Origin of the sequence: Gracilibacillus oryzae (assembly GCF_009498735.1) — a bacterium.
Classification (GTDB): Bacteria; Bacillota; Bacilli; order Bacillales; family Amphibacillaceae; genus Gracilibacillus; species Gracilibacillus oryzae.
In genome coordinates this window covers 1-42,997 of the sequence record NZ_ML762455.1, presented here as the reverse complement: position 1 = coordinate 42,997, position 42,997 = coordinate 1, and the positions used below count along the sequence as shown (strand labels likewise).

Here is a 42,997-nt window from a genome sequence, read left to right as displayed (position 1 = left end):
CCCACGGAAAGCGAAGTGGCCGGACGGAGCGACATCCTTGCACACTATAGATTTCAAAAACTACTCTAAAAATGTTATTGCACATAATCCCTATTATGTGCAATAAATAACTTATAGTAGAGAGAGGATACATACGAATATTGGTTTAAAATAATTTAATATCATTTGGATTATGGGATGAGTAAATTTTTTTGTCCCAGCCTCAAATTATTGCTATAATACCCACGCATCCTTTAATAACCGGATGCCTTCTTCAATATCCTTCACTGGCAATCCGCCAAACCCTAGAAGTATTTCTGCCTCGCCACTTGCATTTACGTTATTGTAATAAATAGAAGTTGGATATACTTTGACACGTTTTTTTGCGGCAGATTCTATTAATTCCTCTTCCTTCATTCCATTTTTAACTGTGAGTAAAATATGTAAGCCTGCGTGTTCTCCAACAATTTGTACACTATCCCCCATATATTCACCAATTGCAGTCAGCAAAACCTGCTGTTTTTTCCGATATAATGTTCTCATTCTGTTCAAATGTCTTTGCCAATAACCTTGATTCATAAATCTGCATAATGTATCCTGATGTAACCTTGACACAGTCTGTTTATAAATCGTAAATTGACTGTGATATTTGGCAACTAGAGTTGTCGGCAATACAACGTAGCTTACTCGAATGGAAGGAATTAACGCTTTTGAAAAGGTTCCTAAGTATATTACACAATCATGTCTGTCTAACCCTTGCAAAGATGGAATGGGTCTTCCTTTGTAGCGATATTCTCCATCATAATCATCTTCTATAATGTAACCACCCGTTTCCTCCGCCCACTTTAGCAGTTCTAATCGCCGGGAAATAGGCATAATCATCCCACACGGAAATTGATGGGATGGGGTAACATAGACTGCTTTTGCTTTCGATTGTCTCAGACTATCTACAGACAGACCACTTTGATCAAGTGAAACGGGGATTGTGCCAATACCATAGTCATCCAGGACTTGCTTTGTTCGATGAAAACCTGGATCTTCTATTGCAAAGTCATTACTTCTTCCGATTAGGATTGCTAACATGCCAACTAATGGTTGCGTTCCAGCAGCTATTATTATTTGCTCCGGATTACAGTTTACTCCCCTTGATTGGTATAAATAGGACGCAATTTCCGTACGCAGCGATAATTCTCCCTGTGGATCACCAATATTGAACAAGTGACTCTGATCACGATAAAGTGCTTCTGTTGTCAGTTTCCGCCAGACATTGTATGGAAAATGCTCTAAATCTACTCTGCCTGAGTTAAAGTCAATCAGGTAGTCTACATTATTATTTTGAGGTAATTGTCGTTGGTTGTTTGTTGAGAGAACTCCCAGAAGTTGATCCTTGTCTATCGGCTGGACATACATACCTTTACGTTCCTTGCTTTCGATATAACCTTCTGCTCTCAACTGATCATAAGCTGATTGTACAGTATTTAAGCTAATATCCAAATATTTTGCTAATGTCCGCTTTGATGGTAATTGCTCGTTCGCTTTTATTTTGCCTTTGATTATTTCATTTTTGAAATAGTGAGACAGCTGTATATATATTGGAGTATTGCTCCGTTGATCTAGAAATGGTGTTATTTCCTTCATATTCATCACCTCAAGACTTATTCAATCGTCATTATCTGTTTCTTTTGATTATACCAGTCTTCGGTATTACTTGAATCTGTTTGTTTAGGTTAATACAGTAGGTTGGCAATGTGATAATAGACAAAATAGAGGTGGGGAGGAGAATCAGACATGCAAAGAATGAAAAGAAGATGGAAAATGGCTAAAGGCCTTTTCTGAAATGAACCTATTTATGCAAAATTAGTTAGGCAGCAAAAGAAAGACACCAATTCAGGCTGGTGGATTCTTATAATGATAAAAATGAAAATGCAAATAAAATCTGTATATGATTTTATTTGCATTTTTTTGTACCTTTATTCTTTTGCTAAACATGGTCTCACATTATTTTAACTTAAATGTAGCTGTTTTTCCCTTGGATATATCTTTTGCTGATGTATCTTTCATTGGCCCTAGTTCCAACTCAAAAGACTTCTCTTTCCAAATTTTATCATACTGTTCTTTATCTAATACGTAAATCTGTAACAGTTCTCCAGATTCACCTGCGGCAATTACATCATCATAACCATAATCAAGCAGCATGCCTTGATCTAGCATATATTGAGCCCCATCATTCACCGTAAGTTTTGAACCAAGTGAACTTATACCAATATCAGCATCACTTTTATTATCGATCAGAAATTTGACTGTTAACATGACCATACCATTTGTAAAATTCTCAAACCTTGGTGCTTCTACTTCGTTTGGAGTAAAGTCAGTAAATTGATATCCCTCTAATGTAATGTCGAAATCACTTATTGTCTCTGTTGTTCCAATATCCTGCTGCTCTTCTATCATTACTTTTTCACCCATATTTGCAGTTGTCAGCTTATCCTGATAGAAACTTTGATTCTCAGTTACTTTTTTACTAGCAGCTTCTGTCACCCCTAAGTGAAAAGTGGTCTCAGAACCAAAATTATCATTAACATCACCTTTTGTGGCATGTGGTCTTGGAACCTCAATAGATACAATCCCTTCCTCTAAAACTTGAGGCAGTATTGACTTACCAAAAGGATATGCAAAATAACCTGTATGTGATTTTCCAGCTTCGATTAAGTAATCGTTAGATGCAGAAAGAAGTGTAGGAAGCTGTTGCTCCTCTGGCAGTAATTCTTTGTAATTGTAGAATGACTTTGTGGCACCAGTATAAGTTAAATAGAAACTTGGCATATAGTAGGCATCTTTTTCTGTATCATTTTTCACTGTGTATTGTACAAGTAAAACCGCTCCATCTGTTTCGTCGTCAAATGGGATACTAAAATCTGTATGGAAATCTGTTAATTCAACAAGTGCATATGTATCAACTGAAGTTGTTACACCTTCCATTTCATGTTCAAAAGTTTCCGTACCTTCAAATAAGATTTCCGCAGTACCTTCTGAAACTTCCTCCATATGATTAATAACTTCAGAGAATCCTGCTGTTGATGTTTCCTCTATGTTATCTTCTTCAACGGATTCAGTTTCTACACTTTCATCTTCTGATTCCTCTTTTGGTTCTTCTTTAGTCTCTTCCTTTAATTCATCGGTCGATGTTTCTTCCTTTTCCTCTTTTGGTTGTGCTTCCGTATTTGTGCTTCCACAACCTGCGAGAATTCCGCCGAAGAAACATGCCATCATAAATAAAAACAAAAACTTTTTCATTTCTAAATCTTCCCCCCTATAGGCACTTACCTGAATTATTACAACACTTAAAATTTAACAAGACCTGTTATTGTTGTCAATAAGTGGAATATACAAAATAAGTCAATAGGTATATTTTTCTATTTGTGTAAAGGGGATAACTTTTACTCTCTTTCGTCCGCTTAAAATATAGCATTTCTAGACAAAATAATTATCTGAAATTTTTGTATTATAAATAAATCTGAAAATTCGCAAGAAAAAAATGAGACATTTTAACTGTTTTCTTCCTCACACTCTGATGCGCACTTTTGTACTGATATATAGTAAAAAGGGATTACCGCAGGATACCAATGATTTTTTTATTAATGCTTACTATCCACATTTCTTGCCCCATGCCAACCTTTCTTCACCAGTTCCTTAGCAATAAACCTGTTGAAAAAGCCATGTCCTACTAAGGCAATCTTCTCGTGTTTATGAGCTAGCTCTATTAAATGATCAGCGGCTGTCTCTGCCCGTTGCTTTGCATGGCGAAAAGACTCTTTGCCATTAGAATAACCACAAAACCATAATATCCTGAGAACTGATGCCCAAATAGTGGAATGTAAAACTAGTCCTCTTATATTTGAACTTAGAGTTGGCAGGTCTGTTTCACGAAATAGCGGCAAGGATACAGTATTTCTCTCGTTGGATAGTAATGCAGCTGATTGAATCGATCGTTTTAAATCACTTGTTACAATAAGTTCTGCCATTCGAATTTTGCGCAACGATTCCTCAGGATAAGCAGTTTCCGTTATTACTCCATTATCATCATAACGTTTTACCCATGCACTGAATTTCTCACTTGTCATATTGCGTTCATGCAGACAAGCAGATTTTCCGTGTCTAATCAATGTAATCTCCATAATTGTAACTCCCTTGTTTGCAACTATCTATAAAATAATTAAGTTAAATCGCACATCATTTTAACCACTTACTATTAGTATCAGGTATAATAATCTTATCATTAGCAGGTGAGCAAAACAATTAATTTTACAATTTCTTCTTCTTTTTGCACATTTATTCCAAATAAATTTTTCAGGAAGATAACTGTAAGACGTTGAATCACTTTTTATTATCGCTAATGATCAGCCGGAATTAAAATTTCGCTTTATCCCTAATTGTTTTTTTGCTTATCTATCCTTATACTATTAATCATGATAATATTATCAGTCTAAAGAATAGGGCAGAATAAGAGTGTAAGGTGAACAAAACAGAAACTATTAATCCATCCTGTAAGAATAAAAATCTCTCAAGCACTTAAGATATGTATAGAAAACGGATTAACTCCTTTAGAAATGGTAAAGATGTTAAGGACAAAGCTATACCATTACGAACAGTTGGAAACATCATCATACCAGATTCCTAAACAGTACATGTCGGATACACCTTGAATAATCACTGTCAATATTATATGTTTAAAAACAGTTACAGTATGGTACATACTTGTATAAGGGGATGAGAAACATTGGAAAATCAAAATAGATTTTTAAGATTTATTGGCGGAAAAAATATATTTTACATACTGGCTCTTTTGATTTTAATAGGAATCGTTATCTATATTTACACAAAAGTATCCTTTATCTTTTACCCACTTGAAGTAATTCTCACAACAATAGCGACGCCAGTCATTCTTGCGTTTATAGCTTACTATTTATTAAATCCTGTTGTAGACTTGCTGGAAAAATTACGGATTAAAAGAATCTGGGGAATCATTCTGCTCATTCTCGGGATCAGTGGTGCTTTAACAGGGCTTATTTTATTAGCAGCACCTTTTATTGAAGCACAGATTAAGGATTTAGTAGATGACTTTCCAGATTATTTAAGACAATTAAGTAATAATATGACAAATTGGGTACAGAATTCTTTCTTTGCTCCTTATTATGATGATGGCTATCAATGGGTAATGGACAGGCTAAGTGAGCTTCCGCAATTAATTGGTACATATCTCTCCAGAGGATTCCAGGGAATTCAAAACGTTGCCAGCACGATTACAAGTGCTGTTGTATCTATTATTACGTTTCCGATTATCTTATTTTTCCTTTTAAAAGATGGGAAAAAATTTCAGCATTATGTTGTGAAAGTATTTCCGCCGAAATTCCGACATGATACAAAACAAATTTTAACTAATATTGATACACAAGTAGGTTCCTATATTCAGGGACAGATAATCGTCGCAACAGTTATTGGTGTGCTGTTATTTATTGGTTATCTTATCATTGGTTTGGATTATGCATTTACGCTAGCTATTGTTGCTGCGGTAACAAGTGTTGTTCCTTACTTAGGACCGACAATTGCGATCATTCCAGCAGCTATCATAGCAATCGTTGATTCACCGTTTATGTTACTGAAGCTGGCGATTGTATGGATTGCTGTCCAATTTCTTGAAGGGAATTTCGTATCACCAAATATTATGGGAAAAACAATGCAAATTCACCCTTTGACTATCATTCTAGTTTTGCTTATTGCTGGTAACTTATTTGGAGTAATTGGGGTTATTCTTGGAATCCCAGGTTATGCCATTGTGAAAGTAATTGGAGCATATATTTATTATAAGTTCCAACAACGCTATAACCAATACTATGGAGAAGATCGAGGGAAATATGATATTGAATAATTATAAGATTAATAAACAAAAAGGTGATCTTAAAGCCACACTTTTCTAAGTTTTACTCGCTAATGCACTAATTCAAATAGTGCAATCCACCGCTGGGGAAAATACTCTCTTTCACCACGGGCATAAGTGCGACATCTACTTAAGCAAAGAACGCTTTCGCAGTGTCTTCTTTACCGAGGGCCCGGCGGTCTGCTAACTTGGTAAGGATCCTCACTTTACGAAGTGGATTTTCAGCTCGTGCTGTTCCCGCTGGAGTCTCGCATTTTCCCCAGCTTTTAATGGGTTCCTAGACTCGCACCGTGAGGGCACGATCAATTAAACTAAGTTTATGCACGTTCACCCATCCGATAAAAAGACTTTCTTAATCTTCTAAAGCAGAGAATTTGAGATTTGTGAAGCATGAATATTTTTTCCATAAAGCAAATAATCCGAACGAATTTGAAATCGTTCGGATTATAGTAAGTGCATCACTACTCTTATTTATAAGTTTTCTACAGCAGCTCTCTCAATTGCAAGTCCTTTTTTGTAACGTTCAATAAACTGTTCAAAACCTGCCACGTCTTCTGCTTCTGGAGTAACTGTTTCTACTGACTGACCTGCAAACACTTTTTCATTCAGATAATCATCCAATGTTTCATTATCAGCTTTATTTATCATATACGAACCAAGCAGTGCCATACCCCATGCGCCGCCTTCTCCTGCTGTTTCCATAACGGAAACCGGAACATTAAGTGCACCAGCCAACACTTTCTGCCCAACACCTTTTGTTTTAAATACACCACCATGGCCAAGAATTTCGTCTAGTTGGACACCTTCTTCTTTGATTAAAATATCCATCCCGATTTTCATTGCGCCAAACGCTGTCATTAAATGTGTTCGCATAAAGTTTGCTAAATTGAAATTACTTTCAGAAGTACGAACAAATAATGGACGGCCTTCTTCAAAATGAGTCATATGTTCACCAGATAAGTAGCCATATGATAATAGTCCGCCACCATCCGGATCTCCTTGAAGTGCCTGGTTGAACAATGTTCCGTACAATGTATCCATATCAACATTCATGCCGCTTGCCTTAGTGAATTGATCAAACAAACCAATCCATGCATTTAAGTCTGACGTACAGTTATTAGAGTGAGCCATTGCAACTAAATTACCTGTTGGTGTTGTAACTAAGTCAATTTCTGTATGAACTTTTGACAAATCCTTTTCTAATACAACCATCGCAAATGCCGACGTTCCTGCTGATACATTACCAGTCCGTTTTGCCACACTGTTGGTTGCAACCATTCCTGTTCCAGCATCCCCCTCAGGCGGGCAAAGCGGAATACCAGCTTCCAGTTCGCCGGTAACATCAAGGAGTTTAGCTCCCTCTTCCGTAAGAGTTCCAGCATTGTCACCTGCTACTAACACTTCTGGTAAGATACTTTCAAGTTGCCATCCTAAATTACGGGATTCCGTTAATTCATTAAACTGGCCAACCATTTTTTGATTAAATTTCTTTGTATCCAGATCGATTGGGAAAACGCCAGACGCTTCACCAACACCGAGGACTTTCTGACCAGTAAGTTTCCAATGAACATAACCCGCTAAAGTAGTCAGAAAAGAAATGTCACTAACATGTTCTTCTTTGTTTAAGATCGCCTGGTATAGGTGGGCAATACTCCATCGTTGCGGAATATTATATTGGAATAACTTTGTTAATTCTGTTGCTGCCTGCTCAGTGATATTGTTTCTCCATGTACGGAATGGTACTAACAGCTCTTCATTCTTATCAAAAGCCATATAACCATGCATCATTCCGCTGAATCCGACAGCACCAATTTTTTTCAATGAAATACCATACTGGCTGTTAACATGGCTGGCCATTTTCTGATAACTGTCTTGTATCCCTTTCCAAATTTCTTCCACACTGTATGTCCAGATATTGTTGACATAACTATTCTCCCAATCATGACTGCCTGAAGCAATTGGAGTATTATCTTCTCCGATAAGCACTGCCTTAATTCTTGTTGATCCTAGTTCAATACCCAGCACTGTCTTGCCATTTTGAATTGATTGTTTAATATCCATACTCATGCTTTTTCCCCCATTTAAATAATCTTGCAAAAAATTATCACATAGTAGATTTAACGTTTTGAAATGACCTTTATAACAGCATCTAACTTGTCTGTACAATTAAGATACATAGAAAATGGATAAAGTGAGAGTTTGGTAAATACTCTATTTATCACTTATGAAATAAATTTTAATGATATAAGTTATCATATCATTTTGCACATGAAAGCGTCAATCACAAATTTGTCCGTACGTGTATAAAATGGGGGAGGGAGATTCAACGCTGCTTTTGGATAATTTCAGTTTTTCTTTAATTGAATTTCTGTTCTTTTTTCAATCGATTCTAGTGAAGCAGTGATCATTGCAAAACTGTGTATATTAACAGAAATATCTGTTAGCGGCACTCTGTTTTCATTAATTGCGGAAATCATTTCTGTAACGGAATATGCTCGATCGACCACTTTCATATCAGGCAGGAGCAGAGGCCAGAATTTCCGGACAGTAACGATAATTCTGACTGATCAACACAAGTTTCGGATAATTTTTGGAGAGTTCTGTTAATGTTTCAGCGTCCTCATTGGAATTGGCGACCGGCTCCTCCATGAATACATGCAAATCATTTTGCAGCACACTAAGCGCTATTGGCTTATGAGTTTGTGTGGTGTAACAATTATGACAGCGAAATCTGCATCTCCATCTTTAAATGCTTAATTATAGAGTTACCTTCTTTTTTCTCCTATTGTGACGCCTGCTTTTTTTATTTTTTAAAAGATACTTATTTTTATAAACCGATATAGCTTGTATTATCTTTTTTGAGATCAAGCAAATTCAAAAAATTCACTATTTCCATCTCCCAGAAGTCCCATGTATGTCCATAGCCTTCTGCTTGGTGATACGTATAATCATAGACATGATGCCTGTCAAAGAAGTGATAAACCAGCTTATTTAAATCCAGCCATGTATCTAAACTTCCACAAGCATGATAAATCTTCGGCAACATCTTCCCTGACTGAATCGCTTCTCTTGCTAAATACTCTACATCATGCTCTGTGCCTTTAATTTCACCTTCTCCAAAAACTTCAATTCTACCGTAAGCTTTGCCTGAACCATCATTTACGAAAGGAATATCGGCTTTATTTCCAGCTGAAAATGCCCCGATTGCTGCATACAAATCTGGCCTCGATAATCCCACCCTTAAGCAACCATAGCCTCCATTAGATAATCCCGCGATAAAGTTATCTTCCCGTTCTGTTGAAAGCAGTGGAATGATTTGTTTCAGCGTTTTTGGCAGTTCTTCTGTCATATAGGTACAAAACTTCCCGCCATGTTCCATATCTGTAAAACAGGAGTTTAAACCTCCAGGAGTAATAACAGTTATCCCGTATTCAATGGCATAACGTTCCATACTGCTCATCCGAATCCAAGCAGATTCGTCACCTGATCCGCCATGAAGCAGCCATAAAACTTTTGACTTCTTATCTTTATTAAATGGCTGTTTTTCTTGCGGAATAATAAGGTTTACCGGTAATTCCATCCCCAGTACTTTTGAATGGAGGTGTAATTCAATCAACGCCATTTAGCGATCCTCCTTTCTGACAGTGGTCTTATGATCTGCTAACCATTTAACAAAGTTCTGTAATGAAATGTCCTGTTGTATCCGTACATTTGTCATCGCTTTCATTTCTATGAATGAATGAATGAGATTCTGGTGTTCTAAATGTTGAGCAAATAATAGATTTTCGTGATAAAATTCACTGGTTGTTTCACAGTCTAAATAGAAGTGTGTCTTTGTGTGTATCTTTTCCGCTGCATAAAGGTCATGTCTGCTCCCTTTTAAATCCGGATCTGGTCCAAAGATATCAGCTGAATTTATTGTATGTACTCTCGCTGCAATATTATTTATATCGATTGGAGAGGAAAAAGATGCTGCTATACTAAAATTATCTGATGCATACATACCTGCTTTCAGCGCACCATATCCGCCAATTCCTGTTCCAGCAATCATCCGGTCTTCTCTTTCTGTTGATAATGGAAACAATCTTTCACAAATAGCGGGCAGCTCTTCCGTAATGTATGTGAAGTATTTTTTACCGCAGAACATATCAGCATAGTAACTCAGATGTGCTGCAGGCATTATTGCTGCAATAGAAAATTCTTCTAAATAGCTTTCCAGATTCGTTTTTCTTAACCATGTTGTGTGGCCGTCTCCCATATCATGGAGAAGATAAAGAGCAGGATACTTTGCACCAGTCCCAACATAAGATTCAGGCAGTAATACTTCCATTGGAACAGGCATATTCAGTGTTTCTGAATGAAAATGTGTATGAAGCCAGTACAAATCAATCACTCCTCCACTTCATAATAAAAAAAAATTTTAAACCTTTTTCATTAGTATATAATAAATGAATTTAGGGATTGCTGTTTGTCTTAGCCATCTTGATTTTTGCCCTTTGGCAGCAGGAGCCGTAATTAATCGATGCAGCCATTCCATGTTTAACTTTTTCCATATTTCCGGTGTCGCCTGAACCTTGCCTGCGATCACATCAAGACTTCCTCCAACACCAAAAACAACTTGGACATCACTCAACTCTTGCTTATGCTGGTAAATCCATTTATCTGAATAAGGTGCACCCATTGCGACAATCAAAACATCAGGCTTAGTCTGTTTAATCTCATCGATAATACCAGCCTCTTCCTCTTTTGAGAAAAAGCCATGATGTCTTCCTGCTATGGTAACATTCGGATACTTCTGCTCGATTTCTTTTACTGCTTTTGCATTTGTCTCTTCATCTGTGCCAAGGAAGTAAAAGCTCCAACCATGATAATTACCTTTCTCTAACAGCTGGTGCAGCAAGTCAAATCCTGTTACTCTTTCTGGAACAGGGTCTTTTTTTCGTCGCGATGCCAATACTATCCCAATACCATCTGGTGTGATTAAATCAGCTTGATCCATTATTTTTTTATATTGACTATCTGATTGATACATTAGGGAAATCTCAGGGTTTGCTGTAATAAGGTGGTGTAAGGATGCAGATTCATTGTTGATATGCTCTTCAAGAAGTGTTGCTGTTTCATTTAAAGTTAATTTGGAAAAAGGAATGCCTAAGATATTTACTGTTGGATTTATATGATCACCTGCTCGGAAAATATTGGCTAAACTCTTTATTATTTTAACATATTCATTCCGGAGAAAAAGCAATTCGACTGAGTTTTTGCGTCGCCGTCTGCTTTCTGAGCAGGTGAAGTATTTTTTATCGATCAAGTGTCTGCAGTTTTTTCTTTATTGTTGTCAACACATATTCCCTGTCTGATGGATTGTTTTCAAAATTCAGCTGATCCACATTAATCTTCAATAATGGTGAAGCATGATATGCCTGAAAATATTCTGTGTACTCTTTATTCAATCTTTCCCAGTAGGCTATTTCTGTATCAATTTCGTAACTTCTCCCACGCCTGGTAATACGGCGGACCGCTTCTTCTAATGATATTTCCAAGTAAATCATTAATTCAGGAGGCTCACAATGTTCGATCATATTTTTAAACAAACTCAGATAAATGTTAAATTCTTCTTCAGACATCTCTCCACCGTCTTTTAGCATTTTGGCAAAGATAACATCTCCGTATATGGAACGATCTAATACAGCTTTCTTTATTTTACTGGCATTTTTTATATGGTTGAAGCGCTCATTCAAGAAAAAGACCTGAAGCGGAAAACTGTATCGTTCCCTGTCATAATAAAATTTATCTAATATTGGGTTATTCACAACAGGCTCCTCAAAAGGTGTATACCCTAAGTCTTTTACGATAATATCCATTAAGGTTGTTTTTCCTGCCCCTACTACTCCGTCTATTGTAATCATTTCTGTATTATCCCCTTTTGCTTTTTTTATTCCTTTTAGACATTCATGATAAAAATTTCCCATTCACATTAACTCCTCAGGATTTTCGATAACTTCATCATTCTTCCTGATTTGACTTTATCGATAATCGGGACTATTTATCTTTATATTATAGCCCAGAATTAAGATATAACAAATAACCCAATAACACTATACCGAGCATCTCCAATAAACCAGCCGAAAAACCGCGTGCCTGTTGATACAGATATTTAATCCCGATTATTCCCCTTACTTGATGTTGATCTATTTGTTTAAAGCCTAGCCATTTCATGTTGATCTTACTTTCCACTTCTTGCTTTATTTGTTATAAGCTTCACAAATAAAAAAGACACCTCAATTGAGATGTCTAAAAAACATATTATGGTTGACTCATGAAGAGTGTTAAATGTCTGTGATAATTCTGTCAACCTTTAATTAAGAACTAGTTACTCCCCAAGGTTAAATTTATTAGATTCATTTATTGTTTCATTTTCTCGTGATCTTTTCTATTTTTATCTAAAATGAACTTATTAATTTCGGGTAAATCAGGAAGTGCTGGAATCCCACCTTGTTTCCGAGCAACATATGCCCCCATAGCATTTCCAAAAACCAGTAAATCCTTTATCATTTTCTCTGTTAAACCTTTATATTGCATGTTATTATCTAATACTTTATATAATATCCCTGCAAAGAAAGCATCTCCGCATCCTGTCGTATCAATTGCTTTTATTGGCATTCCAGCTTCAAATAATCCAGTCTTTTCTGAAAAACAATAACTTCCCTTACTACCAGCTGTAATAAAAAGCAAGGACATGTTATACTGCTCTAATACTTCACTTGCACCTTTTTCTACTTTATTTGTACCAGTTAAAAATTCTAACTCCTCTTCTGATAGTTTTGCTATGTCAGCATAACTTAATATTTCTTTAATTCTCTCTTTGGCCTCTTCTTGACTCTTCCATAAACTAAGTCGAAGGTTAGGGTCGCAGGAGATTGTTATCTTATGACTTTTTGCAATCTTCAGGGCTTCTCTCGTTGCCTCTCTTGAAGGGTTATTCGTCATGGATAGTGACCCGACGTGAAAAATCTTCGATCCTGTAATTAAATCTGGCTTCAATTCATTCGATGATAACATCACATCGGCTCCCGGATTTCTGCAGAAACTAAAAGAACGATCACCACTTTCATTTATATGAACAAACGCTAGTGTAGTATGTATATCTGAATGAACCATTCCAGCTGTGGACACCCCATAATCTTTTAATGTATCTTCCAGCATCATACCAAATTTATCTTTCCCAACTGCCCCGATAAATGTGGTATCTTTTCCAAGTCGTGATAATGCAACCAATAAATTTCCTGGAGCCCCTCCTGGATTTGCAATGAATACAGGACTTCCATTTTCACTAATTCCACCTGAGGTAAAATCAACTAGTATTTCTCCTAATGCTGCTACATCAGCCATCTTGATCACCAACTCTTCTTATATTCTTTAATATGGACAAACTACAAGAAAGCCAGAAGGATTTTGCAGGCTTCTGGCTTCTTTTACAAAATCAATTTGAATAATCGCTAGGTTTTGAGATACATCCATTAACGACCATCTCACCATCTAGAACTTGAAGCGAAATTTCTTCACATGCTTTATCTGGGTATATTAAGCTAGTTAATGCGAATTCACCTTCATTTCCGAATACCTCAATAGAAGCAGAATCAATGATTATGTTTAATTTAATCTTCTCTGTATTAGGTATTTTTACATTTTGTTGTTTTAAGAAATTATCTGAAAAAGATGTAATTCCTGATTTGCTGCGATCCAGAGTCAATATTAGCTTTTCAACATCAATAGTGATGGATGTCACGTTTGTTTGTGAATGATGAATGTTTAGACTTATTCTCTCTGCAGAAATATCTTCAATATTTAATGTTATCATTCCATATGACTCATCAAGATCAAACCGAAATTCCTTTTGTATTAACTTGTTCTCCAATATTTTTTCATTAGTAAAATATTTTTCCAACTCCTGTACAGGCGTCTGTACTAAAGTGTAGGAATCCTGCACTTTACGAAGCCCTAACACTCGGGGTAATGTCATTTGACTTCTCCAGCCATGAGTAGGTACATCATTTGCATAACGCCAATTACTCATCCAGCCTAAATATATACGCCTTCCGTCTTCTTCAGGAATATCAGAAAAGCTTACACCTGCATAATTGTCTTTCCCGTAATCTAACCATCTTACCTCATTATGTTTAGCCTTAAATTGAGTACCGTCGAATGTTCCCACAAAATATTGCGTACGTGAACCACTGTCCAAATGTGGATTGTCTCCAATACTAACTAAGAGTACCCATCTAGATTCTTCACTTTCTTCTATTTGCAATTCAAACAAGTCTGGACACTCCCAAACCCCTTCATGTGATCCAATATTCTCCCCAAACTCACTCTCGTAAGACCATTCAATTAAATTGGGCGAAGAATATATAGAGATTGTTTGGCCAGTTGCCAAAACCATTATCCACTTATTTGATACCTGATGCCAAAACACTTTTGGATCTCTAAAGTCAACTTTTGTATCGTGTTCTAATACTGGGTTGCTTTGATACTTTTTCCACGTTCTACCGTTATCATAACTGTAAGCTAAACTTTGTGATTGTATTGGTGTTTTATTTAGTTCAGTCTCCAGATGATGTGTGAAAATAGCGACTAGTCCAGGTTCATCCGGAAAAAAACCTGTAGTATTATTCCAATCAACTACACAACTCCCAGAAAAAATCGTACCATATTCATCTGGATATAGAGCAATTGGCAGCTCATCCCATGTAATTAGATCTTTACTGATGGCATGGCCCCAATGCATGGGGCCCCATTTGCTATCATTTGGGTTGTATTGAAAGAAAAGATGATATTCGCCATTGAAATATACTAACCCATTTGGATCATTCATCCAATTCTTTTTTGGTGCAAAATGCAACCAAGGTCGAAACATTTCTGTCTGTTTTAATGACATATTATTGTGCCTCCACTTCTGCCTCTCTATTTCGATCATATGCAGTCTGTTTAATTTCTAACCATTCTTGATAGCCAAGACGATCTAATTCTGCCAGATACTCTTCCCATTCTTCTTCAACATTGCCATTAGTAATCCACTCTGCTTTTTTTCTTTCAACATATGGAAACAAATCTGCTTCAATATCAGAAAGCTGTTCCAGTTCTTCTAATGACATAAATACGTTTGGATAAATGTTCTCATTATTCATATAAGGAACTAGATTTTCGTGAAGTTGTTCTAATCTCCATGCAGCATCATCTGGCATTGTTGTCACATCACCGTAATATTCATCCAAAATAGCCAATGGTCCGCCAATAGAAGTTTCCTCCCGCAGTTCTACAGGTGCCGTTCCCTCTAATGGTAAATGTCTAAGCATCTTTTTGTCTTCATCAAATTCAAAGATATTTTGCTTCTCTTCGTGACCATATGTCCCCCAGTTATTTTGCACAGACTGGTGAGGATCATATAATTGATCGATCCATTTCGCCGTTAATTCTAGATTCTCATTAGCACTCGTAACAACCATTCGAGCACGGTCAAATCCCATACCATTAGAACGAGCCACATGTATACGACCATCGGGACCTTCTAATGGCGGTAACATATCATATTTATCATTCATACCAGTGATATTAGCTTTATCCCATGTGAAATACAGACCATATCGTTCTTCCTTACCCTTGGCAAGGTAAGTATTCCACTCTTGTTCAAATGCTTCTACATCCATTAAACCTAATTCATACAATTCATTTAAGTAGGTAATAGCATCTTTATATCCATCTTGTCCAGATGTAAAAAGGACTTTATCGTCATTAGTTACCACCGTATGATCCCAGTTCTCACCTTCGCCAAATGGAGAAAATAAAAAAGATAAATCTTCCCCGCCATGGTTAATAATAAAAGACATTGGAATGGTTTGACCGTCACCAGCCATATCATTTTCTTTAAAGGCAATTAATGCCTCTTTTAATTCTTCTGTTGTGGAGGGCATTTCCAGCCCTAGTTCATTCAACCATTCCACATTGATCCAGCCAGTAGCATCCAGTGAATGAATACTCTCTTTTCCAGATCCTAATTCTTCAATCCAAGGAAAAGCATATATATGTCCATCGGGGGCTGTCATCATCGCACGATATTCTGGCGCTTTCTCCAATACAGCTTGTAAATTAGGCATATACTGATCAATTAAATCTTCCACAGGTACAATGGCACCTTCATCGGCTAGGTCTAGTAATTCATAATCACTATAACCAGCATTCATAATAGCATCAGGCAAATCGCCACTCGCTACAGCTAGGTTTCTTTGTTCCGCAAAAGATTCACCTGTATAGTTCTTCCATTCAATGTGCACACCTGTCTCTTCCTCTAACCGCTGTAAAATCAATTTATCATTAGGATCTTCAGGAGCCATGGGTGAGCTTTCAGTTATAAATTTTAAAGTAACTTCTTCCTCTAAAGGAAAGCTGACATCAGTTAACTCATAATTTTCAGAAGAAGCTTTTTCATCACTACTGCAGCCAGCAATCAATAACATACTTAAAAATAGCACCAGTGCTAAACCTCGATACAAATTCTTCATATATATCCCTCACTTTATTTTTATTTTAACGATCCTACCATAACACCTTTCTCGAAATACTTCTGGAAGAAAGGATACATAATAATAAGTGGTAAGCTTGCTATAACAATGGCAGAATACTTTATCATTTCAGCAACCCTTTGTAATTCTGCTCTTGCCATTTGATCCCCAATCATCCCTGGCTCAACTTCATTTTGGATTAAAATATCACGCAGGATTAGTTGTAATGGATAGAGAGATCTATCCTCTAAGTAAATCATCGCCTCGAAATAGGCATTCCATTGTCCAATAAATGAATAAAGTGCAAGGACGAAGATAATTGGTTTAGACAATGGCAAAATAATACTAAGGAAAATTCTTGCATCTGATGCTCCATCTATTCTTCCCGCCTCTTTTAATTCATTCGGTAAACCTTTAAAGTATGTTCTTGCCAGAATAATATTCCAAACAGTAACGGCACCAGGTAAGATAATTGCCCAAGGACTGTTCAGCAGTCCAATATCTTTTACTAATAGGTAAGTCGGAACCATGCCACCATTAAAGAACATAGTAATCAAAAAATAGATCATAATAATTCTTTTTCCTGCCAGGTTGTCAACAGATAATGAGTAGCCAGCAAGGATGGTAAAACCAACAGATACAAGAGTAAAACCAGTTGCATATAGGATCGAATTCAGAAATCCTCTCATAATGGATCCATCATTAAAAATTCGAACATAACCCTCTACTGTCCAATGTTTAGGATCGAATGAGAACCCCTTCGTTAGTAAAATATCAGGCTGCAAGAATGATCCCAATAGTACATACAAAAGTGGTATTGTGACAATTAGTACTGTAATACTCAAAAGTATCTTATTAATAAGCAGCAATAGTTTATCAGTTTTTGAGTTATTTATGAGCTTGTTATTCACTTTACCGCCTCCTTCCTAATAAAGAGTTTCACCATTAATTTTTTTCACAACTGTATTAACTGTAACTAGTAAGACCAAACTAATAATTGAGTTAAATAAACCTATGGCAGCACCGAATGACCAATCGGCCGCCTGCAGCCCTCGTTTATAAACATATGTGTCTATAATCTCTGAAGCAGGTAAATTCATAGAGGTTTGCAGCAAATATGCTTTCTCAAATCCAATCGTCATAATCCCTCCAACAGCTAAAATGAACAATACCGTCATTGTTGGCTTCAATGTTTGCAAATCAATATGTCTGATCCGTTGCAATAAGGAGGCGCCATCTATTGTTGCTGCGTCGTGTAACTGCGGGTCTACATTAGATAGTGCGGCAACATATATAATTGATGCGAAGCCTGCCCCCTGCCATATACCTGATGCAATGAAAATAGTTCTAAAATACTCTGGTTCAGACATAAAGGATATCGGGCGATCCAATACTAAAGTGAGTAATGCATTTAGTGGACCGGCTGGCGAAAGAAAGATAAAAATCATACCTGCAATAACCACAACTGATATAAAGTGTGGCGCATAAATAATCAGCTGAATGTTTTTCTTGATTTTTGCCCTTCTTACTTGGTTTAACATGATTGCTAATATTACTGGTATAGGAAAACCAAATAGTAGATCAAAAGCACTCAACTTAATCGTATTTATAAAAATCTGCTGAAAATTAGGTGATTCTAAAAATTTGATAAAATGCTCAAATCCGACCCACTCGCTTCCTGCCACACCTTTTAATGGACTGAAATCCTTAAAAGCGATAGTCACACCATACATCGGAATATATTTAAAGATAAATACTAAGAGCACAGCCGGTAATAGAAACAGATACAAAATATAATTTTTTTTGATATATTCCATTGGACCTTTTTTCTTTTTCCCTCTTTCTGATGTCTGACTTGTAAGGTTATTCGTATTAGCTGATGTATCCAAAGGTTGTGCCATTACATCCCCTCCTTCTCTTGTAATTATTGCGGCATTGTAAATTGCCAGGACTAACGTGTAACTAATATATCAAAGTTTGAAAGCGTTTTATTTAAATATTTTAGGTTGATTACATTCAATTTTTTTGGTTAGTGGGCAGATTATAGAAAAGAAACTCTCCATTTTAAATCCAATTACTTTATCCTTGTGGCAATAAAAAAAATCACTAGCAAGACCAGTGATTTTTACATTTCTTGAAGGATATCCGTTTTGGAAAATGACAAGGATGCCACTTTCATGATGATATAGCATGTTAAGCTCATTCCAAATAAAAAGATTAGCGATGGCATCAACATATACAAGTAGATTGTAACACCGAGAAAAGCAAGCATCATGATTGTTTGAAATGGTTTAGCAATTGCCAGGATGCAAGCATATTGTAAATACTGCCTCAGTTTAAGATCAAAATGAACATATAATGGGAATACATATAGAACTATAATTAAATAAAATATGCTGATAACTAAAAGGACATTAAACAATAATACTTGCAAACTTTCATTACTTATTTGTTGAACTATTTGAAAATCCCAGAATAATAACATTCCTGCCAGAAAAATTATATATCCAATCAGATTGGACATTTTAAATTCCAATTTATAGAAATTCATAAATTCCTTTAATATCGGTGTATCTTCATCTTCTACAATTAATTTCCTTATCACTGCAAACAGCGAGACCGTTGCAGGAAAAAAACCTATTATAACAAACCCCGCCAAAGTAAAAGTAATCCACAATAAGTTTAATAAAATTAAATTAAAACCTATATTACCTAAACGAATATACCATTTTCTCTCAGGCATTTTTGCCCACCCCTTAGAATGTGTTTCACTTAAACTTTAACAGAATAAACACGAATTCGATTTAAAGATTTTTGGATCATATCATTTAAAATATTCGGGAAAAAGGCAAAGACATACATCAATATAATCATTCGATATCAGCTAATCGATTATTAATCTTTTCAATAGCTTCGTCTACTGAAGTTCTTACATCTTTTCCAGCTATACCGATATCCTCAAATAACTCTTTCATCGCACTGCTTATATCAGGATATGCAGGAGTGATTGGCCGGTTTTGCGAATAATTATATGCTTGCTCAAGAAAAATATTGTATGGGTATTCATTGAATTCAGGTATATCTTTTGCAACCGAATATCTTGCTGGCACATCACCTGTTATGTTGACATACTTTTTGATTGCTTCATAGCTTGTTACATATTTAATAAATTGCCAGGCCTCCTCAGGGTATTTTGTGGTTGCAGATATACCTAATGCCCAACTACCATTAGGGACTGCCTGACGCTTGGCTTTTGGTAATGGGGCTATTCCATAATCCTCCCCTAAATGAATGCCGTTTTTTTCGAATTCTGAGATAGCCCATGAACCAAGTACTGTCATTGCCAGTTGATTCTTTTCGAATGCTTCACCCGGCAATTCCAAAGCAGCAACTCCATCCTTATGATACATGTCTTGATAAAATTGAAGAGCTTCAAGTGCTTCTGGTGAATCCAAATAGCCACTCGCCGTGGAGGCAGTGGGATCTAAGACACTTGCACCAAACTGCCATAAAAATGGAAACTTGAAATAAGCAGGTGCTTCCCCACCACCAAATCCCTGGGCTGGATCAATCCCATATACATCTTGTTCCGATTTTTGTATCTCTTTTGCTATATCCACTGTCTCTTCCCATGTTATCGGATTGGCAGGATTTTTATCAGGAAGCGCTACACCAGCTGCTTCAAAAAGATGGATATTATAATACAGGGCAATACTTGATTCAATTAGCGGCATTAAATACAATTCGTCTTCGTACTTCAAACCTTCTATGATAGCCTCAGGGAAATCACTTTCCAGTCCTACATCCTCAGTTATATATGAATCCAAAGGGAGTAATGTTCCTGCATTTGCATACAATGCTAAATAAGGACTGTCGATTGCCATAATATCCGGACCAGTACCAGTGACAATTTCTGTACGTAACTTAACTTCATAATTACTATATTCAATATTATACATATCAATATTAATGTTCGGATGCTCTTTTTCAAAATCGTTGATCAATCTTTCATAAGCACTGTTTTCAGCAGAGTTTCCATAGTTACGCCAGAAATTAAGGCGAATTTTTTCTTGTTGATCGATTATCTCTTCATTGCTGGCTATATCATGTTCATCCATTAAGGGTCTTACTGACAGGACGAAACCTCCAATGATAAGACTAATTAATATAATGGAAGCTATTGAGCAAATTATTTTATTCATACATTAATCACCCTTTATTTGATACCTGTGGATCTTCGAAACTCTATTGGCGATTGTCCATTATGCTTCTTAAAAACAGTGCTAAAATATGCAGAACTGGAGAAACCAACTAAATTTGCCACATCAATAATTTTTAAATGCTCATCCTCAAGAAACTTTCTTGCTTCCTTCATTCGTCTATCCACTAGATATTCACTAAAGTTTCGCCCAATCTGAACTTTGAATATTTCTGATAAATATGCACTGTTAATATGAAATAGTTCGGATAAGATTGTTAAAGATAAATCACTTCCATAATGTTGATCAATATAACGTCTTACACCTTCTACAATTAATTTTCCGTCTGTAATACGTGTATTTCTTACCCGCTCAATGATCATATCGGCAAGTTGAACAAGGCAATCAACTACTTTCTTATGTGCATTTAGCTCCCAAATTGCTTGTTGACTTTCCCAAATTAACCGTTCAATATTCTTCGTCTCCATATTATATTTCTTCGCTACTGAAACTAATGAAAAGAGGATCCTGTTTGCACCGATGGAAAATGAAAACACAGATTGTTTAGTTTTTTCTCCGAGGAACATGTTTAGCTCTAATTCGAATTTTTCCATATTAGTCTGTTCGATAGCATTGGTTATCTTTTTTTCCAGTTCTGGAGGGAAGTTCGCAAACCATTCTTTTTTAACTGTTTCGTCAACTATTTCCGAGTGTGTTCCTAGTTGACTTTGACTCCAAGATAGCAAACTGGATATATATCCCGTTTTAAATTCACTCAATCCTTTGACCACATAACCAATTCCAATTACTGTTTCTAATTTAAGTAGTTTTTTCACGTTATGCTGGATTGTCTTCGCTATTTGAGTTGAACTGTCCAACCCATCTGCTTTAATCAAGAGTAGAAATTGCATCATATTTGTATAATTAGGATCATAAAAGGCGAACAGATGTGATTTACTTTCGGCTATTTCTTTACATAACATTTGAAAGGTTGCTCTTAATTCATTAACACGCTGGGACTTTCCCTTTATATCCCTGATCTCAACAGAAATAAACTGTGCTTTTACATTAGCTTGTAAAAAACTGTTTAATCTTGTAAGTTTTAGTTTCTCTACAACGACACTATGCTGTAACCACTCCTCTTTCACTAAGGAGAGTAATGCTTGCTCCTGCACTTCTTGCAACTGAGTACGTACAATTCTTTTTAATTTAGCCAACTCCAATTGCTTCCGCTTTTCTTGATCAATTTCATCCTTCATTCGACTTAATACTTCCCTCAATTCTTCAGGATCTACTGGTTTCAGAAGATAATCTCTCACTCCTCCTTTCATTGAATCTTTCACATATTCAAAATCTGAATAACCAGATAGAACGATCACCTTTGTATCAGGATAGTGTTTCTTACATTCTTTAGCCAATTCAATTCCATCAATTCGCGGCATCCTGACATCTGTCATTACTAGATCAATACGATTTTTTTCAATGAGAGAAAGTGCTTCCTCTCCATTTCCCGCTTCAGCTGCAATTTGAAAGCCTTCATCTTCCCAATCAATCTTCCATTGCAATCCTTTCCTTATTTGGACTTCATCATCAACGATTAATACATTCCTCATCTTCAAGCCCCCCTCTTAAAATCAATTGACAGCACAATTCTTGTTCCCTTATTCTCCTTTGTATCTATATGGTAGGAGAATTGGTCTCCATAATGTAATCGTAAACGACTTATTACATTTTTAAGCCCTATACTATTTCCACTACTTTCTAATACATTTAAATTATTTGAGTTTTTGTCATTATCCGTCAAGTTTAAAATTACTTCCTCTGAAATTCCGATTCCATCATCTTCTACCACCATTGTTAAACGATCATTAACAAAATATGTCTCGATATTTACCAGTGCATGGTTTTTTGAAATTAAACTGTATTTAACTGCATTTTCTACTAGAGGCTGGAGAACAAACTTTGTTATAGGAAGACTTTTCGACTTAGGATCTTCATCAATCGTTATTTGCAGATCTTTCTCATAGCGCAGTTGTAAGATCGTAGCATAATTACGAATATATTGAATCTCTTCACCTAATGTAACAATATCTGATTTAGTATCTAGTGAATAACGCAGCATTCGTCCTAAATAAACACTAACATTCATCACATCTTTATTCTTACCCTGAGCGGCCAGCCCTCCAATAATCTCCAATGTGTTATTAAGGAAGTGCGGGTTAATTTGGAGCAAAAGCGCTTTATACTCAGCATTTCGCCGACGAATATTGAGTTTAAATTCACTGTCTATTAAGCTTTTCAGTCGATCAATCGTGTGTGTAAATACATTTAACATATAACGGATTTCATTATTTTGAGATTTAATTGTTGGCATCACTCGCTGGACACTTTGAAAATCACCTTTCTCCAGGTGATTCATTGCCTTTGTGAGTTCCCGCAATGGATTAGTTATTGATGATGAAAACAAAAAGGATGCGATGATAGTAATGAAAAACAATCCTGCACTTAGTAAGAGCAAGCTTCTCTGTAAGCGATTAGGCTTGGAAAATAGATCTTCTTTTGTAACTTCACTCAACAGGATCCAATCACCTACTGAAAGTCGCTGGTAAAACAATAGATATTCCTCATTACTTCCATCTATTTCTACTAATCCTTGTTCTTTTCTTATATCATTTATTTCTGTTAAAGTTTTAGCAATAATATGTGACGGAGTTTTAATCTCACCTGTTAGTATATTGGTACCTTCTTCATCCACAATAAAGGTATTTCCATGTTCACCAGTTGTAATTTTATTTAATGATTCCTCTATTAAATCAGTAGAGAAGTTGACTTTTATAACCCCTCTATCCTCCAGGGAATTTAAATCTACTAAAGGGATAAGATGACTATTAATATTTTTATCTCTCATTAAAGCAGATTGTTGATTGGCATCAATATGCGAATGCGTATATGTTTTGTTATAGTTAATAAAATCGGAGTACCAATCGATATTTTCTAGGTTGGTATACTTTCCCCAGATTCCTTCTCCGTTATGAGTAAAGATGGATACAGAAATACTATTAGAATTATTGACGGTCATTGAGCTCAATAGAGTATTTAATTCATTTCTTGCTAGTAACTTTGCTGTCGATAAAGTATCCATATCATTATGCTTTGCTTCCGTTCGAATCCAATCCTGTGTAATTGGATTAACCAGCACTTGCTGTCCAATATCTGCTGCCTGCATAGTTATTGAATTGATATAAAGTGAAAATTGATCCATCATTTCGACTGTTAAATCTTGTGTTTGATTTTTGATATAATTCGTAAACACACCCGGAATAACAAGAGATAATATTAGAAACGGGATCGTTAATAAGCAAGTAAATACCAAAAACAGCTTATTTCGTAACGAAAAGAACATTTAGGTTCCTCCATGTATGTTTAAAAAGTCGATATTTATTTATGATGTAAGCATATGACCTTTTTTTGAATGTAATTTTTTTAAAAGGAACCACTCTCCAATCGTTGGAGAGCAGATAAGTTTTAACAAACAAATCAATAGAAAGATTCATATACTTTAGGTGATACTGTCCATTGCTGTTGCAGGGAAGAGTCAAATGGCTGCAACGTAAGATTTCCTTCTTCAGATATGGTCAATGCTTCATTATTAAATGCAGATAACACTGTTATTGTGTGATTATCATTCTTCTGTATAACCCAGCGCTGGTTATCATAGCCAAGATAATCGTATAATTGTACTCTCCGTTGCTCTGTATTAAAATCAATAGCTTTGCCAGCCTCACTTCTTATCGAATAAGAACCATAGGCATCACCGGCAGGTATGAATGTCCATGTTACCTTCTCTTTATTTATACTTACTTGTTCGCCATTTTGAGAAGAAGTTACATAAATGGATTGGCCTGTCTCTATATTGGTTAAACTAGTTTCTATTAATTGTGCCTCAGTAACATTTCTAATTTTCACGTTCTGATAAGTTGCCTTACCTCCAAATACATTCAAACCGAAATGACCTTCTGCAAAAGTCCCGTCTTTAATATCAATAACTTTTTCACCATCTACTTCAATGGCAATATGTGGACCATTTGCTGTTATTCTCACATGGTATGTCTTATCCCTCTGAATAAATACGGGAACATTGCCGATTACCATACGATCTTCAAAACTACCATCTATCTTATAGAACAATCGGAAAGCTTTCATATTTGGGTCTAAATTAAAGTAATACCCGTCACTACCATCTTCACTGGCACGGAAGAGTATGGCTCCAGCGCCACCCGCCTCATCAAGAGTAATGTCTGCCTCATAAATAAAGTTGCCTCCAGTATCCTCAGCAATATAATTGGTATCACTGGTGTGTGATCCGCTAATCCCGTTCTCGGTTGCTATCCAATTGCCGGCTGCAGAATCTTTTTTCCACCCACTTAGATTGGTCTTAAAGTTTCCTTCATAGACTTTGACTGTTACAGTTTTAGATACTTTATTATTTGGGGAAGAAACAGTAATTGTTGCCTCTCCAATACCGACAGCTTTGATTACAGCATTGTTATTGCTGGAAGATTCTATAGTAACAATATCAGGATTCTTCGTTTCCCATTTTAGTGGATGTAAGTCGTTTCCATTTCCACCTTTGAGCGCTGCATCAATTGTTAGCTTATTACCGATGTTCATCTCTTTCTTGCTGATATTCGTCACAATATGAGCTCCTCCAGTAGCGTCCCTGTTCCAAATATCTTTCATTGCTTTTACCTTTAAGGAAACAATATTTACAGGACCTTCTTCTGCATAAAAGCTTAGCCCGCTGCTTGTTGGATCTGGAAAAATAACATCAGAAAACACAACTTGCCCATCATTGGCAAAAACCTCAACAGATCCGTTATCTACAAATATGTTTAGTTTAATTCGTTGATTTATTGGTTCTAATCCCGCTTCATGTAAAGTAGTAAATTTACTCGAGAAATTTTTTCGACCTGACTGAGAACGATCCACAAACACTTGATTGGATACTGTATTATATCCGATAACTGTTTTCTCTTCAAAGTTTTCTCGAACTCGAAAGCCGAACTCTCTTATGTCACTATCTGCAGGTATTTCAATTTCCGCTTCGATTTCATAAGAATCTTGTTTTATCTTTTTTAATAAGTTTGGCGCATTTTCTGAATTGATATTTTTATTCTTAATTTCAAAAATCGTTTCACTAACCTCTTCTAATTCTTCGATAGGAGATTGAGCAAGTTTAACTCCATCTTCTGTTTGAATTAAGCTTAATTCTCTTGGGATAGTAAGTTGACCTTGCCATCCCTCTGTTGGGAATTCAAATGGATAATCCCAATTCGTCATCCATGCCATGGCTACACGACGATTTTCTGGCATATTGGCAAACGACATGGATGCATAAAATTCTTTTCCATAATCAGTCTTCAGCACCTTTCCAGCTGGGTTATCATTAAGGAATTTTCCATCAGGTGTCAGTTCCCCAATAAAGTATTCTGCATCAGATCCTTCGGTATTTGGATTTGCCCCTGTGCTGATCATCAGGACCCATTTCTTCTCTTCTGTACCTTCAACCTCGAGTTCAAAAAGATCTGGACATTCCCATACTCCTCCACGAATGTAATCACCATAACCAAAGTTATCAGTATGCTCCCAATTAATAAGATCCTTAGAAGTAAAGAAACGAATATGATCTCCTCCCGATACAACCATTATCCACCGATCATTCGCTTCATCACGCACAACTTTAGGATCCCGAAAATCCCATTCACCTGGATCTTCCTCATTTTTACCTGGATTTTCGATTACAATAGGATGGTCTTCTGAATATTCCCAAGTGCGACCTTTATCCGTACTATATGCAAGGCCAATTCGCTGATTGCCATTGGGAGAATCAGGATTATAAGAAGTATAGTAAGCAATCAGTCCCCTACCTCCAGAATGAGTGAAGAGGCCCGAATCGTTTTGTAAGTCTGCTATTGCAGAGCCTGACCATACATGCCCAAGGTCGTTCCACGGCAATGCTATGGGAAGGCGCTTCCAGTTTATTAAGTCTTCACTTACTGCATGTGCCCATCTCCCACCATCTTGATGAAATAGATGGTATTCACCTTCAAAGTATACAAGCCCGTTTGGATCACTTGCAGAGCCTCGAGCTGGTGTATAATGATAATCAGGTCTATAATTCTCCTTATAGTAATCATCAATCGGAACTAAATATACATCTTGAAAATATGCCGCCCCCTTAATGACCGTCAAACCTGCAAATCCATCAGCGAAGCTGCTATCTGCAACTTCTATTGCTGGTTCTGCATAACCATCTAGATATAATGTTATGGTTTCTCTATTGACGACAACTTCCAAATGATGTTGTGTATTAATTTCCGATTGGTATTTATTCATAGACTTTGCAAGCACCGTACCATCTGCTGTTTGTATTTTTGCTTCTACTTCATTCCCTTCCTTTAAGAGTAAGACTTGGTAACCACTGGTGCCGTCCTTATTTGTACGAAATGTAAGTCCCGCTTCCGATTGATCACCCACAAAGGAAATGTTACCTTCTAAAACAAAATTATCTACTTTTGTCGCATACACTTTTTTTGCCACTTTATTTTCTTTGACCACTCCTTTTATACCTCTTATATCTGGTTGCCAGATACCTTCTGCAACTACTGATGAATCAAGATTTGTGGCAAGCTCGCTCACCTTCACATTTTGAAAAAGCGCAGCTCCATTCCATACATGGAGACCTAAATATCCGATATTATAAAGTGATACTGAAGTATCTATTACGGGCAAATATTGATCTTCCCAATAGACTTTAATATTGTCTGCTTCAACTTTTACTTTTAATTGATAAATCTCTCCTTCTTGAACGTCTACTCTAACCTCTTCTTTTAGTCCACCCTCATCCCGCGCATCCTTTAGTCGAATAAGACCTGCACTTGGTACTATTTGAACCATATAGGAATCCCAAACATCATCACCAGACCGAAACACCAAAGTGGCATCAGCTGCCTGGTCCACTATCTTTATGTCAGCTTCATATATAAAGTCTTCCGATTGGACACTTGAAATTGCCATAACATTTTCATAAGGTTCCGAAGTTAACTTTAAACCTTGATCAGTGTCTTCTAGTTTCCCTTTTCCGTTTATGTTCCAATCAGATAAGTTCGTATTTGCTTTATTTACAGGTACCTCCTCATTTCCATTATCCGTTACTTTTTGTTTTGCTGCTAAATGGTTATTATAAAGAAAGATGGATACTAATATTCCTGCCAAAGATAATAAAAATAAACGACAAAAGTTAAACTTGAAATTTCTCATACAATAATCGCCTCCCAAAATTTTTTTCAACTTTGATTAATTAATCAGTCCTTCTAAGCTTCTCCCGCTATGTCAACCGGTTGACATAAAAGACTTTAAGATCCAAAATATTCCTACCATACCCTGATTAATATCATATAGTAAGCGATTTCATATGTCAATCGGTTGACATATATTTAATTTATATTTATTAATCTAAATAGCAGCTTCAAAATCACTGCTAATCAGTAGGTTTTTAAACTCTTGCTTTATAAGACTGTATCCCTGGCAACTTTAAAATAAGCATATTTTGGTCATTGTTTTTTTGCATTAGGATGCTTATTTCTGTTATCCCACTTATTTTCTTTGTGTTTCTCGATATTTGAAGTGAGGTATTACAAACAATTAGCACTGTAACGAAATTTACTCGGCTTCCATATGATTCAATTACAAAAATAAATATAACACCTGCAATAAATCATTTGGTTTTTAGCCGGTGATCCACGTCCATATAAGATAGGAATAATTTGAAATAATAAAAAGGGAAGGACCAAGCAAGTTCTTTGGGAAGTGAAAAAATGTAAATATTTAAAATTAATGAGGTCGCATAAACAATTAATGAGGTTGGTTTCTTAATTTTTTCAGGAAAATGGAGAATCAGTATACCAGCCAGTATAACGTATAAATACGAAAATATGGCATGATACCAAGGGAAATCTATTAATATCAGTGGAAAGATAAAAGGATGGATGCGCATGACCAAATATTTTACCTGCTTCCACTTATTTATTTCCTCATCATGCCACCACATTTTTCCGTTTTTCTTCGCATTTACACTTATCCCGCCTACTATATCAACAAATAACAACACGATAATTAACCATTGCCACCAATCCGATTGAGATTACAAAATAGTAATTTAACTAGGAATGGGATAATAAAACCAATAATCCATGTGAAATTATTTTCTAACTTAGTGGCTTTGGCCCAGCTTCTTTGCCCAGAAACCTGATATAAATGAAACATCTGTCAAACCCCTATCTAGTTATAAACAGGTTCCATACAAACTACAGTTTGTCTTTTTTATAACATATATTGTACTGTAAACATATAAAGAACTTTATAATACTGTTAAATAAACCTATTTCTGTCAAACATTTAATTCAACGAAGATATTATGGTCATTACAAATAACTTTCATTTAATTAATTTAGAAATACATATGTTCCATAATGTTTAGTATAAGATGCGGAAATCTTTTTAAGTCGTTTTATTAATTATAATCTGCGGTTGCAGGAAATCTTCGTTAAAATTTGTTTCTTCAGGATTGCTTATCATTTCCATCATATGCCTTACAGCTGTTACTGCAATGTCTTCTATTGGCTGTTTGATTGTAGTTAATTGTGGTAGTAATCGACTTATTGTACTTGTTCCGTCATAACCTACTATTTTTAATTGATTGGGTACAGCTATATTTAATTCTTCTGCAATTTGCAAGCACTTCGCAGCAATCATGTCATCGCTTGCGAAAATCCCATCTGTTTCTGGACGTTCTTGAAAGACTTTTCTCACGGTATAACTGATTTCTCTTTCATCTAGTGGTCTTTTTACTATATACGTTACAGGGTTTTTAACAAGATCTTCATATGCTTCTCTTCTTAATTGAGTTGGCGTCTCTAATTCTTGAGGCCCATTAATATGTATAATAGATTTACATCCACGATTAATTAGGTGCTCTACAGCCATCTTACCTCCTTCATAATTATTAGAACCGACCACTGGAATCGATGGAGAAAGATAATGGTCGATAGCTATGATAGGGAGTTGAGATTTCTTATAAGTTTCAATGCCCCGGTTGTACGAACAAACAATTATTCCATCTACTTGGTTTCTAATTAGCATAATAGAATAAGCCTCTTCTTTCTCAGGCTGACTAAGACTATTACACAATATAACTCTATACCCCATTTCAGAGCAAGTTCTTTCTATCCATAGCGCCAACTCACTATAGAAGGGATTTGAAATATCCGGAATAATTAGTCCGACTAAATTAGTTCTTTTTTTATATAATGATCTAGCTAAATCATTTGGGTAGTAATTTAATTCCTTCATCGCATTCTCGACTTTTTGTTTTGTTTTTTCACTGATATACCCACGATTATTTATTACACGGGATACCGTTGTCGGCGATACACCAGCAACTTTGGCCACATCATTTAATTTAATTGTCATATTATGCCCCCTTTTCATTCCTTTTAATATATTTGATCATACATCATATATGAAAACGTTTAAAATAATTTGTATCTTTTATCTGGATAAAAGAAGCACAAACTATCTCCAAGTGGAAAAACGAAAAAGGAGCCTGACAACAGCTCCCTTCTCCAATATGCTTCACAGCAGACTTCTTTCTAATATTTTCATCTGATAAAAATAGCCCCTTTTTTCCATAAGCTCATAGTAGGAGCCTGACTCTACAATATTGCCGTGATCCATCACAATAATCTGGTCCATTTTTTCTAATCCATACAAACGGTGACTCACCAGGAGCAGAGTGTCTCCATCGACCTGTTCAAAAATGTGTTGATAGATCATTTGCTCAGTTTGTGCATCTAAAGAAGATGTTGGTTCATCTAAGATCCAGAGATTCCCCTTTTTCAACAGTGCTCTGGCAATTGCAAGACGCTGCTTCTCGCCGCCAGACAGGTTTTCCCCATTTTCCGATACATTGGCATCAAGTGCAAGATGACCAAGATTCACTTCTGCTAATGCCTTTTCCATTTGCTGGTCATCCAGTTGGTTATCTGCAAGTAACAGATTATCACGGATTGTTCCATAGAAAAGATGGTTTTCCTGTAAAACAACTTTTGTCTGCTGCCAAATACTTGCAGCATCAATTGTTGCTAAGCTTTGATTATTCCAATGGATTTCCCCAACTTGTACTTGCTGCATTTTAAGAATCAGCTGCAGCAATGTTGACTTACCAGAACCACTGGCTCCAATAAGCGCTGTTTTTGATCCAGCTGGTATGGTTAAAGACAAATCCGGAATGGTTGCCCGCCAATCCCCCATATAACTGAAGCTTATTTGCTGAAGTGAGATTTCAGGAGCACGGTCTAATAATTCTATCGGCATTTTGCCATCATCTGCTTGTATATCAGGGTCTTCTGCTACATCATATAATCTGGTGGCAGCACTCTTGCTCTCTTCCATATAAATTGGAAACACTGCCATCGGTGCAGCAGGCTCAAAAACAGTCAGTGAAATCATCACAAGCATCGCCAGAAAAATGCCGTCCAATTCACCATTTGCAACCAGATATGCACCAACTGCTAAAACAAACCAGCTCACTATCGAAGTGATAAAGCCATTTACTGATTGACTGTACGCTTTGTTGATATTTTCCTGTTTCTGCTGCTTTAGATAGGTTTCCGATTGTTCCAAAAGCTGAGTTTCCTTTGTCTGCAATTGCTGAAAAAGTTTTAGATCACGAAAGCCATACATGAATTCGGTGACTTCAATCGACAGTGCTCCCCGTTCTTGCTTCACCTTGCCGCTAAGCTTTGCTTGTCTCAGGTAGAAGAGTGCAGGAATTGCAATTGTTGTCAATAGAAAGCCAACAAGCATTATTACAGCAATTGCTGCAGAATAAAAGCTTGCGAAAAAAACTGTGCTAATAAATACAAGCAATAAAACAATCGGTGGATAAAACACGCGTAAGAAGAAATTCTGCAAGCTTTCCACATCGCCAACAATTCTGGCTAATAAATCACCACTAGTGTATTTGCGGAAAAGGTGCGGTACAAGCGGTTCTAATTTCTCGAAAAAGGTTATCCTTAAATTGCTTAAGATTGTAAAGGTTGCCCTGTGCGAGTACAGACGCTCTCCATATTTCGCACCAGCTTTTATTAAACCAAGTAGTTTCACTGCTGATGTAAGAATAATTAAAGTATAAAAGGGAGGTGTTAAGGCAGCCTTCGAAATCAGATAACCACTTGCGGCGAAAAGGGCGACACTGCTGATACCTGCAACAAATCCGCAGATGATAGCCAGCAGGATATCTTTCTTTTCCAGTAACATAAGTTTTATGATCTTTTGAAGACTCCTCATGCCTTTTTGCCTCCTTGCTGAATTGTCACCATTTTACGGTAACTTGGTAATGTATCAAGCAGTTTCTCGTGTGTGCCTTTGCCTAACAACCGGCCATTTTCCAGGAATAAAATTTGATCAGCTGATTTGATTGTGTGCAGCCGATGGGCAACGGTGATCACTGTAGCTGTTTCATTTAATTTCTGAATCGATTGCTGTAATATCTTCTCTGTCGCAAGATCAAGGCCACGTGTAGGTTCGTCCAATAGAACAACACTCGGCTGCTTCAGAAAAGCACGGGCAATAGAAATCCGCTGTTTCTCCCCACTCGATAACCCTCTGCCAGCTTCTCCTATCCTTGTTTCATATCCCTTTTCAAATGATTCAATTAATGGGGCAATCCCCGCTGACTCTGCAGCTTTTTGAACTGCTTTTTTGTCAGCATTGTTTGTTACACCTAACAGGATATTTTCCTGGATCGTCCCTGAAAAAATATAAGGATGCTGTGAAATATAGGCAAGCTGATCTAACCATGAGCTTTGAGAATAGTAAAGCAGATCCTCATTCTGAATCGTTATTCTTCCACTGTCTGGCTGAAGCATTCCAGATAACAGCTGAAGCAAAGTTGACTTTCCCGCTCCACTTGCACCAACTATCGCAATTTTTTGTTTAGGTAAAAATGTTGCCTCAATATCCTGCAGCTGAAACTCACTCGCCGGGAACTGATAGCTAAGTTTATCTAATTGGATGATTGGCGGGTTGGACAGTACAGGTAATTCTTTTTTACCATAATGAATATTGCCAGATTTCTCATCAAACTCTTCCAGTACTTTTGCTGCAGCTCCCATGCTGCTTCTGCCATTGTGAAAAGTCGTACCAAGTTCTTTTAAGGATGTAAAAAATTCCGGCACTAATATTAAAATCACAAAAGCCGGGAAGAAAGAAATGCTCTCATAGATAATTAACTGAATCGCCAGTTCAAGCGCAACAATCCCTATACTAAGCATCGAAATGAGTTCTAAAGCAAATGACTGTGTAAAAGCAACTTTTAAGATATCCATTGTGGTGTCCCGAAACCCCAGGCTGCTTTTTTCCAGTTCATGCTGCTGTTGTTTTGTCCGGCCAAACAGCTTTAAAGTGACAAGCCCTCGCAGCATATCTAAGAAAGCACCTGAGAATGATGCCAGTTTATCTAATTTTTCCTCCGATTTTTTCTGTGTCTTTATCCCGATAATGATCATAAAAATCGGGATAAAGGGGGCAGAAACTAATAAGATAAGACCTGAATTGATATGCTGTGTAAATATCACGATCAGCATCAGCAATGGGGCAAATGTACTTTGCATCACTTGGGGAATAAACTGACTGTAAAAGCTGTCCATCTCATCAACACCATCTAACAGCATACTGACTTTTCTGCCCGTTTGTCCTCTTCCTGCAAGTGGCAAATCTATTTTTGCATATTTAATCAGAAGTTTTTTTCTGACATTTCGTTTGACATCTGTTGCAATGGAGACACCAATCCGTTTACTGACATAATCTGCTGCGAACCTGAGCAGCAGGATGAATAACAAGACCAGAAGCCACGGGATCATATCAGAAAAAGATTGATTGTGCAAAAAAACTCCATCAATAACCTTTGTCATCATAAAAGCCTGAGCAATAATGGCTATGCCAAAAAGGAAGGTGAAAATTACTAAAAGATAGATTCTCTTTTTATGCATCCAAACTGTTTGCTTAATATTATCCATAAACTATTCCATCCTTCGGCAGTAATTTACTTCTTTCCTTTAGCATAGTCCGCATCGAATAAAAATAACCGCATAAGCAGAATAAGGGAAGGAACCAGCATTAACAATCCCCCGATAAATGCTGCAATAAGAGCAATGGCCATTGATTCATTCGTAACACTTGATGCGATATGAATGTATGGATCCAGCAAGTATGGATACTGGGCCATTCCATAACCAAAAAATGCGAAGAAAAACTGCAGCATAACAGCTATAAATGCTAGCCCGTAATTTTTTCCCATATATAATAATGCAAGAGATAGCAGGAAAAAGGCGACAGACAAACCAAATATCCACCATAGATCAAGCATATTATTATAATGGCGCTCATTATTTTGACTTAATGCTATCATTGTTGTAAGTGCCATAATAATAGTAGGGGTTGCCCAGAATAGTGCCCATTTTCTTACTAATTGAAGTGCCGGCTGATCATTCGCGCGAGATGCATAATATGTTAGAAAACTGGCACTAATGAACAAGATAGAAACAATCGCCAAAGCGACAATGCTCCAATTTAATCCGCTAGTGAATAGTTTCCAGTGATCCAATGAGACAACACCATTCGCTTCTGATATAAAACCACCTTCTGAAAGTGTAAAGGCCACAGACAATGCTGCAGGAATCAGAAGTCCTGTTGCGCCGTACAGAAACATATAAACATTGCTTTGCTTAGATCCATAATTTTCAAATGCATAGAATGATCCGCGGATTGCAATCAGTACAAGTGCAAAACTTGCCGGTACCAGTAAGGCAGAACCGTAGTAATAGGCTGTATCAGGGAAAAAGCCGACAATCCCCACAATAAAGAAGACGAGAAATACATTAGTTACTTCCCATACAGGAGACAGATACCTCGAAATCAGTTTGTTAACGACATGCTCCCGTTTCGTAACTTTTGCATAAAAAGCAAAGAAACCTGCACCAAAGTCAACTGATGCGACAATAATATAACCATACAAAAACAGCCATAGTACAGAGATCCCGATTAGTTCATAACTCATTTCGTTTCCCCCTCCCTTAGCTCTGGGTAATGCTTTTCTAATTCTACTTCAGCAGGGTTATCTTTAAATAACTTCCTTAAGGTGATGGCAAACAGTGTACCCAGTACAATATATAGCAGTAAAAACATAAAAAACATATGCACGATATATGGTGAAGAAGTCGCTGCTTCATCCACTGTCATATATCCTCTTAAAATCCACGGCTGTCTGCCCACTTCTGCGTAAACCCAGCCAAACTCGACAGCTAACATGGCAAGAGGACCGCTGATTGCCAGGAGCCAAAGCATCCAGTTTTTATGAACGTTCCAGCGTTTAAATTTACTTAACAGCAAGTAAAGAAGTGAAATACCAATGAGAAACATGCCAATCGAAACCATTAAATCAAACATATAATGAACCCAAAGCGGTGGACGTTCGTCTTCCGGTGTAGCTTCAAGTCCTGTTACCTCACTTGCAAAATTTCCATGAGCTAAAAAGCTGAGAAAACCAGGTAAACGAATCTCACCTACCACTTCATTCTCTTCATTCAACCAGCCGAATAACACCAGATCGGCATTCTCTTCTGTTTCAAAGTGCCATTCCGCAGCAGCTAACTTCTCCGGCTGATGTTCTGCTAAATATTTTGCAGATAAGTCACCAGCAATGGCAGTTAATACACTAAAAATAAAAATAGAAGCAACGGTCATTTTTAATGCTTTTTTATGATAACTTGCAGCACCCTTTTTCCGTAATAAAGCAATTGCCGCAATGGTTGCCAGTATGGCTGCAACAGTAAGGTAGGAGCCACCTAAGACATGGGCAATTCTTGTAGGTGCTGAAGGATTTAACATTGCTTCAATCGGATTAACCGCTGCGAATTCTCCATTATCCATCGTAAAACCATCAGGAGAATTCATAAAAGAGTTGACTGTGGTGATAAAGACGGCAGATATTCCTGCACCAAATACTACTGGCAGGGAAATCAGCCAGTGTGTATACTTTCCTTTGAAGCGATCCCATGTATATAAGTAAATTCCCAGGAAGATCGCCTCAAAAAAGAATGCAAATACTTCCATAAACAGTGGCAATGCAATCACATTACCTGCAAGCTGCATAAAATTCGGCCAGACTAATGAAAGTTGTAAAGCAATGGCAGTCCCTGTAACAACACCTATCGCTACTGTGATCACAAAGCCTCTTGACCAGCGTTTGGCTAATAAGATGTAGTGATTGTCCTTCTTTTTAATGCCGATAAGTTCAGCTAATGAAATAAATAATGGCACACCAACACCTAATGTAGCGAAAACAATATGAAAAATTAACGTCATCGCTGTAATTAATCTGCTGACCATGACCGTATCGAACTCCATTTTGTAACCTCCCCAAATCTATTATGTGAAATATTGATCAAATAAGTCTGTGCTTATAACTCACTCTGTTGTCTCAAAAGCTGTACTGCATCCTTCATCATTCTTAAAAATCTTTAGGAACTGGTTAGTTGAATAAGTGAATATATATTTATAAACCGTCCTTTGGTTTGGTTTTCTTAGTAGTAGTCAGTTACAGAAAAAAATCATGCGTTCTTATAAATCAGTCGATTCTGACTCTTTTCTTTTCCCTTTTCCCCCTTTATTTAAACAATATCCATCTAGCACGCTTCTTGCGACTTCTCGCTCCTTCTTGCGACTTCCTGCGCTCTTCTTGCGACTTCCTGCGCTCTTCTTGCGACTTCCTGCGCTCTTCTTGCGACTTCCTGCTCTCTTCTTGCGACTTCCTGCTCCTTCTTGCGACTTCCTGCGCTCTTCTTGCGACTTCCTGCACTCTTCTTGCGACTTCCTGCACTCTTCTTGCGACTTATCGCTCCTTCTTGCGACTTCCTGCACTCTTCTTGCGAATTTCTGCGTTCTTCTTGCGACTTCCTGCTCTCTTCTTGCGACTTCCTCGCTTCTTCTTGCGACTTCTCGCTCCTTCTTGCGACTTCCTGTTCCCTTCTAATGTTGCCACAACTTCTTTCAATGCTATCAATGATAACTAAGTGAAATATTGAACATAATATTTCGCAGATTTTATTATTTATGATGCTCCTCCTGTATTTTAAATGATATAGGAAGAGAAGATATGATGAATATTTGATGATTTTATGATTTTTTTGTGACCAAATAGCTGGAAGCATCTTTATCAAGCGAATTGAAGGGATAACAATTGATTAGTATGCTGACTTGTCATCCCTTCAATTAATCATTTCAGGGCCGCTCTATTCCTGATGCTCTTCATGGACAGATTCTTCCCCATGTTCATGCCTGTGCTCATCGTGTGGATGTTCTTCGTCCTCTTCCATATTTTCATATTCTTCGTCTGCCACATTTCCTACGTTAAATTCCTGTGTCGGCATTGTGTGCATCGCTCTGGCTGTCACATGAGCGGTAACCTCGTAAATACCTTGCTCCTCAAAAGTATGTGCTAAAGCATAAACTCCTTCGCCCTCATGTTCTGATTCTATACTAACAGATTCGTCTCTCTTTCCTTTTTCCCAGATTTCAAATAGGACTTCATCTGCGTCTTCCACAGGCTCTTCACCATGTGTGACTTTTACTTGGATTGTTTCTTCTTGTCCTGGTAAAAAGACGTCAGGTTCTGTTATAAAATTCACCTCTAAAGCTGCCAGCACCTCTGCATCATCACTTGCAGAATCCGCTGCATTTGACTCTTCTTCGCCAGGATTGCCACAAGCTGCTAAAATTAAGCTGACTAGTAACATTACTAATAATAACTTTTTTGTCATATTATTCACCTGCTTCATTCAATATTTTTATATGGTCTACAATTTCTTCATAAGGAACGTTCTGATAACCGCTCTATCTTTTTATAACACTAATTTGTGAAAATGCTGTGAAGTCTAGCTAGTATTCATAATTTTGCAACAACAGAAATCCTTTAAGAACGATTATTAGATAATATTGATTACGTGAGACGATCAATCTGATACAGTAATTGACTGAACGAATTACGAAACACTATAAACCAATGTAAACTATCCCAAACTGATATTGATTGAAAAAAATAAAAGGAGTATCTTAAATTAGAAATTCAAACTGCGCATCAAAACCAATTGCTTAATCATTTATTGAGCGGGGGAACCATTTTCGATAAACAGTTACTTTGTTTATCTTGGGGTGAATCTTAATATTTTGTTAAGAAGGGGTACTCTCAATCCCTAATCCGACAGCTAACCTCGTCAGCATTTCTGAGAGAAGGGGTTAATTTATTGACCACTCTTCTTTAGGAGTGGTCTTTTTGTGCTTACTTTTAGGAAAGAAGAAAGAGAAATGAAAAAAATTCACTATTTGAGTTGGAGGGAGCCTGTTAATTTACAGGCTGGCGATTGAGCAAGACCCTGATTGAGAAAGAAGGATTGTAAATGTGGAAGTATAAAAGTTGGAGTCCTCCGCAAATCATTATTTTGACTTTTTGTGCTTTTATTTTATTTGGTACTATTCTGCTTAAATTGCCTCTTGCTTCGACGCAGTCCATAAGCTGGATTGATGCATTGTTTACAGCAACTACCGCCATGAAAGTTACTGGATTAGCAGTTGACGATACTGCTGGCAGTTTTACTTACTTTGGTGAAATGGTGATTGCCGGATTAATCCAGGTAGGCGGATTAGCCATGACCATGCACGGCATGACATTAATTGTGACAGCAACATTTATCTTAACCATCACAGAAAATCAGCCCTTTCTTGTGATTTTATTTGAAGTCATATCTGCGTTTGGAACGGTTGGCCTTTCCATGGGAATAACAGGGTCCTTAACCATTACGGGAAAAGTGATCATCATTATTATTATGTTTCTAGGAAAAGTTGGTCCACTGACATTGGCTTTCGCTATTGCTAAGACAACTAGAGCGAGAATAAAATATCCAAGCGAAGATGTAATGACAGGATAACTAGTTACTGGCGTTAGATTATTTTCCTAACGCCAGCCTGTTTTCTATTATGGTTTTAAAATCGTTTTAATACTGCCATCTTCCTTCTTATCAAAAATACGGTAAGCTTCGGCAGCTTCTGATATAGAAAAGGAATGGGTGATAATGTCTGTCGGATCGATAAGTTTATTTTCTACCATCTTATATAGTGCAGGCATCATATGAATAACAGGAGCTTGACCCATTGTAAGGGCAACATTACGTGTGAAAAAGTCGCCAAGCGGGAAGTTGTTTGCTTCTGTTCCATATACACCTGTTAACTGAACAACCCCGAATTTCCGGACAGCTTGTGAAGCAGTGATAATCGGACTGATAGTGCCATATTGATTATCGCCTTCCGAACCGAATGTATTATCAGGAGGCACCGTCCCGTCCATACCAACACAATCTATGACTACATCTGCACCACCTTTTGTTAGTTCATGCAGCTTGCTGCCAATTTCTTTATTTTCTTTAAAATTGATCGTCTCTACATTATTTGCTTTTTTGGCATGGGCAAGGCGGTGATCTACATGATCAACAGCAATAACACGTTCCGCTCCTTTGATCCATGCAAATTTCTGTACCATCAAGCCAACAGGCCCTGCTCCCAGAACAATAACTGTGTCTCCTGTTTTCACACCACTATTCTCGACACTCCAATATGCAGTCGGAATCACATCTGAGAGAAAAAGGACACTCTCATCATCTAATTCACTGTTTTCCGGAACTTTAAATGAAGAAAAGTCAGCATAAGGAACACGCAGATACTCCGCTTGTCCTCCTGGATAATTTCCATTCGCTTTTGAATAACCAAAAAGTCCCCCTGGTTCTCCATGTGGATTAGAGTTATCACACTGGCTTTCCATATGGTTGCTGCAATAATAACAATGACCACAGCTTACGTTAAATGGAATGACCACACGATCCCCTTTTTTTAAGGTTTTCACATCTGGTCCTACTTCTTCCACTATTCCCATTGGTTCGTGTCCAATGATGTAATCTTGTGGTAAAGGAAACCCTCCGTGATAAAGATGCAGATCAGATCCGCAAATTCCTGTAGCTGTTATTCGGACAATCATATCATCATTCTGCTGAATGGAAGGTGCTTCAACTTCTTTTACTTCTACCCGTTGTTTTTCCTGGAATGTTACTGCCTTCACAACAATCATCCTCTCCTGATAGTGAAATTGATAAAGGTTATCCAAATGGCAAAGAGCTAACCTCATACCTAACCCCTACCCTGTGATATAAAACATTAAACCATTCGATCATCTGGTGATGAAATAGCTATGATTTTCTTCTCTCCAAAATAATACTGAGGTGTTAGTGAATAAAGTAACGTTGCATATAATTGGTGTATGCGACATAAAAATTATAATATTTATATTAAGTTACATTAGGAGGTGTGTTATGGAGTTTGTATATCCCATCGTAGAAATTAGACAGATCAACCAAATGAAACAGTTCTTATACCAACAATCCGAAAGGGATTATCTTCTTTTTGTTATTGGAATAAATACCGGTCTACGTTTAAAAGATCTGCTGCACCTTAAGGTTCATCATGTCTCAGACGGAAAAATATTATATGACTTTATCTGCCTCAATGAAAAAGATCCGCCATATTTCCTTAATAACAATTCAAAAAAAGCATTAGCAAATTATTTAGAAACTGGTAATATTGCAACATGCGATTTTCTTTTCAAATCTAAGAAAAGCAAACACCCTATCACACGTCAACAAGCATATCGAATTATCAATCAAGCTGCCAAAGAAAGTGGAATAACAAAAAAAGTCGGTACACACACTTTAAGAAAAACGTTTGGATATCATGCGTACAAAAAAGGGGTAGCGATATCATTACTGCAAAAAATATTTCATCATTCTTCTCCAAGTGAGACATTCGATTATTTAGGCATAGAGAAAGAAGAGAATACTATTATCCAAATAGATGTCAATTTATAGGCATCACTCCATATTGCCATTAGTGTAGATTCCACAGAAAAATTACTTATACTAACATTCTCTAGATTATGTAAATTAGTTAGAAGAAGGGAGCTTAAACATAGTGGATCATTCATTGCTATCATTGGAACATTTTATTTTCATTACTTCGATATTATTAATTATTGGTGTTTTAACAACTAAAATATCTTCAAAATTAGGGGTCCCTGCGCTGATATTGTTTATCGCAGTTGGTATGATAAGCGGAAGTGAGGGACTTGGTTTTATTTATTTCGACAATGCAGAGTTAGCACAGATTATTGGGATTATAGCCTTGGTCATCATCCTGTTTGAAGGTGGTTTGCAAACAAAGTTCTCAACAGTTAAAGCTGTCGCTAAGCCAGCATTATCTCTTGCTACATTAGGTGTTCTTATTACAACCACCTTAGTTGCTGTTGCAGCAAAATTAATTCTTGATATCGGTTGGCTTGAGGCCTTTCTATTTGGTTCTATCGTTGGTTCAACGGATGCTGCTGCCGTTTTTTCTGTTTTAAAAGGTCAAAATGTCAAAGAAAGACTTGGTGCTACACTTGAGGTTGAATCAGGTACTAATGATCCTATGGCTGTCTTTCTTACCATTTCTTTTATTGAATTATTAACCATTGACAATCCATCATATGTAATATTAATCGGCTTATTTTTCTGGCAGATGGGGTTAGGCTTATTAATTGGCTTTATATTTGGAAAAATAGGGGTTTACTCGATTAATCGTATAAATTTAGATTCCAGCGGCTTATACCCAGTATTTGCAGTGTGCTTTGCTTTATTAGCATACAGCATAACAGATTTTGCGAATGCAAGCGGGTTGTTAGCGGTTTATTTAGCTGCCATGATGATTGGTAATGCTGATCTAACTTATCGTCATTCGATTGTAAAATTCAACGAAGGATTTGCCTGGATTATGCAAATTCTTATGTTTATTATTTTAGGTTTGCTGGTTTTTCCATCACAGCTATTTACATTTGATGTAATTTGGAAAGGACTGTTATTAGCAATAAAATTAATACTTGTTGCAAGGCCAATTGCTGTAGTCTTCTCCATTATCCGCATGGGGTTTAACTGGAGAGAGAAAATATTTCTTTCATGGGCAGGGCTTAGAGGTGCAGTGCCGATTGTTCTAGCCACATTCCCTTTACTTGCGGGCATAGAGGATAGCCAAATGATTTTTAATGTCGTATTTTTCGTCGTATTAACTTCGACATTATTGCAAGGCTCTACCATAACACCATTTGCTAAAGTATTAAATCTTACAGGACCAAAGAAAGTAGAATCCACCCATTCTTTGGAACTAGTGTCGATTGGAAAGGCAAATGCGGAGATAGTAGAATATGAAGTTAATGAAGAATCTTTAATTAGAGACTCTACTATAAAAAATATTGACTTGCCTAAAGATGTACTTATCAACGCGATTATAAGACAAAATGATCTGGTAACACCAACAGGGGATACACAAATTCAGACAGGTGATATCTTGTATATCTTAGTTTCCAAACAAAGGAAAAATGAACTAAATGAGGTATTAAAAATGTAATTTAGTTTTTTACGCATTCTATTAAGCAATTTACTTTTTCAAACTGATTACTTATAATAGGAAAGATGAATGGAGGTGTTTAACGTGCGATCGACATTTTTACTTTTTATGGTATCATTATTAATTTCTGCAACAGCCATTTTCCATACAGTTGACAATACAGAATATTCTGTATCATCTGGTGAAAATGAAGTAATTATCACTTCTCAGGAAATGGTTATGTCCGATGATGCTATCACGGAACAGGCATCCCATTCTGTTCAAAAAACAAAATCTACCTTACCTGTCATGAAAGCTGGTAACACAAATATTTTCTTATCAGATGCAGCAATCAATCCAAATTATTTTGGACAGGATTATGAGAATAACCAAATCCAGCGTTATTGTTGTGTTATTCAGCATACCGCCAATTACCTCTAAACAACATCTCTTTTTTAAGTCTATTCCAGGCTTATTTATTGACCTTTCTTTTCCTAAAACCATATTTTTCAAAAACGCCTTATTTAAGGCTTATTTATCTTGGAATTTAATAATATATTATAAGTGCGTGTTCAATAAATCGGCAAATTAGAAGCAAGAAGGTCGAGGCGGTTTAGTGAGGAGCATCGGAACGTATGGGTTGAATACGTGAGAAGCGGACGCACAAACCAACGAAGAGATTCGCCGCTTAT

Annotated in this window: 33 protein-coding genes, 1 pseudogene and 1 riboswitch; of the genes and pseudogenes, 5 read left to right on the top strand and 29 right to left on the bottom strand. The window is 36.8% G+C overall.

The annotated features are described in order from the left end of the window. Positions 1-213: 213 nt before the first annotated feature. The 3 genes from pdxR to F9U64_RS21235 all read right to left on the bottom strand — a co-directional run bounded on the left by pdxR (position 214) and on the right by F9U64_RS21235 (position 4,154). Positions 214-1,617 carry a MocR-like pyridoxine biosynthesis transcription factor PdxR gene (pdxR, locus tag F9U64_RS21245; protein ID WP_153406900.1) on the bottom strand — a complete coding sequence of 468 codons (1,404 nt, stop codon included), beginning with the start codon at positions 1,615-1,617 and terminating at the stop codon, positions 214-216. A 360-nt stretch (positions 1,618-1,977) separates the two neighbouring features. Further along, positions 1,978-3,273, bottom strand: a complete 1,296-nt coding sequence (locus tag F9U64_RS21240) for a DUF5068 domain-containing protein (RefSeq protein ID WP_153406899.1) — start codon at positions 3,271-3,273, stop codon at positions 1,978-1,980. A 341-nt stretch (positions 3,274-3,614) separates the two neighbouring features. Beyond that, positions 3,615-4,154 (bottom strand): histidine phosphatase family protein, encoded by a 540-nt coding sequence (locus F9U64_RS21235; RefSeq protein ID WP_153406898.1) that lies wholly within the window; start codon positions 4,152-4,154, stop codon positions 3,615-3,617. A 602-nt stretch (positions 4,155-4,756) separates the two neighbouring features. Here F9U64_RS21235 and F9U64_RS21230 point away from each other — a divergent pair. Continuing rightward, complete coding sequence (locus F9U64_RS21230) at positions 4,757-5,905, top strand: AI-2E family transporter (protein ID WP_153406897.1); 1,149 nt, start codon at positions 4,757-4,759, stop codon at positions 5,903-5,905. 480 nt (positions 5,906-6,385) lie between these two features. On the opposite strand, the gene F9U64_RS21225 is transcribed toward F9U64_RS21230, so the two are convergent. From F9U64_RS21225 to F9U64_RS21105, 25 genes and pseudogenes are all read right to left on the bottom strand, one after another. After that, complete coding sequence (locus tag F9U64_RS21225) at positions 6,386-7,981, bottom strand: xylulokinase (RefSeq protein WP_153406896.1); 1,596 nt, start codon at positions 7,979-7,981, stop codon at positions 6,386-6,388. A 278-nt stretch (positions 7,982-8,259) separates the two neighbouring features. After that, complete coding sequence (locus tag F9U64_RS21220; RefSeq protein ID WP_153406895.1) at positions 8,260-8,421, bottom strand: hypothetical protein; 162 nt, start codon at positions 8,419-8,421, stop codon at positions 8,260-8,262. 7 nt (positions 8,422-8,428) lie between these two features. Next, positions 8,429-8,614, bottom strand: a pseudogene (locus F9U64_RS23635) (Gfo/Idh/MocA family oxidoreductase); the annotation flags it as partial. A gap of 127 nt (positions 8,615-8,741) precedes the next feature. After that, positions 8,742-9,536: an alpha/beta hydrolase gene (locus tag F9U64_RS21210; protein WP_153406894.1), complete on the bottom strand. Its 795-nt coding sequence runs from the start codon at positions 9,534-9,536 to the stop codon at positions 8,742-8,744. Continuing rightward, complete coding sequence (locus F9U64_RS21205) at positions 9,537-10,298, bottom strand: alpha/beta hydrolase (RefSeq protein ID WP_153406893.1); 762 nt, start codon at positions 10,296-10,298, stop codon at positions 9,537-9,539. It abuts the gene before it with no gap. Positions 10,299-10,334: 36 nt separating this feature from the next. Next, positions 10,335-10,946, bottom strand: coding sequence for a WecB/TagA/CpsF family glycosyltransferase (locus F9U64_RS21200; protein WP_228275831.1), 612 nt, complete (start codon positions 10,944-10,946; stop codon positions 10,335-10,337). A gap of 265 nt (positions 10,947-11,211) precedes the next feature. Next, positions 11,212-11,883, bottom strand: coding sequence for a deoxynucleoside kinase (locus F9U64_RS21195; protein WP_153406892.1), 672 nt, complete (start codon positions 11,881-11,883; stop codon positions 11,212-11,214). 433 nt (positions 11,884-12,316) lie between these two features. Then, entirely contained in the window at positions 12,317-13,303 is a 987-nt protein-coding gene (locus F9U64_RS21190) for a carbohydrate kinase family protein (RefSeq protein WP_153406891.1), read from the bottom strand. A 91-nt stretch (positions 13,304-13,394) separates the two neighbouring features. Further along, complete coding sequence (locus F9U64_RS21185) at positions 13,395-14,849, bottom strand: glycoside hydrolase family 32 protein (RefSeq protein WP_153406890.1); 1,455 nt, start codon at positions 14,847-14,849, stop codon at positions 13,395-13,397. A 1-nt stretch (position 14,850) separates the two neighbouring features. Next, entirely contained in the window at positions 14,851-16,470 is a 1,620-nt protein-coding gene (locus F9U64_RS21180; protein ID WP_153406889.1) for an extracellular solute-binding protein, read from the bottom strand. Between the two features lie 20 nt (positions 16,471-16,490). Beyond that, the gene (locus F9U64_RS21175; protein WP_153406888.1) at positions 16,491-17,381 is read right to left on the bottom strand and encodes a carbohydrate ABC transporter permease; all 891 of its coding nucleotides are present in this window, start codon (positions 17,379-17,381) and stop codon (positions 16,491-16,493) included. Positions 17,382-17,396: 15 nt separating this feature from the next. After that, positions 17,397-18,287: an ABC transporter permease gene (locus F9U64_RS21170; protein WP_228275832.1), complete on the bottom strand. Its 891-nt coding sequence runs from the start codon at positions 18,285-18,287 to the stop codon at positions 17,397-17,399. Positions 18,288-18,595: 308 nt separating this feature from the next. Continuing rightward, positions 18,596-19,213, bottom strand: a complete 618-nt coding sequence (locus F9U64_RS21165) for a YesL family protein (RefSeq protein ID WP_153406886.1) — start codon at positions 19,211-19,213, stop codon at positions 18,596-18,598. A gap of 127 nt (positions 19,214-19,340) precedes the next feature. Continuing rightward, entirely contained in the window at positions 19,341-20,672 is a 1,332-nt protein-coding gene (locus F9U64_RS21160) for an ABC transporter substrate-binding protein (RefSeq protein WP_153406885.1), read from the bottom strand. A 14-nt stretch (positions 20,673-20,686) separates the two neighbouring features. Next, positions 20,687-22,282, bottom strand: coding sequence for a response regulator transcription factor (locus F9U64_RS21155; RefSeq protein ID WP_153406884.1), 1,596 nt, complete (start codon positions 22,280-22,282; stop codon positions 20,687-20,689). Positions 22,283-22,284: 2 nt separating this feature from the next. Further along, positions 22,285-24,072, bottom strand: a complete 1,788-nt coding sequence (locus F9U64_RS21150) for a sensor histidine kinase (protein ID WP_153406883.1) — start codon at positions 24,070-24,072, stop codon at positions 22,285-22,287. Positions 24,073-24,206: 134 nt separating this feature from the next. Beyond that, positions 24,207-27,989: a GH32 C-terminal domain-containing protein gene (locus F9U64_RS21145; protein WP_153406882.1), complete on the bottom strand. Its 3,783-nt coding sequence runs from the start codon at positions 27,987-27,989 to the stop codon at positions 24,207-24,209. 1,239 nt (positions 27,990-29,228) lie between these two features. Then, positions 29,229-30,200, bottom strand: coding sequence for a LacI family DNA-binding transcriptional regulator (locus F9U64_RS21140; RefSeq protein WP_153406881.1), 972 nt, complete (start codon positions 30,198-30,200; stop codon positions 29,229-29,231). 162 nt (positions 30,201-30,362) lie between these two features. Next, entirely contained in the window at positions 30,363-32,078 is a 1,716-nt protein-coding gene (cydC, locus tag F9U64_RS21135) for a thiol reductant ABC exporter subunit CydC (protein ID WP_153406880.1), read from the bottom strand. Then, positions 32,075-33,808 (bottom strand): thiol reductant ABC exporter subunit CydD, encoded by a 1,734-nt coding sequence (gene cydD, locus F9U64_RS21130; RefSeq protein WP_153406879.1) that lies wholly within the window; start codon positions 33,806-33,808, stop codon positions 32,075-32,077. Before cydD ends, cydC begins: the two co-directional genes overlap by 4 nt. 26 nt (positions 33,809-33,834) lie before the next feature. Beyond that, entirely contained in the window at positions 33,835-34,848 is a 1,014-nt protein-coding gene (locus F9U64_RS21125) for a cytochrome d ubiquinol oxidase subunit II (protein ID WP_153406878.1), read from the bottom strand. Continuing rightward, positions 34,845-36,197 carry a cytochrome ubiquinol oxidase subunit I gene (locus F9U64_RS21120; RefSeq protein WP_153406877.1) on the bottom strand — a complete coding sequence of 451 codons (1,353 nt, stop codon included), beginning with the start codon at positions 36,195-36,197 and terminating at the stop codon, positions 34,845-34,847. Before F9U64_RS21120 ends, F9U64_RS21125 begins: the two co-directional genes overlap by 4 nt. 259 nt (positions 36,198-36,456) lie before the next feature. Next, positions 36,457-36,648 (bottom strand): hypothetical protein, encoded by a 192-nt coding sequence (locus tag F9U64_RS21115; protein ID WP_153406876.1) that lies wholly within the window; start codon positions 36,646-36,648, stop codon positions 36,457-36,459. A 33-nt stretch (positions 36,649-36,681) separates the two neighbouring features. Next, entirely contained in the window at positions 36,682-36,831 is a 150-nt protein-coding gene (locus tag F9U64_RS21110) for a hypothetical protein (protein WP_153406875.1), read from the bottom strand. Between the two features lie 250 nt (positions 36,832-37,081). Next, positions 37,082-37,609 (bottom strand): FixH family protein, encoded by a 528-nt coding sequence (locus F9U64_RS21105; protein WP_194287463.1) that lies wholly within the window; start codon positions 37,607-37,609, stop codon positions 37,082-37,084. Between the two features lie 318 nt (positions 37,610-37,927). Next, a riboswitch (cyclic di-AMP (ydaO/yuaA leader) is annotated at positions 37,928-38,083 on the top strand. Between the two features lie 162 nt (positions 38,084-38,245). On the opposite strand from F9U64_RS21105, the gene F9U64_RS21100 reads away from it, so the two are divergent. Then, on the top strand, positions 38,246-38,773 hold the full coding sequence (locus F9U64_RS21100) for a potassium transporter TrkG (protein WP_153406873.1): 528 nt from the start codon (positions 38,246-38,248) through the stop codon (positions 38,771-38,773). Between the two features lie 47 nt (positions 38,774-38,820). On the opposite strand, the gene F9U64_RS21095 is transcribed toward F9U64_RS21100, so the two are convergent. Next, a complete protein-coding gene (locus tag F9U64_RS21095) occupies positions 38,821-39,954 on the bottom strand; it encodes a zinc-dependent alcohol dehydrogenase (RefSeq protein WP_153406872.1) in 1,134 nt (377 codons plus the stop codon). Between the two features lie 250 nt (positions 39,955-40,204). On the opposite strand from F9U64_RS21095, the gene F9U64_RS21090 reads away from it, so the two are divergent. The 3 genes from F9U64_RS21090 (at position 40,205) to F9U64_RS21080 (ending at position 42,746) form a co-directional block, all read left to right on the top strand. After that, positions 40,205-40,756, top strand: a complete 552-nt coding sequence (locus F9U64_RS21090) for a tyrosine-type recombinase/integrase (protein ID WP_153406871.1) — start codon at positions 40,205-40,207, stop codon at positions 40,754-40,756. Between the two features lie 103 nt (positions 40,757-40,859). Further along, positions 40,860-42,326 (top strand): potassium/proton antiporter, encoded by a 1,467-nt coding sequence (locus F9U64_RS21085; protein ID WP_153406870.1) that lies wholly within the window; start codon positions 40,860-40,862, stop codon positions 42,324-42,326. 84 nt (positions 42,327-42,410) lie between these two features. Then, positions 42,411-42,746 carry a hypothetical protein gene (locus F9U64_RS21080; RefSeq protein WP_153406869.1) on the top strand — a complete coding sequence of 112 codons (336 nt, stop codon included), beginning with the start codon at positions 42,411-42,413 and terminating at the stop codon, positions 42,744-42,746. Positions 42,747-42,997 lie beyond the last annotated feature (251 nt).

What these genes read in the sequence shown, in the direction of transcription:
- pdxR (WP_153406900.1), bottom strand. Translation starts at nt 1,617, where the DNA reads ATGAAGGAAATAACACCATTTCTAGATCAACGGAGCAATACTCCAATA.
- F9U64_RS21240 (WP_153406899.1), bottom strand. Translation starts at nt 3,273, where the DNA reads ATGAAAAAGTTTTTGTTTTTATTTATGATGGCATGTTTCTTCGGCGGA.
- F9U64_RS21235 (WP_153406898.1), bottom strand. Translation starts at nt 4,154, where the DNA reads ATGGAGATTACATTGATTAGACACGGAAAATCTGCTTGTCTGCATGAA.
- F9U64_RS21225 (WP_153406896.1), bottom strand. Translation starts at nt 7,981, where the DNA reads ATGAGTATGGATATTAAACAATCAATTCAAAATGGCAAGACAGTGCTG.
- F9U64_RS21210 (WP_153406894.1), bottom strand. Translation starts at nt 9,536, where the DNA reads ATGGCGTTGATTGAATTACACCTCCATTCAAAAGTACTGGGGATGGAA.
- F9U64_RS21200 (WP_228275831.1), bottom strand. Translation starts at nt 10,946, where the DNA reads ATGTATCAATCAGATAGTCAATATAAAAAAATAATGGATCAAGCTGAT.
- F9U64_RS21195 (WP_153406892.1), bottom strand. Translation starts at nt 11,883, where the DNA reads ATGGGAAATTTTTATCATGAATGTCTAAAAGGAATAAAAAAAGCAAAA.
- F9U64_RS21190 (WP_153406891.1), bottom strand. Translation starts at nt 13,303, where the DNA reads ATGGCTGATGTAGCAGCATTAGGAGAAATACTAGTTGATTTTACCTCA.
- F9U64_RS21185 (WP_153406890.1), bottom strand. Translation starts at nt 14,849, where the DNA reads ATGTCATTAAAACAGACAGAAATGTTTCGACCTTGGTTGCATTTTGCA.
- F9U64_RS21180 (WP_153406889.1), bottom strand. Translation starts at nt 16,470, where the DNA reads ATGAAGAATTTGTATCGAGGTTTAGCACTGGTGCTATTTTTAAGTATG.
- F9U64_RS21170 (WP_228275832.1), bottom strand. Translation starts at nt 18,287, where the DNA reads ATGGAATATATCAAAAAAAATTATATTTTGTATCTGTTTCTATTACCG.
- F9U64_RS21165 (WP_153406886.1), bottom strand. Translation starts at nt 19,213, where the DNA reads ATGCCTGAGAGAAAATGGTATATTCGTTTAGGTAATATAGGTTTTAAT.
- F9U64_RS21160 (WP_153406885.1), bottom strand. Translation starts at nt 20,672, where the DNA reads ATGAATAAAATAATTTGCTCAATAGCTTCCATTATATTAATTAGTCTT.
- F9U64_RS21155 (WP_153406884.1), bottom strand. Translation starts at nt 22,282, where the DNA reads ATGAGGAATGTATTAATCGTTGATGATGAAGTCCAAATAAGGAAAGGA.
- F9U64_RS21150 (WP_153406883.1), bottom strand. Translation starts at nt 24,072, where the DNA reads ATGTTCTTTTCGTTACGAAATAAGCTGTTTTTGGTATTTACTTGCTTA.
- F9U64_RS21145 (WP_153406882.1), bottom strand. Translation starts at nt 27,989, where the DNA reads ATGAGAAATTTCAAGTTTAACTTTTGTCGTTTATTTTTATTATCTTTG.
- F9U64_RS21140 (WP_153406881.1), bottom strand. Translation starts at nt 30,200, where the DNA reads ATGACAATTAAATTAAATGATGTGGCCAAAGTTGCTGGTGTATCGCCG.
- cydC (WP_153406880.1), bottom strand. Translation starts at nt 32,078, where the DNA reads ATGAGGAGTCTTCAAAAGATCATAAAACTTATGTTACTGGAAAAGAAA.
- cydD (WP_153406879.1), bottom strand. Translation starts at nt 33,808, where the DNA reads ATGGATAATATTAAGCAAACAGTTTGGATGCATAAAAAGAGAATCTAT.
- F9U64_RS21125 (WP_153406878.1), bottom strand. Translation starts at nt 34,848, where the DNA reads ATGAGTTATGAACTAATCGGGATCTCTGTACTATGGCTGTTTTTGTAT.
- F9U64_RS21120 (WP_153406877.1), bottom strand. Translation starts at nt 36,197, where the DNA reads ATGGAGTTCGATACGGTCATGGTCAGCAGATTAATTACAGCGATGACG.
- F9U64_RS21105 (WP_194287463.1), bottom strand. Translation starts at nt 37,609, where the DNA reads ATGACAAAAAAGTTATTATTAGTAATGTTACTAGTCAGCTTAATTTTA.
- F9U64_RS21100 (WP_153406873.1), top strand. Translation starts at nt 38,246, where the DNA reads ATGTGGAAGTATAAAAGTTGGAGTCCTCCGCAAATCATTATTTTGACT.
- F9U64_RS21090 (WP_153406871.1), top strand. Translation starts at nt 40,205, where the DNA reads ATGGAGTTTGTATATCCCATCGTAGAAATTAGACAGATCAACCAAATG.